Origin of the sequence: Pseudomonas sp. ICMP 10191 (assembly GCF_001467335.1) — a bacterium.
Classification (GTDB): domain Bacteria; phylum Pseudomonadota; class Gammaproteobacteria; order Pseudomonadales; family Pseudomonadaceae; genus Aquipseudomonas; species Aquipseudomonas cerasi.
This window is the reverse complement of record NZ_LKGW01000114.1, coordinates 1-57,671: the sequence shown is the minus strand read 5'-3', so window position 1 is coordinate 57,671 and position 57,671 is coordinate 1. Positions and strand designations below refer to the sequence as shown.

Sequence of the window (57,671 nt, the reverse complement as noted above, 5' to 3'; positions counted from 1 at the left end):
GGAAGTACGCGCCATGGAAAAACCGCCCACCGTGCTCGCACCGCGTCTGCCTTTTCAGGAGGGCAACAAGGTGATGATCAACGTCGCCGGCGAAGAACGCCGCGCGTCACTGAGCAACCGGCAGGTCAGTAGCGCCAGTTACAATCAGTTCGAGTATCAGATGTACGACGCCCCGAAAGCGACCGAAACCGAAAAGGCCAGGCCGGATCAGGAATTCGATTCCTTGTGGGGCACGCTGTAGCGATCACTGCGACAGCCGTCGCGATTGGCCCCTCGCCATCAGGGGCAAACCACCACGGCCTGAGCGTCAGCGCTTTCCTTCGCGGTCGCGGAAACCCAGCAGATACAGCACGCCATCGAGTCCCAGCGTCGAAATGGCCTGTTTGGCCGATTGCTTGACCAGTGGCTTGGCACGGAACGCTACACCCAGCCCGGCAATCGCCAGCATCGGCAGGTCATTGGCACCGTCGCCGACCGCGATGGTCTGCTCTAGGCTCAACCCTTCCTTGTGAGCCAGTTCGCGCAACAGGTCGGCCTTGCGCTGCGCATTGACAATCGGCTCGACCGCTACGCCGGTGACCTTGCCGTCAACCACTTCCAGTTCATTGGCAAAGACGTAATCGATGCCCAGCTTTGCTTGCAACTGCTTGGCGAAATAGGTGAAGCCACCCGACAGAATCGCCGTCTTGTAACCCAACCGCTTGAGTTCGGAGAACAGCGTTTCAGCGCCTTCGGTCAGGCGCAGAGACGCGCCGATTTCATCCAGCACGCTCACATCGAGCCCCTTTAGCAGGGCCAGACGCTCTTTGAAGCTTTCGCTGAAATCCAGTTCGCCGCGCATGGCACGCTCGGTAATCTCGGAAACCTGCTCGCCGACGCCTGCTGCCTTGGCCAGTTCATCGATGACTTCGGCCTCGATGAGGGTCGAATCCATGTCGAACACCGCCAGGCGCCGGTTACGACGGAACAGCGAATCCTGCTGGAACGCGATATCGACGTTGAGATCCTGCGCAACCGCGAGAAATTCGGCCTGCATGGCTTTCGGGTCGGCAGGCTCGCCGCGCACGGTGAACTCGATGCAGCCCTTGCCTTTGTCGGCCGGGGTGTCGAGCGGCATACGACCGGACAACCGATCGATCTGATCGATATTCAGCCCGTACTTGGCAGTAATGGCGCTGACGCACTGCAATTGCTCGGCCGTGACCTTACGGGTCAGCAGCGTAACGATGTGACGCGCCTTGCCCTGGCCTTCGACCCAGTGTTGATAGTCGGTTTCGGACACCGCAGTGAAACGGACTTGCTGATCCAGTTCGTAGGCGGTGAACAGGATGTCCTTGAGCACCGAGGATCCCTGCACGGTATCCGGAATTTCAACCAGGATGCCGAACGACAGGGTGTCGTGGATCACCGCCTGACCAATATCGAGAATGTTCACGCCACCCTGGGCGAGGACGCCGGTGATGGCTGCAGTGAGACCGGGACGGTCGACACCAGTGATGTTAATCAGGACGATTTCGCGCAAGGCGCACCCCCGCAGTGGAAAAAAACCGCATTCTAACCACATTCAGTGACCACCGGGCACAGGCAGCGCTTTGCCGCCACTGGGTCGCTCGTTATACTGCGCGACAACTTCACCGAAAGAGCCGTGCTCTGTGAACCGGCCCACGCCCGTTAAAACCGATAATTTCTTCCTGCTCATCTTTCGTGCCCTGCGTCATCGCCGTGTACCGATCGCTTTGCGCATTGCCAGCCATAACGTGATCCTGGTCGCTTTGGCGCTGGTGATCTACGCCGGTGTCATGGGCCTGCAGTTCAAGCAGGCCATGCATGAACAGGCCGATGCGCTGGGGCAGGCCCTGACCACCCAGACCGCCACCTCGGCTACCGAGCTGTTGGTGTCCAACGACATCCTCAGTCTCAACGTGCTGCTGGGCAATCTGGTCAAGAACCCGCTGGTAGCGCATGCCGCTATCTACAGTGTGGATAACCGCATCCTCGCGGAGGCCGGCCAGCGTCCGAAAAACGGTCTGCTGGGGGAAGCTCAGGGTCTGTATGAAATCAAGATCACGTTCCAGGACGTGATGGCGGGCCATCTGCGCATCAGCCTCGACATGTCGCAGTTCCAGCAGCCGATGACCATCAGCCTGCAGAGCATGGGCATTCTGGCCGGTATCCTGCTGGCCCTGGCGCTGGCGCTGAGCCTGCGTCTTGGCCGCCACATCTCCACGCCACTGATGCAGATGCGTATCTGGCTGCGGGATATTGACCCGTATACACCAGCCACTGATCGCCAGGATGAAATCGGCGATCTGGCGCGCCAGCTGCGCACCTCGTTCGCGCCGCCGGTGCCGGAGCCAGAACCGCTGCCCGAGCCCGAGTATGACGGCGAGGAAGACGACAGCGAAGATCCTTATCTGGAGCCGGAAGAGAAGCCCGCACCAAAGGTTTCGGCACGCAGCAGCGAAGCAAAACCGCGCCTGCCGGCACCACCGGTGCAGCGCCGCATCGTTGCCGAGGAAGATGAAGACGACGATGAGGAGGATCCGTTCGCCGATCTGCGCGATCACTCGGACAACTCGCCAGCCGTTCGCCCGGCGGCTGCCTCGGTAGCGCCGGTCGAACCGCACAACAGTGCAGTGCTGGCCGTGCAACTGGGTGCGCAGGATCAATTGCGCCGCCTGCCGCGCGCACGCCTGACCGAATTGCTGCAACGCTACCGCGACTGCCTCGATCAGGCCGCCTCGCTGTATGAAAGCGAGCTGCACACGCTGAATGACGGCAGCACGCTGATGCTGTTCCACAGCCACGAAAGCGGTGATGACTACCTGACCAACGCGATCTGCTGCGGTGAGCTGTTGCGCGCACTCAGCCATGCCTTGCAGATCGAGGTGGCCGACAGCGGCATCACCTTGCAACTGCAACTGGGCCTGACGCTGGGCGAAGGCTTGAGCGGTCTGAGCCAGATCGATCTGTTGCTGACCGAAACCGCGCAGGATGCACTGGCGCTGTCTCAGCACAGCCGCAACCTGCTGCTGGTCGAACGCCGCATCAACGACGACCCGTTGATCCGTCAACGCGCCCGCATCCGCCCGATCGCCAGCCCTGAAGGTGCCTGCTGCGTAGAACGCCTGATGGAGCCTTACCCTTCGATGCTCGAACGCCAGCTGGCGCGCATGCACGAATCCAACAAGGCCTGATCTTCTCCTCCGCTCACTCTTCTCTCGTGCCCATGCTCTGCATGGGCACGCCGTTCTGGGCACTCGACGTCCGATCCTGACCGACCTGGTCCGGCGCAATCAGGTGACGCAGAGCGTCACGACCTGCATTCCCACGCGGAGCGTGAGGAACGATAGGTGCCCGCAAGACCACCATCGTACCCCTGCGCCAGCGCAGGTATGCCGTTCCGGAGCTTATGGCGTGATAGGCGTCCGCAAGATCACCATCGTGCCCATGCTCCAGCATGGGAATGCCGTTCTGGACGCTCTGCGTCCTATCCTGACTGTGCAGCGCGTCAGGAACGCCGGGGTGTGAGAACCAGATGAGCGCCCAACAAAAAGCCCGCATCGCTGCGGGCTTTTTGTTGGGCCGACCCTAGAAGCGGAACACTTCAAGATCGGTGCGTATAGGGGACGCCAGTGGAATTCTTGGCTTGTCCGGCTCTTTGGCCTTGGCGACAGGCGTTTTTTTCGGCTCGTCGAGCGCCTGCCAGGAAATCGGTTTGATCGCAGTGCTGACCTGATCAGCCAGGCGCTGCAACAGCACGCCCTGAGCCTTGACCTGATCGGCAGAGCTGCCGGCATGGACTTGTTCCAAGTGCACCAGCCGGCTGTCCCGGACGTGACCCTTGCGGTCCAGAAGTCGCCATTGCGCGTCCAGTACCGCGGGCTGTTTGGCACCGGAGTCCAGGCGGGTGATGGACAGCACGACCTGAACATCGGGCGTGAAGCTGGCCGTCGCAGGCGCCATGACGACGCGCTGGCTGTCCAGCTTCCAGGCCAGCTGACGCAAGAGCAACTGGTCGATATCCGAAGACAGGTTGCCCGCCCAGCGCCCATCGGACGAAGCAGTCAAGGTGCCGTCAGGCTGGCGTTGCAGCAGTGTTTCGCGTTGCAGATAGTCGGCCACCGAAACAGGACCCAGCAATACTGCCAGACCACTACTCTGTTTCGGCTGACCAGGCTCACCGCTATCGAGCTGATAAAGCGCGGTCGGCTGGCGCACACTGCAACCAGCCAGACCCAGAACGCCAGTCATCAGCAGGATCAAGGGAAGGCGTAGAAAATTCATCATCCCATCCAGGTGGCCGTCCAGAGACAGGCCACAGTATTAGTACTTTCAAGACCCATGCAGGCACTGAGCCACGCATGCACCCCAAGACCCCATATCATCCGTGAATATGCACCATGACTCCAGCGATTATGCATCGTACTTCATGGCAAAACGAAGAACCTTGGTGCCAGATCAATGTTTTCAGCTATTTTCCACCAATAATGCATCGACCCTCTGGAAGCCCCTTGGCAGTTTATTGCCACGTCTGCCACGCTCGCCCTTGTAATGTTCGAGGTCTTCAGGTTTCAGCGACAGCGTTCGTTTGCCCGCCTGAAGTACCAGCGTAGCGCCTTGCCCGATCACCGCAAGATCAGTCACATACTCTTCACGGCTGGCTACTCGCTCGCCCGGAATACCGATGATCTTGTTGCCCTTGCCTTTGCCCAACTGCGGCAGATCGCTGATCTTGAATACCAGCAGACGGCCTTCGGTGGTTACCGCTGCCAGCCAGTTCTGCTCACGATCAGGCACAGGGCGAGGCAGGATGACTTTCGCCCCGGCCGGCAGGCTCAGCAGCGCCTTGCCCGCCTTGTTCTTGGCTTGCAGGTCTTCGCCTTTGACGACAAAACCATAACCGGCATCCGACGCGATCACGTACAGCGCATCGTCTTCCGGCAACAATACGCACTCGAAGGTCGCACCCGGTGGCGGTTGCAGCTTGCCCGTCAGTGGCTCGCCCTGGCCTCGCGCGGAGGGCAGGGTGTGGGCGGCAACCGAATAGCTGCGCCCGGTCGAGTCGATGAACACGGCGAACTGATTGGAGCGGCCAATGGACGAGGTCTTGAAACCGTCCCCGGCTTTATAGGAAAGCCCGGTCGCATCGATGTCGTGCCCCTTGGCACAGCGTACCCAGCCTTTTTCCGACAGGACGACAGTCACCGGCTCGGTGGGCATTAGTTCATTTTCAGACAGCGCCTTGGCTTCGGCACGGGCAACGATGGGCGAACGACGGTCGTCGCCATAGGTTTCAGCGTCGGCAATCAGTTCGGCACGCACCAGCTTGCGCAGCTTGGACTCGCTGCTCAGCAGCGCCAGAAGCTTGGCCTGCTCTTTGCGCAAGGCATCCTGCTCGCTGCGCAGCTTCATCTCTTCCAGACGCGCCAACTGACGCAAACGGGTGTCGAGGATGTAATCGGCCTGAATTTCCGACAGATCGAAACGCGCGATCAGCTCCGCCTTCGGGTGCTCGGCGGTACGGATGATGTGAATCACTTCATCGAGGTTCAGGTACGCCGTGAGCAAACCGTCCAACAGGTGCAGACGGTGCTCGACCTTGTCCAGACGGAATTGCAGACGGCGACGCACCGTACCGATACGGAACGTCAGCCATTCGCCGAGCAATGTCTTGAGGTTTTTGAGCTGCGGCTTGCCATCCAGGCCGATGATGTTGATGTTCACCCGGTAACTGGATTCCAGCTCGGTGGTCGCGAACAGATGCTGCATCAGTTCGTCCAGCTCAACCCGGTTGGAGCGCGGGATGATCACGATACGGCAAGGGTTCTCGTGGTCCGACTCATCGCGCAGGTCGGCAACCATCGGCAGCTTCTTGGCCTGCATCTGCGCGGCGATCTGTTCCAGCACCTTGGCACCGGATACCTGATGCGGCAGTGAAGTGACGATAATGTCGCCATCTTCGATGCGGTAAACCGCGCGCATACGCACCGAGCCACGCCCGGTCTCGTAGATTTTCAGCAGGTCGGCACGCGGCGTGATGATTTCCGCTTCGGTCGGATAGTCCGGCCCCAGAATGTGCTCGCACAGCTCGGGAACCGTGGCCTTGGGGTCGTCCAGCAGACGAACGCAGGCACTGGCGACTTCGCGCAGGTTATGCGGCGGCACATCGGTGGCCATACCGACGGCGATGCCGGTGGTGCCATTGAGCAGGATGTTCGGCAAACGTGCCGGCAACACCGCAGGTTCATCCAGGGTGCCGTCGAAGTTCGGCACCCAGTCAGCAGTGCCCTGGCCCAGCTCGCTGAGCAGGACTTCCGAGTAACGCGACAGGCGCGCCTCGGTGTAGCGCATGGCCGCAAAGGATTTGGGATCATCCGGCGCACCCCAGTTGCCCTGCCCGTCTACCAGCGTGTAGCGGTAGCTGAACGGCTGCGCCATCAGCACCATCGCCTCGTAACAGGCCGAGTCACCGTGCGGGTGGAACTTGCCGAGCACGTCGCCGACGGTACGCGCCGACTTCTTGTGCTTGGCGTCGGCACCCAGGCCCAGTTCGCTCATCGCGTAGATGATACGTCGCTGAACAGGCTTCAGGCCGTCACCGATATGCGGCAAGGCACGGTCCATGATCACGTACATGGAGTAGTTGAGGTAGGCCTGTTCGGTGAAGTCAGCCAATGATCGGCGTTCTACACCATCCAGGCTGAGGTCAAGGGAGTCGCTCATGCGGGCCTCATCATTTCGTTGACTGGCGCAACAGCAAATTGCCGCCACGCTGTGTGAATTCGAGTTGTTTCATTGCACTCATACCGAGCAGCACCTGCTCACCGTCCAGACCGGGTGCCACCAGGGCACGCACATTGGTCAGGACGATATCGCCCAGCTGCAAGCGGTCAAGCGTGGTCCGAAAACCCTGACTGTTGCCATTGGCCGTGCTGACCGTGACCGGATAGCCACGTTTGAGCCCCAGGCGGTCAGCCATGTCACCGGGTACGGCCACATCGGTCGCCCCGGTGTCGATCATGAATTCCACTGTCCGGCCGTTGATCTGGCCGGTCGTGACGAAGTGCCCCTGACGATTGCCTGCCAGTTGCACCTCTATATAGCCGTCACCGTGTTGCGAGGTAACCACGGTGTTGGGGTTCTGCTGCCGGTCTTCCCAATCGCCGAAAAAGCGCGTCGCGAGAAACAGACCGGCCGCCCAGGCCACGATCATCAACACCTTGCCGGCGCGCTTGCCGGGCTGCACGTCGCTCATTGCCCAGCACTCCAGCCCGCCTCAGGTGCAGCGAAGCGCCAGACGATCGGGCGTTTCTCACCGTCGGCGCGTGCACCGAAGTTATTGTCGATGCCGATCCATGCGCCCTTCTCGTCGACCACCAGTGCCTCGGTCAGGCCGTAGGGTTGATCGTAACGACGCGACGGCACCATCGCCTCTTTGGCGAACGACCAGCAACGCTCGACCTGCCCTGTCTCAAGATCACGCCGACAGATGCGGTACACCGCGCGTTCCAGCGTGAACAGCTTGCCGTTGTACAGCGACACATCGGAAAAATCCGTGGACACCTTTTTGCTGCCCTGCTCCGGCGGCAACGCGTCCAGACCGGACTCGGACAGCAGCACGCAGCTTTGCCCGCAGGTCCACTGCTGCTTGTCGCGTTGCACCACCAGCAAGCCACGCTTCTCGCGTTCGGCCGCCAGCCAGAGACGGTCGCCCGCAGGACTCACGGCAATCCCTTCGAAAATCGCGTTGAAGCGCTGCAACATGCCCTGAGCGCGCGCCTGATCCACCAGCGCTTGCGGCAAATCCAGCCAGACCGGTTTACCGCTGACCGGAACCTTGAGCACCGTGCCGTAGGCCTCGCTGACCAGGTAGCGATTGCCAGCGGCGTCACAGCTGACACCTTCGAAATCCAGACTGCCACCGCGTATCAGCGCGGAAAGACCCGCCATGAAACGCAACTTCAACGGCAGATAGCTTTGTGGCGCAGGTGCGTCAATGTGATGTGACTGAGCCTTCCAAGTGTCTTGCGACACATCCAGGCTGTACAGCACATCATCGTCACGGTCGGACACGGTCCACAGTTGGCCGTTGCACATCGCCAGACCTGACAGATTGCCACCGGCCATGTCGTCTACCGGGTGCTCGGATTGCAGCTTCAGGGCCTCGAGTGGCGCAGCGACAACCGGCGTGGCAACCAGGATCAGGGCGGCGAGCCAGGCTCGTATCAAGTCAGAACCTCGGCAAGGTTGCCCTTCGACTCGAGCCAGGACTTGCGATCACCTGCACGCTTCTTCGCCAGCAGCATGTCCATCATTTCCGAGGTGGCCGCGAAATCATCCAGCGTGAGTTGCACCAGACGACGCGTGTTCGGGTCCATGGTGGTTTCGCGCAACTGCGGCGGGTTCATCTCACCCAGGCCCTTGAATCGGGTGACCTGCGGCTTGCCACGTTTCTTTTCAGCGACCAGACGGTCCAGAATCCCGTCACGCTCGGCTTCGTCCAGCGCGTAGTAGATTTCCTTGCCCAGGTCGATCCGGTACAGCGGCGGCATGGCGACATACACATGCCCGGCGTCGACCAGCGGGCGGAAGTGCTGCACAAACAACGCACACAGCAGCGTTGCAATGTGCAGACCGTCCGAGTCAGCGTCAGCCAGGATGCAGATCTTGCCGTAACGCAACTGGCTGATATCGGCTGCGCCCGGGTCAACCCCGATGGCCACGGCAATGTTGTGAACTTCCTGACTGGCAAGCACTTCGCCGCCGTCCACTTCCCAGGTGTTGAGGATTTTGCCGCGCAGCGGCAGGATCGCCTGGAATTCCTTGTCGCGCGCCTGTTTGGCGGAACCACCGGCAGAATCACCCTCGACCAGAAACAGTTCGGAGCGCGCCGGGTCCTGCCCGGCACAGTCGGCCAGCTTGCCCGGCAACGCCGGCCCTTGAGTGATGCGCTTGCGCTCGACCTTTTTGCTCGCCTTGAGGCGCCGACCGGCGTTGTTGATCGCCAGATCGGCCAGTTGCAACCCCAGTTCGGAGTGCGTGTTGAGCCACAGGCTGAATGCGTCCTTGACCACACCGGAGACGAAGGCCGCCGCTTCACGGGACGACAGACGTTCTTTGGTCTGCCCGGAGAACTGCGGCTCCTGCATTTTCATCGACAGGACGAAGGCAATGCGTTCCCAGACATCTTCCGGGGCCAGCTTCACGCCACGCGGTAACAGGTTGCGGAACTCGCAGAACTCGCGCATGGCATCCAGCAGACCCTGGCGCAAGCCGTTCACGTGGGTGCCGCCCTGCGCAGTCGGGATCAGGTTGACGTAACTTTCCTGAACGCTGTCGCCCCCTTCGGGCAGCCAGAGCAGCGCCCAGTCGACCGCTTCCTTGTTACCGGTGAAGCTGCCGCAGAACGGCTCGTCCGGCAGGCGCAGGAATTCGGTGACCGAGTCCTGCAGGTAGGAGCGCAGGCCGTCTTCGTAATGCCACTCGACTTTCTCGCCGCTGGATTTGTCTTCGAAGCTGACCAGCAGGCCCGGGCACAGAACCGCCTTGGCCTTGAGCACATGCTTGAGACGGCTGACGGAAAACTTCGGCGTATCGAAATACTTCGGATCGGGGGCGAAATAGACGCTGGTCCCGGTGTTGCGTTTGCCGACGGTGCCGACGACCGCCAGCTCGGTGGCCTTGTAGCCGTCAGCGAAGGTCATTTCATATTCGTTGCCATCACGCTTGACCCGCACCCGAACCTGGGTGGACAGCGCGTTGACGACGGAAATGCCCACGCCGTGCAGGCCGCCGGAGAACTGATAGTTCTTGTTGGAGAACTTGCCGCCTGCGTGAAGCTTGGTGAGGATCAGCTCGACGCCGGACACGCCTTCTTCCGGGTGGATGTCCACCGGCATGCCGCGGCCGTCGTCCGACACTTCGAGCGAATTGTCGGCATGAAGGATGACCTGTACCGAACGCGCGTGACCGGCCAGGGCTTCGTCGACGCTGTTGTCGATGACTTCCTGAGCCAGGTGGTTGGGCCGCGAGGTGTCGGTGTACATGCCCGGACGTTTGCGAACCGGATCGAGGCCCGAGAGGACTTCGATGGCGTCTGCGTTATAAGAGCTAGCGCTGGGATTGGCCATGGGTTCTCGTTATCAATCTTTCATGGAATTTCGGGGGTTCAATGTTCTTGCATTCATGTGACCGGGCATCCATCACCTGCCGCACTTACAGCGCCGACAGGTCGATCTTCTGCAACAGATCGGGAGCAAATCCGGCAAACGTCAGCAGTGCCGGCATGCGCTCGGCAAAGCCCTGAAAACTGTGGTCGCCGCCCGCCTGAATGCGCAAGGCACAGGCCCGGTAAAACTTCTCGGCGCGACGATAATCGAGCGTCTCGTCACCGGTCTGCAGCCACACCTGAAACTGCTGCGGGTCCTGCGGCGCGGGTACTTCCAGCTCGGCCAGCGCCCGAATATGGTCTTCGGTCAACTGCCACTGCTCGCCGGTGTACAGGTTCTGTTGCACGCCGAGAAACCCGTCGAACAGCTGATGCGGATTGACTGCCGGGTTGATCAGCACCGCCTTGAGGCCGTGCCGCTGCGCCAAATGAGTCGCATAGTAGCCGCCGAGGGAGCTGCCGACCAGTAATGGCCGTCCCAGCGCCGTGATAGCCGCTTCAAGCTGGAGCATGGCCTGGCGCGGATGGTGATGCAGTTCAGGGACTTGCAGACGATCAGCCAGACCCAGAGACTTCATCAGCGCACTCAACTGACAGGCCTTTCTCGACAGGGCCGAGCTGTTCAAGCCATGGATGTATAGCAGTGAAGGTATGTCGCTCGTCACGCTGTCGCTCCCGAGTGCAAGGCAAAGCCGTGTAGTTTACAGGGACTTACGCTACAACACCTCACCGGAAACGTATCCGCCAGCCCAATCAATAACCGGTGCCGCCGTAATCGACCTCGAACTCCAGGCCGACCACTCGGGAAACAGCCGTTTCCAGCCGCCCGTCGTCATGCAGTCGTAGCCAGCGATAGCCCGGCGCCGCGGTGTCGACCTTGAAATCCACGCTGCCCGGGGCGAACTGAATGCAGGTCGAAGGCGACGCCAGCAGACGCACGCCGTTACGCATCTGATCGAATTCCTGATGCACATGGCCCCACAGTATGGCGCGAACCTGCGAAAAACGATCGAGCACGTCAAACAACGCATCGGCATTGCGCAAGCCGATCGGCGCCATCCACTCACAACCAATTGCCACCGGGTGATGGTGCAGGCAGATCAGGTGATGCCGCTCAGGCGCTTCACTCAGCGCCTGCTCCAGCAACTGCAATTGCGTAGCCGCGAGAAAACCAGGCACCGAACCGGGCACTGCCGAATCCAGCAGCGTCACCCGCCACTGGCCGATATCCACCACCGGGTCGAGCAACCCATTAGGCTGCGCAACCTGCTCCATCTGCGGCAGTTCGTCGTGATTACCGGCGAACCAGCGCGCAGGCGCGTCGATCCGCCCGCTTATCCGACGAAACGCTTCGTAAGACTCGACACTGCCGTCCTGCGAGATATCGCCGCTGGCGACCACAAGATCAATGTGCGGCTGCTCGGCCAGCACCTGATCAACGACTTTTTCCAGACTGTCCCGCGTGCTCATGCCCAACAACGCCTCGTCCGCCTCGGCGAACAAGTGGCTATCGGATATCTGCACCAGCAAAACTGACGATGAAAGGGCTGCGCTCGGCAAGACCGTCTCCCAGAGAGGATTCAGCGCGATTATGTGATGTGGCAACGGGCGGGTAAACCGGGAAAGTGCGTGCAGACGAGCATTTGGTCACATTTGCTGATTCGCTCGGTGCTTGAGCACAATCGAAGCAATAAGTCCGGCCGACACCATGCCTGCCAGTCCCGCACCCAAGAGATGGCTCAGCACCCGCTCATAAGGCATTCCAGGCCAGATATATCCCGCCAACAAAAACTCCAGTACAACGCCAAGAATCATTCCTGCCAATCCAGCCAGATGAACGATCCACGGCATGAGCCTCAAAGACAGAATACCGATGACCACTCCGGTAATGGCCGTATATAGAAAGTGTTCCCAACGCAGAGCGCTGCCTGTCAGGGTTATCAGTCCGACATATAGGAGAAGGCCGAAGATGAGTCCAGTGAAACCACCAATCAAAGCCCGATAGATAATCATCGCCATCTCACTGGACAATTGGTAATCATGGATTCCCGAGAGCCGCCAGCATTGAAAATCTCTTCGACATAAGAAACACAATTATTGGGGATGCCAAACCAGTGCCACGGCTTGGCGCTAAGCTCCTCAAGCTTGCGCTGCGCCACATCGGGTTTGTTCAGAAGTACTCTTCGACGGAACAGCTCTGTTTTCGAGGATTCATTGAGATAACGTCCGTAATCAGTTTCACTCATGAAGTACGGCCGTTCGGCCAACCCGGCAATATGAAAATAAAACTCTCCCGCTTTCAACAAGGCATGCCCACAGATATTAGGACCGTCACCGCTTACTACTACAAGCCATGTGTCGTACCCGTTGAAAGGCACAGCCCGACAATGATTCAGATGGCTCCCTAAATAGCTCATTCGTTATGCCTGTAAATGAAAGTGATGACGAATGTAAGCCATGGAATTTCAAATTCAAGGACACGCTGCTCGCTTTGAATATATTCAGACACGACCTACATGCCTGAGGCATAAACACTGACGGCCAAAGTCATTTACAACTGAATAAACAAGTCATGAGGCCGGTTGAGATAAAAAATTCAGAATTGCGAATGGATCAGCGCACCGCTTCAAACTCATGCCCACACGCCAGGCAGTGGCTCAGCCATTCACCGAGAAACAGGTTGAGCTGGGCCTTTTCGTCTGGTTGGTGCATGTCGGCGTTGGGGTAGGGATAGATGCCCCGGAAGCGCCGCGCATGTTCGGCGCCGATGACTTCGGCCATGCGGGCGTCGTGGTAAACCTGTACTTCGAGCTTGGGCACCGGCAGCCAGGGCAGGCTGTGCTCCTGGCAGACCTGCAAGGTGGTGGTGTACGGGCAGTCGAGCAACACTTCGACTGCCAGCACGCCCAGCATCTGATCACCCTGGGTAACGGCGACGCGGCGTGAGCGCTGTTCGTTGCGCATGTCGGGCAGCAGGCGCATCAGGCGCGCGTAGTTGGCCTCGCACGCAGCCTGCAGTCCGGCAAGATCGACACGGTAGCGTTCGCGCACTGGATTCACGACCATAAACCCCTTATCTCTGCACGATTCAGCGCCAGCCATTGCAAGGCGATGATCGTCGATGCGTTCTTGATTGTTCCGTCTTTCATCGCCTGCAATGCGTCATCGAATGACCAGACTGTTACCCGGATGTCTTCACCTTCGGCCTCGAGCCCGTGCAATCCGCCCGCCCCTTCACTGCTGCAACGCCCCAGAAACAGGTGAACGAACTCGTCGCTGCCACCCGGCGAGGGGAAGTATTTGGTGATTGGCCACAATGCCTCGAACTTCAGCCCAGCTTCCTCTTCTGCCTCGCGATGAGCAACTTCTTCCGGCTGTTCATCCTTGTCGATCAGACCTGCGACCAGCTCGATCAGCCAGGGGTTGTTGGTCTTTTTCATGGCGCCTACGCGGAACTGCTCGATGAGCACGACTTCGTCACGCTTGGCGTCATAAGGCAGCACGCAGACGGCGTCGTGGCGAACGAACAGTTCGCGGCTGATTTCCTTGCTCATCCCGCCCGCGAACAATTCGTGGCGCACATGCAGCTTGTCCAGCTTATAGAAGCCCTTGAAGCAGTTTTCACGCTTTATGGTTTCAAAAGCGCTTGGTGCAGATCGTGTGGTCTGGGTCATGGGTTTCTCGCTTGCCGCCGTTTTTGACATCGGGCCATCCTAACGCGCATCGGCAGTCAGATGCAGCCCCCTTGAACATGCAGGGTAGACGGCCGGGGCTTAAAACAATTCTAATCTGCCATGATCGAACCGAAGACGTTGTTTACAGTCCAACCAGCCTGCATACGTACAACGCAACCGCCTTTACTGACACTGCCAAGGATCAACATGTCGTTATTGAGGATCACTTCACTGGCTTGCCTGGCCCTGTTGCTCGGCGCCTGCCAAAGCCTCTTCACGCCCAACATGCGCACACCGCTGCAAGTCCAGCGCGATGCTTCCGAGCTGATCAAGCCGGGCTGCACCACGGCCGACTGCCCGTTGGTGAACATCGATACCGTGCACTTCCCCGATGAGCCGCGACTGGACGCCATCGTTCAGAAGACGTTGCTGCAACTGACCGTTGCCGACAGCAGCGCATCGCCGCCTGCGTCGATCAAAGCCTATCAGGAACAGTTCCTGAGCCAGGCCCAGGGTCGCAACAGCAGCTATCTGCAGGCCAAGGTACGCGAACAGCATGACGGTATCGTAGTGGTCGAACTGTCCAGCTATCTGGATACCGGCGGTGCCCACGGCAACCCTGGCCGGGCGTTCATCAACTATTCGCGTCAGCAGCAGAAAGTCCTGACCCTGGCTGACATGATCATCCCGGGCAAGGAAAGCGAGTTCTGGCAGAAAGCCCAACTGGCCCACCAGGGCTGGCTGGTATCGACCAAGATGAATGAAGACAGCGAGTTCATGAAGACCTGGCCGTTCAAGCGCACGCCGCATATTGCGCTGACCTACGGCGCAGTGATCCTCAAGTACTCGGTCGACACCATCGCGCCGTATTCGATGGGCCACATCGAGCTGAAGATTCCTTATCCTCAGCTCAATGGCATCCTCAAGCCGGAACTGTTCCCCGGCCGCGGCTGATCGCACCGCCGATCAGCAGCTGCAACACGCCAGCGACAATGAGCGCTGGCAGTGTTGCGCCCACTTCGGGATAAAGATTGGCCAGCAGATGATAGGTGCTGAGCCCGCCGAGCCACGCCAGCAGGCTCATCCAGCGCAAACCGCCCTCCGCCGCCTGACCACTGCGACCACGCAGAATGAAATGGTCAACCAGCACGACGCCGAACAGTGGCGCGAATACCGAGCCGATCAATAACAGAAAGTTCTGATACTGCGCCAGCGGTGCCAGACAGGCAATCAGCGTACAGATCACGCCAATCACCAACGCCAGATGCTCGACCTTGATGCGTGACAGCAGAGCACTGGAGACCGCAGCCGAGTGAATATCGGCGAACGCGTTTTCCGTTTCGTCCAGCAGAATCAGCAGCAGCGGGATCCCCAGACCTGCGCCGGCCAGTGCCAGCAGCAAGGCATTGACCTCGCCGCTCGGGGCGAACGCCAGGGTGTAGGCGACGCCCAGGCTCATCAGCCAGAAGTTGCCGATGAAAAAGCCTGCAGCCGTACCGCCGAAGACGCTTTTCGCGCGTTGCCCGAAACGTGAGTAGTCGGCAATCAGCGGCAGCCAGGACAGCGGCATGGCGATGGCAATGTCGAACCCCGAGGCAAACGGCAACGAACCATCGCCAGAGGTTGCCCACAGCGCGGTCAGATCAGCCTTGGCCAGCAGATTCCAGGTCAGCCATGCACACGCCGTCAGCAGTATCCACAGGCCCCACTTGCGCAGAAAACGGCGCACGAAGGTCAATGGCCCGCTGACTGCCAGCAGCGTGGCCAGTGCGCCGAACAACAGCGTCCAGAGCAGCGGACTGCTCCACGGGCTGCCCTCTGCAAAAGCCCGCGCGCCGAGCAGACTGGCTGCGTCGCGCATGACGATGATCTCGAACGAGCCCCAACCGATCAGTTGCAGCAGGTTCAATACCGCTGGCAGCGACGCGCCCTTGCTGCCCAGGCTGAGCTTGAGCGCGGCCATGGACGACAGGCCGGTATCGCTGCCGATCACACCAACGCTGGCGAGCAGCAAGACGCCCACCAGCGTGCCGAGGAAAATCGCCAGCATCGAGCCGGACATGCCCAGCCCCGGCGCCAGCAAGGCCCCGGTTTGCAGCACCATCAAACCGATGCCGAGGGAAAACCACAGGGAAAACAGATCCCGCCCACCGAACACCCGCTGGCTGGCGGGTACAGGGGTGTCAGGAGAATAGGTGCCGGGTGTGTTCACGTTTGTGTCTCGTATGGGTGTTGATCGGTGATTCGGGATCGGACGCGGAGCTTCCAGAACAGCGCCACCACGCAGAGCGTGGGATCATCGCAATTATCGTGCGACGCTCCGAGTCGTAAAGCCCAATGCTGGAGCGTAGCGATAACCGCTAGCGGTGTTCTGTCGTGCACCTGTCGCCCCCTACACCCTCTTGTACAACTGGCTGCCTTCCTGCTTGAAGCGCTCGGCCTGCTCGGCCAGGCCTTTAGCAACATCGACGTCTACCGCCTCGATGCGCTGATTGGCGGCGTACTCGCGGACTTCCTGAGTGATCTTCATCGAGCAGAATTTAGGCCCGCACATGGAGCAGAAATGCGCGACCTTGGCCGAATCCTTGGGCAGGGTTTCGTCGTGGTACGAACGCGCGGTGTCCGGGTCCAGGCCGAGGTTGAACTGGTCTTCCCAGCGGAACTCGAAACGCGCTTTGCTCAAGGCGTTGTCGCGGATCTGCGCACCCGGATGGCCTTTGGCAAGATCCGCCGCATGAGCCGCGATCTTGTAGGTGATGATCCCGGTTTTGACATCATCCTTGTTCGGCAGCCCCAGATGCTCCTTGGGCGTGACGTAACACAGCATGGCGCAGCCGAACCAGCCGATCATGGCGGCACCGATGCCCGAGGTGATGTGGTCGTAACCCGGCGCGATGTCGGTGGTCAGCGGGCCCAGTGTGTAGAACGGCGCTTCATCGCAGCACTCCAGTTGCTTGTCCATGTTCTCCTTGATCAACTGCATCGGCACATGGCCAGGGCCTTCGATCATGGTCTGCACATCATGCTTCCAGGCGATCCTGGTCAGTTCGCCCAGCGTTTCCAGCTCACCGAACTGCGCCGCATCGTTGGCATCGGCAATCGAGCCCGGACGCAGGCCGTCGCCCAGCGAGAAGCTGACGTCGTAGGCCTTCATGATTTCGCAGATGTCTTCGAAATGGGCGTAAAGGAAGTTTTCCTTGTGGTGCGCCAGGCACCATTTGGCCATGATCGAACCGCCACGGCTGACGATACCGGTGACACGCTTGGCGGTCAGCGGCACGTAACGCAGCAACACACCGGCGTGGATGGTGAAGTAATCGACGCCCTGCTCGGCCTGCTCGATCAACGTGTCGCGGAACAGCTCCCAGGTCAGGTCCTCGGCTGCACCGCCCACCTTTTCCAGCGCCTGATAGATCGGCACCGTACCGATCGGCACCGGCGAATTGCGGATGATCCACTCGCGGGTTTCGTGAATGTGCTTGCCAGTGGACAGGTCCATGACCGTGTCCGAGCCCCAGCGGATACCCCAGGTCAGCTTGGCGACTTCTTCTTCGATGGAAGAGCCCAATGCGCTGTTGCCGATGTTGCCGTTGATCTTCACCAGGAAGTTGCGGCCAATGATCATCGGCTCAAGCTCGACGTGGTTGATGTTGGCCGGGATGATCGCGCGGCCCCGGGCAATCTCTTCGCGCACGAACTCGGCAGTGATTTCCTTCGGGATGCTCGCGCCAAAGCTGTGCCCGGCATGTTGCTGGGTCAGCAGACCTGCGGCGCGGGCTTCCTGAAGCTTCATGTTCTCGCGGATGGCGACGTATTCCATCTCGGCGGTGATGATGCCCTGACGCGCGTAGTGCATCTGGCTGACGTTGGCGCCGGCCTTGGCCCGGCGCGGGTTGCGCACATGGGCAAAGCGCAGCGCGGTGAGTTCGGCGTCGCTCAGGCGTTGCTGGCCGAAGCTGGAACTCAGGCCCGGCAGACGCTCGGTGTCATTGCGCGAGTCGATCCATGGCGAACGCACGTCGGCCAGGCCTTTGCGCACGTCGATGATCACATTGGGGTCGGTGTAGGGGCCGGAGGTGTCATAGACCGTGACCGGGGCGTTGATCTCGCCGCCAAAGTCGGTCGGGGTGACGTCCAGGGTGATTTCGCGCATGGGCACGCGGATGTCCGGGCGCGAGCCCTGAACGTAGATTTTCTGCGAACGGGTAAACGGCTGTACCGATCCGGAGTCGACTTGCGCCGACTCGCTCAAATGGGCTGCGTTTTTTGCTTTTATACTCATCACGGCTCTCCAGACATCCAGTTGCGGATTTATTGTCGGAGTGACCTGACGTGACGGACGGGTGCACCAGTGCTGGTGCTGAGTATCGAAAGGAGGCGAAACTGTTCATTATTTGAACAATCGACCCCGGACGGCACTCAAGAGGACTCGCCGGGAGACGAGAAATCTTGTTCCCTACGCAGGCGCTAACCTGATCAGGTTCAACGGGATCCGGTTTAACCGATCTCAGCCTCATAGCAAGGCACCCCGACAAGAACGCCGCCAGTCTATGACGGGGTGCCGTCGCAACGCCAGCCTATTTGCACGGGGCTCGATAAATGGCGCAAATCGACGATTGTTGCCAAAAGCGTCTGGCTCTACACTCCCTAGCCCGGTTTCTCTTCAACCCGAACTGTAATTATTTTCTTCATGAACAGGGAATGCCTCATGTTGCGCAAACTTTCGTTGGTCGTGGCTGTTTCGTTTGCGTCCAGCGGGTTGACCTGGGCAGCCGAATTGCCAATGCCAACGCAGACAGGGCTGTTGAGCGTTTATCAGCAGGCTGTGGACAACAACGCCGACCTCGCAGCCTCACGCGCCGATTACGATGCGCGCAAGGAAGCCGTGCCGCAGGCCCGCGCCGGTTTGCTGCCGAATATTTCCGGCAGCGCCCAGAACAGCAGCACCCGCACCAGCATCGATCAGCCCAGAGCCGTGGCCACCCGCAGCGGCAACCTCTATCAGGCCACGCTGAGCCAGCCGATCTTCCGCGCTGACCGCTGGTTCCAGTTGCAGGCTGCCGAAGCGAGCAACGAACAGGCAGCACTGGAACTGTCGGCTACCGAGCAGAATCTGATCCTGCAATCGGCGCAAAGCTATTTCAGCGTATTGCGTGCACAGGACAATCTGGCCTCGACCAAAGCCGAGGAAGCGGCCTTCAAGCGCCAGCTGGATCAGGCCAACGAGCGCTTCGATGTCGGCCTGTCGGACAAGACCGATGTGCTGCAGGCGCAGGCCAGCTATGACACGTCACGCGCCAGCCGACTGATTGCCCAGCGTCAGGTCGACGACGCCTTTCAGGCGCTGGTGACGCTGACCAACCGCGAATACAACTCGATCGAAGGCATCGTGCATACCCTGCCGGTGCTGGCACCGACGCCCAATGACGCCAAGGCCTGGGTCGATACTGCCGCGCAGCAGAACCTCAATCTGCTGGCCAGCAACTACGCAGTCAGTGCCGCCGAAGAAACCCTGCGTCAGCGCAAGGCCGGGCACGCGCCGACGCTCGATGCCGTGGCGACCTATCAGCGTGGCGATAACGATGCACTGGGTTTCAGCAACCCCAACTACACCGGCCGCAACTACGGCGGCGACGTCGAGCAGCGCAGCATCGGCGTGCAGCTGAATATCCCGATCTACAGCGGCGGCCTGACCAGTTCACAGGTACGCGAAGCCTATGCGCGCCTGAGCCAGAGCGAGCAACGCCATGAAAGCCTGCGTCGTCAGGTGGTGGAAAACACGCGCAACCTGCATCGCGCGGTGAATACCGATGTGGAGCAGGTCCAGGCCCGCAAGCAGTCGATCATCTCCAACCAGAGCGCGCTGGAAGCCACGGAAATCGGTTATCAGGTCGGCACCCGCAACATCGTCGACGTGCTGGATGCGCAACGCCAGCTGTATGCCTCGGTGCGTGACTACAACAACACGCGTTACGACTACATCCTCGACAACCTGCGTCTCAAGCAGGCAGCAGGCACCCTGAACCCGGGCGACCTGCAGGACCTGTCGCGCTACCTGAAGGCCGACTACAACCCGGACAAGGACTTCCTGCCGCCGGACCTGGCGACTGCCGCGCAGAAGAACTTCGAGCGACCTGCAAAGCGCTGACAGGTGACGCAGAGCGTCACGAAATGCATTCCCACGCTGGAGCGTGAGGAACGATAGGCGTCTGGACGAGCTCAACTATCGTGCCGACGCTCTGCGTCGGCATGTAGTTCTGGACGCTCCGCGTCCTCCGATTCAGCGCCTGCCCATCAACCGCCCGATCCCGTCGAGCAGGCGTTGCTGTGCGCCCTGATTGGCCTTCATCACCTCAAGCCCGGCATCGGCCATGTTGCGCACCTGCTGCGGCTGGTCGAAAAGACCCTGCACGGCGGTGGCCAGCGCTGCTGCATCGTTGACCTCTTGCAACGCACCGGCCTTGCGCAGCATGGCGGCGATCTCGAGGAAGTTGAACAGGTGCGGGCCGCTGAGCACCGGCTTGGCCAGTGCCGCAGGCTCCAGCAGGTTGTGTCCGCCATTGGGCACCAGGCTGCCGCCAACGAAAGCGATGTCAGCCAGTGCATAGAGAAACAGCAATTCCCCCATGGTATCGCCCATCAGCACCGAGACGTCAGACGTGACAGCCTGCGCGGATGAGCGCCTTACCGTCGCAAAGCCCTGCTGCTGACACAACGCATGCACACTGTCGAAACGCTCGGGGTGACGCGGCACCAGAATCAGCAGCGCATCGGGGTGACTGGTCAGTAACGTGCGATGAGCCGCCAGCACGCTTTCATCCTCGCCCGCATGTGTGCTGGCCGCGATCCAGACAGGCCGCTGCGTGGTCTGCCATTGTTCGCGCTGGTGGGCGGCACGCTGCAGAAGCTGCGGGTCGATGCTCAGGTCGAACTTGATCGAGCCGGTCACCGCCACGCACTCGGGACGTGCGCCCAGATCACGAAAGCGCTGCGCCTCAGCTTCAGTCTGCACCGCAAACCAGGCCATTTCCGCCAGCATCGGTCGCGTCAGCCCGGCAAAGCGTGCGTAACCCCGCGCCGAACGCTCCGACAGCCGGGCGTTGGCAAGCACCACAGGAATCCCGCGCAGGGAACACTGATGGATGTGGTTGGGCCACAGCTCGGTTTCCATGATGATCCCCAGCCGTGGCTGTACCTGATCGAGAAAACCAGCAGCCGCCCACGGCAGGTCGTAGGGCAGGTAGCAATGCTGAATTCGCGGCTCACTGGCGAACAGCGCCTTGATTCGCTCCGAACCTGTGGGCGTCATGCAAGTCACAGTGATCGGCAACTGCGGATATTGCACCAGCAGCGACCGAATCATGGGCGCTGCGGCGATGCTTTCACCCACCGACACCGCATGTACCCAGATACCGCCCCGCTGCATGACCGGCAAGCCGCGAGCGAAGCGCTCGCCGATGCGCTGGCGATACGCCGGAGCCTTGCGCGCACGCAACCACAGACGCAGGGCAACCAGCGGCAGGCCGAGATGAAACAGTACGGTATAAAGAGTTCTATTCATGGGCGCGGAGTTTATCAGCCCGCCATCACAAGCCGCTAGAATGCGCAGCCTGACGAAAAGGAATGCACCATGAACGCTTATTACCTACTGGCTATCGCCGTTTGCGCGGAAGTCATCGCTACCACGTCCATGAAAGCCGTGAAGGGATTGAGCACCCCGCTGCCCCTGTTGCTGCTGATTACCGGCTATGCGATCGCGTTCTGGATGCTGATTCTGGTAATGCGCACGATCCCGGTGGGCATCACTTACGCCATCTGGTCGGGCATGGGCATCGTCATGGTCAGCATCGCCGCGTTCTTCATCTACGGCCAGAAACTCGACCTGCCCGCGCTGCTGGGCATGGGCATGATCGTGGCAGGCGTGGCGGTCATTCAGCTGTTCTCGAAAACCGCCGGGCATTGAAAACCCGATCCTTTATAATGCTCGTACTTTTCGCTCACTGAGGTGCTCATGCCATCGGTTATTTCCACTGACGTGCTGATTGTCGGGGCTGGCGTCGCCGGTCTCTGGCTCAATGCCCGGTTGCGTCGTCAAGGGTTCTCGACAGTGCTGGTAGAAAGCGCCAGCCTGGGTGGCGGGCAAAGCCTCAAGTCTCAGGGGATCATCCACGGCGGCGCCAAGTACGCGCTGCACGGCGCGCTGTCCGGCGCCTCCGAAGCCATTGCCGACATGCCGCGTCGCTGGCGTGAGGCCCTCGATGGCAAGGGCGAGCTGGATCTTTCCGGGGTACGCCTGCTGTCCGAGGCCCATTACCTGTGGTCGCCAGGCACCATCGCCGGCAATCTCACCAGTTTCTTCGCCAGCAAGGCCGTGCGCGGTCGCGTGGATCAGGTCAAGGGCGAGCAACTGCCGCCAGCCCTGCAAAACCCCAAATTCAAAGGCAAGGTCTATCGGCTTGCCGAGCTGGTGGTCGATGTACCCAGTCTGATCGGGCGTCTCGCCGAACTGGCCGGTGACAGCCTGCTGGCCGGTCAGCACATCGAGCCGCTCTTCGAGGGCAATGAACTGATCGGTCTGCGCGTCGACGGTCGCGATATCCATGCGCAGCGCATCGTACTCAGTGCCGGCGGCGGCAATGCCGACCTGCTGAACGCGCTTGGCGTATCGCAACCGCAGATGCAGCGCCGCCCGTTGCACATGGTGCTGGTCAAGGGGCCGACCCTGAAGCCGCTGTTCGCTCACTGCCTGGGCGGCGGGCCCAAGCCACGCATCACCGTGACCACGCACCCGGCAGCAGATGGCCAGTGGGTGTGGTATCTGGGCGGCGACCTGGCCGAAGCCGATGGCGTGGCGCGCCAACCGGACGAGCAGATCGCCGTTGCGCGCAAAGAGCTCGAGGCGCTGCTGCCGTGGGTCGATCTGAGTCAGGCGCAGTGGGCGACCCTGCGTGTTGATCGTGCCGAGCCTGCTCAATCAGGACTGGTGCGCCCGGACAACGCCTTCCTCGACAGCCAGCAACGTCTGATGATCGGCTGGCCGACCAAGCTGGCCCTGGCTCCGGACTTCGCCGACCGAGTCCTGTCGCAGCTGTCCAGAGACGGTATCCACCCGACCCCGCAAGCTCCGCTGAGCGATGTGCCACGGCCTCCAATGGCCATACCTGTCTGGGATGAGCTGCTGCCATGAGCCTGAAAACCCTGCACGATCTGCATCGCCCGCTGGGCAGTACCGGCCTGAACGTATCGCCGCTGGGGCTGGGCACCGTCAAACTGGGGCGCGACCAGGGCGTCAAATACCCCAGCGGCTTCAAGATTCCCGATGACCAGCAGGCGCAGATGCTGCTGCGCATGGCCCGCGACATGGGCATCAACCTGATCGACACGGCACCTGCCTATGGCACCAGCGAAGAGCGCCTGGGACCGCTGCTGCGCGGTCAGCGCCAGGACTGGGTGATCGTCAGCAAGGTTGGCGAGGAGTTCGTCAACGGCCAGTCTAGCCATGACTTCAGCGCCACCCATACACGCACATCGGTCGAGCGCAGCCTGAAACGTCTTGAAACCGACTTTCTCGATCTGGTCCTGGTGCATTCGGACGGCAACGATCTGGCGATTCTCAACGACGCCGAGGTGTACCAAACACTCGCTGATCTCAAGCGCGAAGGCAAGATTCGCGGCTTCGGCTTTTCCGGCAAGACCGTCGAAGGCGGCCTGCTGGCGCTGCGTGAGGGTGACTGCGCAATGGTCACTTACAATCTCAACGAACAGGATGAAAAGCCGGTACTGGATTACGCGCAGGCTCATGGCAAAGGCATTCTGGTGAAGAAGGCACTGGCCAGTGGTCATGTCTGCCTGACACCCGGCATGGATCCGGTCCACGCCAGTTTCCAGCTACTGTTTGAACATCCGGCGGTTGCCAGTGCTATTGTCGGCACCATCAACCCGTTGCACCTGGCACACAACGTTGCAACTGCCGCTGCCGTGATTTGCCGTCAAGCCTGATTAAGGCGGCCGACCCCAACGCAAGAAGGAGCCGTTATGCCGCGAACACTGATCCGGAAGAATCCCAGCAACTTCAAGACCCTGCCGCTGTTTGTCGAGGCCACTGCGGAAAGCCTGAGCTACCAGAGCGTCGGCATGCCGATGAACTTCGCGCAGACCTTGCAGCGGCGGCGCAAGATCGACGTGCCGGACACCGAACATTTCGCCACCGAGCTGGCCAATCTGGGGGTCTCCGTTCGCCTGACCGTCAGTTGGCAGAACCGCGACTACTGGGTGCTGGTCCGCCAGCGTCGTCAGGATCGCGGCGACGTCGTGCTCAAGCTGATCTCGGGTTATGTCCCGGCCCATGAGCTGACGCTGCCGCTGCACACCGCGATTCAGGAAGTGGCCGAAGAGTGCCTGATCGAAACACCGCAGGGCTGGCTCAGCGGGCTGTTCAAGGAGACCTGGCTGCCTGCGCCCTACGCCGCCGCGCTGCATTATCGCGAGGCCATGCCCTTTCGCCTGAGCCCCCTCTCCGGCGCCGCGAGACCGGTGCGAACCGGCAGCCTGACCCTGTTGGAACGTCCACGGGCCTATGTGCATTTGCCCACGGCGTCCTTGCAGCTGATTTACGACATGCGCCTGGAAATCCCCAAGGAAGCGCGCCCGGTCAGCCTTTTCCATGTCGACGAAGCTCTGGAAAACGATCAACTGGTCGCCCGCCTCAACCGTAGCAAACCTGACCTGTACCTGATGCCGCTGGAGAACGGCGCCCCTCTGCCCGAGCTGTACACGCTCAAGCGTGACAAGCTGAGTCCGGCCGGCACGAGAGGGCTGTACCTGGCCGAGAGCTTCGCTGCGCAGGATGGCTGGGTGGTGCGTGAAGAGCGGATTCGCTGGAAGGACTGGCTGCGTCAGCAGGGCATGGCCCCACCGGCGAAGAAGTCAGGGCTCAAACGCCTGACCGGCAAGGCCCGGGAGCTGCTGCAGATGGCGCGTGGCAGCCTGAGCAAGTAAGTCGGCCAGCGGCTGCAAGGCACTGAAACCTTGAGCGCGCCGGCATTCAAACGGCAACGTTGCGGTTACTGGGCGCGAATCTTCTCGACAATCGCGGTGGTGGAGCTGTTTTCCACCAGCCCCAGCACACGTACCTCGCCGCCGTAAGCCTGAACGATATCGGCACCGACCACCTGATCGACACCGTAATCACCGCCCTTGACCAGCACGTCGGGCTTGACGTGGGTCAGCAGGTTTTCCGGGGTTCCTTCCGGGAAGCTGATCACCCAGTCCACGGCCCCCAGACCTGCCAGCACCGCCATGCGCCGGTCAACGCTGTTGATCGGTCGGCCCGGCCCTTTCAGGCGGCTGACAGACGCATCGTCGTTGACCGCAACGATCAGGCGATCACCCAAGGCACGCGCCTGCTCCAGGTAGGTCACATGACCTGCGTGGAGAATGTCGAAGCAGCCATTGGTGAAGACGATCTTTTCCTTGTGCGCGCGCGCATCATCGACCGCCAGCAGCAGTTGCTCCAGCCCCAGCACGCCGCGCTCGGAGCCCTCTTCGCGCTGAATCGCCCGGCGCAGCTCGGGGGCGCTGATGGCCGCCGTGCCCAGCTTACCGACCACGATGCCCGCCGCCAGATTGGCCAGCGCCACCGCATGTGGCAGCTCCTCGCCGGCAGCAATCGCTGCCGCCAGGGTAGAGATCACCGTATCACCAGCGCCGGTCACATCGAACACTTCGCGGGCACGGGCCGGCAGGTGCAGCGCCTGCTGATCAGGACGCAACAGGGTCATGCCATGTTCGCCACGGGTCACCAGCAGCGCGCCGAGATCGAGCTCTTGCATCAACTGCGCACCCTTGGTGACCAGTTGTGCCTCATCGACACAATGACCGACGATGGCCTCGAATTCGCTGAGGTTCGGCGTGATCAGGCTCGCGCCGCGATAGATCGCGAAATCCTTGCCCTTGGGATCGGCCAGCACCGGAATGCCGCGCTTGCGGGCGGCCTGAATCAGCGCCTGATGGTTTTTCAGTGCGCCCTTGCCGTAGTCGGACAGGACCAGCACCTTGATGCCGTCCAGCAAGCTGTAAACCTCTGCGCTCAGGGCCAGCGGGTCGGTCCTGAACGGTTCTTCGAAATCGATGCGCAACAGTTGCTGGTGGCGACTCATGACACGCAGTTTGACGATGGTCGGCTGATCGGCGATGCGCTGAAAGCGCGCCAGCACACCAGCAGCCTTCAGGCTGTTGGTCAGACTTTCAGCCGCCTCGTCATCCCCCGTCACACCGACCAGCGAAGCGGGGGCGCCCAGCGCAGCGATATTCAAGGCCACGTTGGCAGCACCGCCCGGACGGTCCTCGATCTGATCGACCTTGACCACAGGCACTGGCGCTTCGGGGGAAATACGCGAGGTACCACCATGCCAGTATCTGTCGAGCATGACATCGCCAACCACCAGGACAGGGGCCTGATCAAAGCGCGGCATGGATAGCTTCATGGAACAACCCGTACTTGAAAAATGGACAGGGGCGGAATCTTAGCACAGGGGTTTGCAACCGACAGGCTGTTGAATCACGCCACCCAAAAGGCAGGCGGACCGCCTGGGTCCGCCCGGTGAACGTCAGGTCAGATAGCGCCGACAGGCGAAGGCTCGTCCAGCCCCATGGCATGCAGGCGGGCGTAATAGCCGTTCTGCGCCAGCAGCTCAGAGTGCGTACCGCGCTCGACGATCTGCCCGGCATCCATGACCAGAATCAGGTCGGCCTTCTCGATGGTCGAAAGGCGGTGGGCGATGACCAGCGTGGTACGGCCCTTCATGACGTGATCCAGCGCCGCCTGAATGTGCCGTTCGGACTCGGTGTCCAGCGCCGAGGTGGCTTCGTCGAGAATCAGCAAAGGAGCGTTCTTGAGCAGCGCGCGGGCAATGGCCAGACGCTGGCGTTGACCGCCGGACAGCAGCACCCCGTTTTCGCCCACCTGGGTATCGAAACCCTGCGGCAACTGGTCGATGAATTCCTTGGCATACGCATCAGCGGCAGCCGCTTCGATGTCGGCACGCGGCGCGCCAGCCAGATCGCCGTAGGCAATGTTGTTGGCAATCGTGTCGTTGAACAGCGTGACGTTCTGATTGACCTGAGCAATGTGCCTGCGCAGGTTACGCAAGCGATAATCGTTGATTTCAACGCCATCGAGCAGGATGTTGCCCATGTCGTGCCCGTAGAAACGCGGGATCAGGTTGGCCAGGGTTGACTTGCCGCTGCCGGAACGCCCTACCAGGGCAATCATCTGCCCCGGCGCAGCGGAGAAACTGATGTCGTTCAACACCTGACGCGCAGTCTGCGGGTAGAAGAAGCTGAGGTTCTTCACCTCGAGGTGGCCGGTCACGCGATCACGCTCGATGGTGCCGGTATCGACTTCCTCTTCCACATCCAGCTGTTCGAAAATGCTCTCGGCACCAGCGACACCTTTCTGGATCGTCGAACTGACTTCCGACAGCTGACGAATCGGCTTGGGCAGCAGGCCCGCAGCGGTGATATAGGCAACCAGATCACCCGCAGTCGCGTCGCCACGCAGGAACAGCACCAGGAACATCAGCACCGCCATGGCGCTGTAGATCACCAGTTGCAGCATCGGCGTGTAGATGGCGCCGGTCTTGGTCATGCGCAGCTGCTTTTTGGTGTTGCTGTTGCTGGCCTGGGCAAAGCGCGCCTGCTCGTAGGACTCGCCACCGAAGCTGCGGACTACGCGATAGCCCTGAATGGTTTCCGAGGCAACATGCGTGACATCGCCCATCGCCACCTGGATCTTCTTGCTCTGCTTGCGGAATTTCTTGCTCGCGGTGCCGACCATGACGGCAATCAACGGCAGAATTGCAAGCATCACCAGCGTCAGCTTCCAGTTCATCATCAGCAGATAGATGAACAGGAACACCACGGTCAGGCCTTCGCGAATCACCACCTTGATGGCATCGGTGGCAGCGCCGGTCACCATCGTGACATTGAAGGTGATGCGCGAGATCAGATGGCCGGAATTGGTCGTGTCGAAGTAGCGATTGGGCAGCACCAGCAGCTTGTTGAACAGCTCTACGCGCAAATCATGCACCAGCCCGAGGGAAACCTTGGCCAGGAAATAGTTGCCTAGAAACGAGCCCAGCCCCTGCCATGCGGCGATCAGCACGATCAGCAGCGGCACGGCCTGCAACAGCTGCAACTCGCGCAGATAAGGGACATTGGGAAACAGCACCGCTTCGGGATTGGTCAGACCGTCGACGAAATATTTCAGGATGCCGGCGAGCATCGGCTGGGTCGAGGCGAAGATCACGAAACCAATGATGCTGAGCAGGAAAATGCCCACATACGGACGCACATAAGACAACAGGCGAAAATAGATTTTCACGCTGGAGGTTGTGGACGATTCGGAGGTTGTCATGAGAATCCGTCGTGTTAAAAAGAGGCCGAATTGTATCACAGCAGTTTTCGCGGCTGCCTGCTGCGGTAACATAGGCGGCTCGTCCATTCCCCGGGGATTCTGATCGCTGCCTGAAGCCTGCACGTCTGGCTTCTGTATGACGACCAGGAACCCCTGGGGCGTAAAAACCGGAGTATCGATGCAAGCGTTTGACCACGCCCATTACCTTGAACTGGTTCAAGGTGCCGAAGTGCTTGAAGCCGACGGCACGGGCGACAAAGTACTCCGTCTGCGTGACGGCTCCATGTTGAAGTTGTTTCGGCGCAAACGCATTGTCAGCTCCGCAGCCTGGTACCCCTACGCGCAGCGCTTCGCAGACAACTGTGAAACGCTGATCAAACGCGGCATTCCCTGCCCGCGCATACGCTCGGTCAGCCGCATCGCCGAGATCGAGCGCGATGCCGTGCATTATGATCCGCTGGCTGGCTTCACCCTGCGTCAGCTGCTGGGCAGTGCGGTGGCCGACGACAAGCTGCGCAGGCAACTGGGAAGCTTCATTGCCGGGCTGCATGAAAAGGGCATCTACTTTCGCTCGGCCCATCTTGGCAACGTGATCCTCACGCCGGAAGGCAGCCTCGGCCTGATTGACATCGCCGACATGAAAACCTATCGCCGCGCCTTGCGCAAAAGCCTTCGCTTGCGCAACTTCAAACACATGCTGCGTTATCAGGAAGACCGCCAATGGCTGCTGGACAACGGCAACCCGGCTTTCCTCGATGGCTACATGAGCGCGCAGACCCTGTGCGACACCTCTGAACTGGCCCAGGCTGTTCAATAAACCTGCCCCATAAAAAATGGCCGCTTTCGAAGCGGCCATTTTTTGATGCTACTGCTGCTGCCTGAGCCGATGCGTCTGCACCACTCGCCCGAGCACCATGGTCGCCGGTAGCAGCACCAGCACCCAGAGCTCGTCTGGGTTGCCGACCAGCTGGCCGCCGTCGAAGTTAAGCATGACCAGCGCACACACCAGGTAGAGACCCCAGGCATCGCCGTTGCGCACCGCGTCCCACAGTGTCATCGCCATCACGACCAGAAACATCACCAGCGAAGCGGCACCGGTATACAGCCCCAGCGACACGAAAATATTGTGCGGGTGCTGGATCGGTATGCCGCCCGTCAGGGTCTGGGTCGTGTAGAAATCGACACCACAGCCGAGCACCCAGCCGCAGCGACGCCATTCACCGGTCATGATTTCAAACAGCTCGATGCGGTAGGAATCCCCTCTGACCATCAGCAGGGCGACCCACTGTTCATCCTTGACGAACCAGAAGGCTGCCGCCGCCACGACGCCCAGCGCCAACAAGGCGACTATCGTGCGCAGTGGAAAACGGTACAGCGCATAGGCGGTGCAGACGGCGAACAGAACCGCGCAACCCACCAGCGCAGTGCGCGTCTGCACGACAAAGGCGGTTATCACCAGCGTGACAAGAACGGCGCAGACGGCCTCGACCCAGCGCCGCTCTCTTGCCCACAGCGGCATGGCCAACGCCAGGCTGCAGACCAGCCAGGCACTGGAGTAGATCACGTTCTGCATTCGCCCCGGCAGAATCGCCACACGCTGGCCGAACTCGAACTGCCCGGTCACCCAGCTGTGAATGCTGCTGAGCAGGATGTACAGGCACAGCGCCCAGAACATGCTGCGCACGAATACACCGCGCCTGAAGAAACCGTTGTCGGTGATCCCGGCCACGATGAAGACAAACAGGCTGACGTAAACGATGTGCTTGTAATACTGGAACTCCTGCGCCTGTAGCGCGGGGACCAGAAAACAGGCCATGAACACCGCCCAGGCGATGCCCAGGGGCTTGGCAAACACGCCAGCGCCGCGGTACTTGATCAGGAAGAACAAGCCCGGCAGCGCCGTGAATGCATAAAACAGATTGTTGGTGATCTTGGCTGAGGGGTTGAGGATGAAACTCAGCAGGAAGATGACGATGGCAGCCGTAAAGTACTGCTGTACTTTGTTGCCGGGTACTCTTATCGGGTCAACTGACATTATTAAGCAACCAACCTGCTACTAGGCCAGCGAGCACTGCGACGATCAGCTTGATGCGATCCCGACGTTTGCGACGCTGTTTGTCAAGCCGCTCCTGCGGCACCTCCACGTGCTCACCAAACCCGGTGTGCAACACGGCATCATTTTCCAGAATCAGAGCGTAACGGTTTTGCGCGGCGAATAATTGTGAAAGTTTCTTCTCGCCACCGTGTTCGGCATAAGGCGCATGCTGCAGGTAATCAGCCAGGCGGCGCAGCCCCGGATTGAAAGAAAAACCCTGCCATTCCGGCTTGTGCGAGCCCAGTTTGTAAAACGGGATACCCTCGACCACTTCACGCCCGTTCAGGTAAACGTAAGGGCTGTGGATACGCAGATCATGATTGTAGCTGCGCAACCAGACCTGCAAGGCCTGAGGGTCGTGTTCCAGCAGCGTCATCGACTCTTCGATGAAGTGCGGACGGTAGAAATCCCAGTCGTCTTCGCAATGGAACACCCAGGACGTTTCGATCAGCGAATAGGCCGCATCGACAGAGCGCATCTGCCCCAGCTTGGGGTTGTTGATGATGAAGCGCGTATGCGGGTGCCAGTGCTCGGGAATGCACGCCTGGACCCGGGCATCGCCGGAGTCTTCGGTAATCAGCACATGGCGTATGGGCGCAGTGTTGAAATGGTCGAACGTTTCCAGAGTGCGCTTCAACAGGTCGAACCGACCACAACTGGTGACAACCAGCGTAATGTCGCTGTTTTCGCTGAATACCATCATTCGTTCCCAATCATTGAATATTCATAATTCCCTACCATCCCAATCGTGACCGCAGGCGGTCGACCCAATTCGCCGCCGGCATGCTGCGCAGTGGCGCACGCATGGCGTCCACGATGGCTTTTCCAAGGGCATGGAATGTAAAGCGTTCCTCGACCAAAGTCTGCCCATTACGGGATATTTCACTGGCCAGTGTGACGTTATCGCGCAATTTCGCCAGCTTTTCGCGAAGTTCGGGAATGTCGCGATAGAGCACGATGTTGTGCATGTCGACAAAGCCCAGCGCGCGGTTTTCTTCAGCGCCCTGATCGAAGGCAAGCAGCACACAGCCGCATGCCATCGCCTCGAAGTTCTTGATCATGTATTCGCCCATGCCCACGTCGGCACTGACGAAAAAACGGATGCGGTTCAGGGTGTCGCAATATTCTTCGCCGGACTTGGTCCGCGTGACGAGCAGATTCTCGACCTGGCCCAATTCGTCCAGCAACGCCTTGCGGCCGCTGTAAGCGACACTGTTGGTGCTGCCCACGAAGGCCAGCTCAATGTCACGCTCGCGTGCCTGCAACTGCAGCAGGCTCTGGTCATAGCCCTTGGGCACGAACACCGCATCGAAGCCTTCCTGACGCAGACGCTCGCTGACCATGAACCCCGAACAGATCACCCGCGCCCAGGGCAGCTTGCGGTAGTGCGCGCTGAACTTGCCGGTGTATTTGCACGGAATGTAGTTCTGGTAGGCATCGTGTTCGAGGATGACCAGATTGGGGATCGTGCGGATAAACCCGACCTGACGCACTTCCTGCTTGAAACGCAGGAAAAACACGATCCGGTCATAGCGGCTGACGTCCACCTCACGGCGGAAATAGCCACGCAGGTTGCGTTGCTCCGCAGAGCTCAGCCAGCGCACTTCGCATTCACAGTGTGCGGCGATGCCGTCATAGAGACGGTCCAGAATCGCACGCTGCTCTTTCTGGACCAGCAGTAGAACTTTCATGGTTTTCCTTGCAGTACTGCGCCTGCTGAATCAGAGATCACGGCTGCACCAGAACAACTCGTGTCGTCGCACCGCCTTGCGGAAGAATTCGTTTTCGCCCTCGGCCGGCCAGTGGCGACCGGCCAGAACGCGCTGCAGCGCACGGCGCACACGGCGCTTGAACGGCATCGGCGGCAGCAGGTCATGCATCATGCCCAACGCCATGGCCTTGTCGCGTTGCGCGGCGACCGACAATTGCAGGCTGTACGGCACCAGCGGCAGCGCGGCATCGAATACCGGTGGCAGGCTGATGCCGCTGTAGGCATCGCCCATCGGCCAACGGTCGTTGTCGTGCAGGTGATTGGCATAACCGAGCACTACGTCCGGCTGCCATTCGAGCCCGAGCAGGGCTTCACGCACCGCAGCCTGGGCGCAGATGTGATCGGGATGGGGGTCGATGGCAGGATGCGGCATCACCACAACCTGCGGCCGGGCCTTGAGAATCAGCGCGCGCAGGTCGGCGAGCAGGTTGTTCCAGGTCGGCTGGCCGTCGTCGCCGGGCAGTGGCAGGGTATTGAATTGACGGAACAGGCGGGTATCGGTCAGATCCGCCTCCCGCGAGCCAATCGGCATATCCGGCGCAGCCTGCATGGCGGGAAGTTGCAGGCAGAAATAGCCCAATTGCACACACTGCGACTCGGGCACCCCGCCCCAGCGCGCCACGGCGATACTGTCCCAGGCCCGCAAGCGGCCCTTCATGCGCGCAGCTTCGGCGCGCTCCATGCCCATCTGCCGATAATGCTCGGCCTCGATCTCACCGGCGGTCAGCGTGATGATCCACGCCTCCTCGGCCTGGCTGTACAGTCCGAACGCGGCCAGTTCGGCATCATCGGCGTGCGGTGCGATGACCATGACACGCTGTTTTCGCGCATCCGGCTGGCGAAACAGCCAGAGCCGCGGCGTACCGGCCAGACGGCAGCAACGCCCGCGCAGTTTCAGCACACCTGCGGCCAGCGGCTCGCCCAGCCCGGTCAGGTTCAGATAACGCACACCACTGACGCCGCGCTCGAACGCCTGCCGGTCGCTCAGGCCCTGACCTTGCAACTCGACCACCGGATCGAGAAAACGTCCGAGCCAGGTGCTTTTGACCGTCAGCGCCAGTACCAGCGTCTCGTCGCCATTCAGTTGCACGGCGGGGTCGATCAGCAACGTGCCGCCGTCCAGGCGGACGCCCGGCACTTCGCTGTCGGCAGCAAAGGTGTACTGATAGTCGTCAGACGGCGAATAGAACAGATGATCGGCAAACCAGGCCTCATGAGCGACCCAGGCACACACAGCCAGCAGCGGCGCCAGCCACCAGGCCACCAGCACGCCGACCGCAATCAACAGGAACAGACCACCCAGCAACGCCAGCCGCTTGTTACGGCGATGGCGTTTGAGTAGTTGCTGCTTGCGACTCAAATCTGGAACACCGGAACGGGGTTGCACCATCGGTCCTTGTACTCACGGTCGGCACGACCGAAGGAAAAACGCAGTGATTTGCCCAGTGCGCGGGCGTTCTCCCAGGCGGACTGAGTATTGACGAAGCTCAGCACGCTGCCCGGGCTGAAGTCCCGGGTTTCGGGATCGACACCGCCGTTGACGTACTCGATGCTGACCCACTGCGGCGCTTCGACGCGATACACCAGTTGAATGGCAATCGGCGCATCGTTGAGAAACACCACCGAACCGATCAGCAGTTCGCGCAACAGCTCGATGACCTCGGCCTTGTGCCGGGCACCGGTCGCTTCGAAGCCCCAGCGACGCTGAAACAGATCGCAGTACATACTCGCCAGTTCGGTGCTGCTGAACTCGCTGACAGGCCTTACCGTACCGCCAGCTTCTTCGAGCAGGCGAAGCTCACGACGCTGGTTGTAACGAAATTTCTTGGACAGCTCTTCAGGCGTGCGCGCCATCGCCAGGGATTCGGCCTGTGGCTTGAAGGTACTGATGCGGCCTTCGTTGAGCGAAGACACATAACGGGCCCGATGGCGGACCGGCACCTGGATATCATCGGCCACCGGCAGAATCAGCTCGGCATTCCCCAGGTCGAACAGCCCTTTTTTGCCATGGCGCTTGAGTTCGTCCTTGGACAGCGCCAGCGAGCGATCCCAAGTGGCGATCGCGGCCTTTACTTCACCGCCCTGCTCCCAGGCCAGATAACGCACAGCGATGCCGGAAAAGGCCGACAGGCGCGCAACCACCAACGGATGAGTGGCGACGCTTCCGCCAAACCGCTGCCAGGCCTGCTCGTAGGCAGCCGCATCGATCTGCACCCAGCCACGCTCGCGCCAGCCTTTGAATCGATTGAGCATCAGGCCCCCGCTGTCAGGCTGGAGACTTGTGGCAGACGCCAGAAAACATTACGCACAGCATGGTCGGAAAACCGCTCGCGCAAGCGCAACAGCATGCGCTCGGCACAGTCCTGACGTTGTTCGGCGTCGAGGCCGGCCATATGCACCAGGCCGTTTGCCAGGCTATGTACATCACCCAGCGGGAACAGCAGGCCGACGTCTTCGACCACTTCCCTGGCACCGCCGCATGAGGTTGCAACCAGCGGGACACCGGCCACCATCGCTTCCAGCAGGACCATGCCGAACGGTTCGTGGTCCGAGCTCAGGGCGAATACGTCGAATGCCTTGAAGTAGCGGCGCGCATCAGGCACTTGGCCGAGGAAAAGCACCTGCGGGCCGATGCCCAGCTCCAGCGCCAGGGCCTTGAGGCTTTCTTCCAGGCGACCCTTGCCGAGAATCACCAGTTGGCTGTTCTCGGGAAGATCGGGCAGCGCCTCGGCAAAACCGCGCAACAGCGTGGCCTGATCCTTGTCGGGATGCAGGCGACCGACATTGGCGACAATCCAGGCCGATGCCGACAGACCCAGCTCTGCGCGGGCATCTTCAGCGGAAAACTGACTGCCCTGCAGTTGCTCGACATCGATCCGGTTGTACAACGTCTGAATGCGCTCGGCCGGCCACTTGGGGAGGCTGCTGCGCATGTCGTCGCGGACCGCATCGGAAACACCGAGCAGGCTCAGGCGCTTGCGAAACAGGTTGGCGAACAGCTTGCGACTGCGCCGGTGGTAATCGCCGAACGCATGATGCACACCGATCACCGGCAACTTCGTCGCCAACAGTGCGATGTACACCGGCTTGAAGCGGTGCGCGATGCAAAAGCTGAACGAGCGCGTCGCGGCAATCTTGCGCAGGTCCCGAATGGCGCCCAGCTTCAGGCCACGAATGGCGCTGGAGCTGTATTCCATGAACAGCACTTCGTCCGAACCGCAGTCAGCGACGACATCCGGATCGGCGGCACCGGTCAGAAACACCGTCGTCACCCGATAGCCCTTGCCGGCGAACAGGCTGGCGTATTGCCGCGCGCAGTCCAGAAACGGCCCGTCATAGCCGTGACAGAACTGCAGTACGTGACGTTCAACCGAGCGTGTCATAAGCCTCGACGCCCTCTTTTACCACCAGGATGTCTTCCATGATCAGGTACTCGAGGTCCGAGCCGAAGAACATGTTCAGCGCATCGGTCGGCGAGCAGATCATCGGTTCGCCACGGCGGTTGAGCGAGGTGTTCAGGGAAACGCCATTGCCGGTCAGTTCTTCCAGCGCCTTCATCATGTCGTAGTAGCGCGGGTTGTATTCGCGCTTGAGCACCTGGGCACGGGAAGTGCCGTCTTCATGGACAACTTCCGGAACACGGGTTTTCCACTCTTCCGCCACTTCGAAGGTGAAGGTCATGAACGGTGCCGGGTGATCGATCTTGATCATCTGCGGCGCGACGGTGTCGAGCATCGACGGGCAGAAAGGCCTCCAGCGCTCGCGGAACTTGATCTGATGGTTGATACGGTCGGCTACCCCGGTAACGCTCGGGCAACCGATGATCGAGCGACCACCCAGCGCACGCGGACCGAACTCCATGCGTCCCTGGAACCAGGCAACCGGGTTGCCCTTGACCATGATTTCGGCAATCCGCTGTGGCGTATTGTCGATCTGACGCCAGACCGGCTTGCTCGGGTGACGGGCACAGGCTGCGATCACGTCTTCGTTGCTGTACGCCGGGCCAAGGTAGACGTGTTCCATCTTCTCGACCGGCACACCGCGAGCGTGGGACACATAAGCCGCGGCACCGACCGCCGTACCGGCATCGCCGGACGCAGGCTGCACGAACAGTTCCTTGACTTCAGGACGGGCAATGATGCGCTGGTTGAGTTTGACGTTCAGCGCACAGCCACCGGCGAAAGCGATCTTGCCGGTCTCCTTGAGGATGTCACCCAGGTAGTGATCCATCATCTGCAACGCGAGCTTTTCGAACAGTGCCTGCATGCTCGCGGCGTAGTGAATGTAAGGTTCGTCGGCCACGTCACCCACGCGTTTCGGGCCGAGCCATTCGATCAGCTTCGGCGAGAAGTAGAAGCCCTTGCCGTTCTCTTTGTAGCGACGCAGGCCGATGACGTTGGCCAGCTCGGTATTGATGACCAGCTCGCCATTCTCGAAGGTCGCCAGACGCGAAAAATCATACTTGCTGGCATCGCCGTACGGTGCCATGCCCATGACCTTGAATTCGCCGTCGAGCATCTCGAAACCGAGGAACTCGGTAATCGCGCCGTACAGGCCGCCCAGCGAGTCCGGATCGAAGAATTCCTTGATCTTGTGGATCTTGCCGTTTTCACCGTAGCCGAAGAAGGTCGTGGCGTACTCGCCCTTGCCGTCGATGCCCATGATCGCGGTTTTCTCGGTGAAACCGGAACAATGGTAGGCACTGGAAGCATGGGCCAGATGGTGCTCGACCGGCTCGATCTTGATCTTTTTCGGATCGAAGCCCAGTTGCTCGAGGCACCAGACAATCTTGTTGCGATAGCGCTTGTAACGGCGATTACCCATCAGCAGCGCATCGAGGGCGCGATCCGGCGCGTACCAGTAACGCTTGGCGTAGTGCCAGCGGGCCTTGCCGAACAGGCTGATCGGGGCGAACGGAATCGCGACCACGTCGACATCCGAAGGCTTGATGCCTGCCTGTTCCAGACAGAACTTCGCCGACTCGTAGGGCATGCGGTTCTTTGCGTGCTTGTCACGAACGAAGCGCTCTTCTTCGGCCGCTGCTATCAGCTTGCCGTCGATGTAAAGCGCTGCGGAAGGATCATGGCTAAGGGCGCCGGACAGGCCAAGGATCGTCAATGCCACTAGTGTCTAGCCTCTTTAGTCTGCATGCAGGCGCAGGGCGCCCGAGAAAAGGTGTGCCCCCGCACAGCGGGCTGAGGGCAGCTAAAGGGCGGGATTATAGCGTAATGACCAACGATTGGCTCGACGCGCTGAAATGTCACTGAAGGCGGCCCGCCAGACGGTGTACGAAACGTCTCTTTCGCCATGCTGCATATTTATCTACGGCGTTGCTGCCCGTTGCATCTGATTAATTGAGGCCTTTAGTCGCAGCCCCCAAGGCCGCCGATCAAACCTCAGCGCATTGCGCAATGGAAAGCCTGTCATGACACAAACACCACCCTCTCTGGATTTCAACCTTTCAACGCCGAGCCCTGTACCGACGACGCCCGGCGATACCTGGCCTGAAGCGTCCGCAGCGCTGAAAAGGCTCGACGGACTGCGCACCCTTCTGGCCAGGGAACTGGACGCGCTGCCCAGGGCCGGCGAGGCCTTGCTGAGCGCCCTCGACAACGATGACGTGTCCGAACGCGAACCGGAGATCGTCAGCCTGTTGCAGCAGATCGACGACTACTGGACGGCCCCGGGCGAAACCGGTGAAAGCCGCCGTGATCGCCTCTTGCCAGCCCTGCAAAGGGCTGTGTATGACGAAGTCCACGTCAGGATTCACGAGCGCGATTTCGACAGTGGCTACCTGGCCTGCCTGCCCGAGGCGCCCGAGCAGGCGCAAGGCCCGGCACTCGCCTGTTCGACCGTGTGGGTGCAGCTGCACGATGACGAACAGATTGAAATGGCCGGCGTGCTGGTGATTTCTCAAGGTCAGGGGCGCACACTATTGATGCTGCCAGGGCTCGGTATCACCGCTTTTGCCACGCCGCCCATGATGGCCAAAACCCTTGCGCAGTGGCTCAACACGCCAACACTGCGCGATGCGCTGTTCAGCAGCGCGGAACGACAGCATCAGGACCGGCTGGCCGAGATAGCTCAGGACGCCGACCTGTACCTGGAACCGTTCACGGCTGCCGATGTGCAATTGCAGCCCGTTACCACGGCACCGTTCCTTCACGCGTTCGACAGGCTGCTGAACAAACAACGCAACGACATCCGTTATGCCTGCGAACAGCACGGCACGGCGGATCGGCTCACGCGTCAGTCGCAAATCCAGCAGGCCATTGACATGCCAGGCCTGCTAGGCCCCGCTGCCATGCTCGAGCTGCGGGAACTGACCAACAGACAACGTCAGTACCAGCGCAACTTGCCCGAATGGATGAAGATCGCCAGCGAGGCTGACCTGCAGACCTATGCCCGGCACCTGCAACGCTACGACGCGGCGCATGCCGCAATGCTGAGTGTGCTGGGCAGCGCAGCGTCGCCGGAGCGGTTTGCCGAAATGCAGTTGCGCGCGCGCCTGGCCAATGACCTGGGCCATGATCTGGACCCTCGGGCCTTGATCATCGACACCCGTCGCACGCTGCCAGCGACGAGCGAGACCTACCACGTGACGCTGCCACTGACCGAACTGGCGCTCTATGGCCTGCATCCGGGCGACGAGACAGCAGGCTCGGACTTCCTCGACCAGACGGTTATTACCCTCGATGGCCAGCCGCTGGACGCTGCGTACTCGACATTGAGCCCGGCCTACCTTGCCGGGGTGATTGATGAACTCGACCTGCGCGCGGTGTTTGGCAATTTCCAGCGCGAGGCCTGTCAGCAGGAACACAACCAACGGATGCTGCGCGCACTGGCGCGGGTCCGAATGACCACGCTCGGCTGGGCGGCGAAGATGCAGGGGCATATCCAGCCCGATGATTTTGCCATTGTTGCAGCGCTGACCAGCACGGCGGCGAGTGCGCCTGATCCCACGGTGCGCGTGCAGCAGATCAAACTGAACGACCGTAACGTGATGGCCAGATTACTGATGTTCCGCAAGCAGGATGCCCAAGGCCAGACGCAACGGCTGATCATGTTCGCCAGCGAGGCACCCGGGCAGCAGTATTTCAAGGCCTTCGACACCGACACCCAGCTGTTGCATGAGGTGGTCGGCTGGACCGCATCGCCCGCAATGATGGCCTGGCAGCTCGATCAGGTAGCGGTCGCAGCGCGCCCGGAACTGGCCGCGCAACTGACGGCCCTCAGCGAAAAACCCCAGCCCGCAAAGGACTTTCTGCAATTCATCGATCACCCCGACTGCGAGACGGCACTGCGCAGTTTTACCGACGAGCAGACCCGCGTATTGCTCTCAGAGCAGGCCCGCCATACCCCGGACTGGTACCTGCGCGCCAGCCGTGCCCAGCGCCGGGAATTACTGGCCCTTGAACACGCCATCGATGGCGCGCTCGGCAACTATCAGGCCCAGCCGCACACCAGGGTTCAGTCGTTCCAGGATTACGTACACCAGCGTGCCAGCCAGCAGATCGGCAAACTGCTGGGCGTCCCTGCAGGTACGGTAGACCCTGACCTGATCGTGATCAACAGCGAGCGCGAAACGCTGACCTACACCGACATGCTGCTCAACGGCTACAACGACAGCATCGACCCCTTGCGCACGTCGGCAGCCACCGACGCCACGTTCAGCGGCCCGCCGGGTATCGACCTGAGCGCACTGTCACCTGCGGCGGTCGCAGGCTCGGTGCGTGGCCAGTGGCTGGCCGACGAGTACATTGCGCTGATCAGAAACACCCTGCTGAACAGCGAAAACGATGGCTACGCCTACCGCCGCCAATGCAGCGTGATGATCACCCAACTGCAGGTGAAGGCCGCTGCATTGCGCAGCCTTCTGAAAGGTCATATCGAGCCCACGCAGTATGTCTGGCTCAAGCAATCACTGGATAACGCGCACCTGAGCGACTCGGCTTCACGCGAGCGATACCCGCTCTATCCCCTGCAAATACATGTGGATAAACCGCTGATCGCCTCGGGCCTGACCGATGTCGATCAACTGGTTATCCCCGGCCCGCTGCTGACCCACATCGAAACCGTTCAGGGCTGCCTGGTCATTTTGCCGACGCAGATCCGACACGCCGCGCTGCTTTATACGCCGCAGGCACCTGACGGTATCGAATTCCGCCTGTTCAGCGACTTCGTGAGCTCGCTGGATAGCGAAGGGATGATCGATTACTACAAGGATCGCTGCCGCATCAAGGCACGCCGGACCCTGTCGTTCTTCCTGCGGGACATGCAGAAGGGCAATGCCAACAAGCCTCCGATCATCCCCAAGGCATTTATCTCAGACGTTGCCGATACCTGTTTCAACCGGCCGCTGGAGCGCAGGTTGCGTGATGTGGAAGAAACCACCACGGGTCGCAACGACATGCTGGCGAAGCTGATCTGGGTCAGTGTCGAAATCATTGCCACGGCCCTGACCCTGCCCTTTCCGCCGGCAAGCTTTGCGGTGGGCAGCCTGATTTCATTGCATGACAGCGGGCAGGCACTGGTTGCGCTGAGCGCGGGCGACCGGGAGCGCGCCACGAGCTACATGCTGTCGGCACTGCTCAACGGCCTCGGTGCAGGCAGCGATTTGCTGGTGGGCCTGAAAGGACTTGGCGGTGTGTTGCATCAACTTGAGAGCGGTCAGCATTCGACCCCGGTGCTACGTTCGTTCCAGCGCCAGCCTTCTCTGCCGCGTTACGAGGATCTGTACCCGGTAGAGCTGCAAGAGCAGGTATTGCTGCTCGGCACGCCCAACGTCCACGGGCATGCTGCGGTTTTCCAAGCGTCCCCTGTCGCCTCGGCACCCCCGCGGGCAACCGGTCAGTTCGCTGCACGCGAACTCGGTGGCGCCTGGCAGCCACTTCTCCCCCTGCCCCCAGCAGCGCAGCGCGCACCATCCGGTTTGCGCCTCGACCTGGCCGTCGACATTTCGCTGGATAACGTGCCACGTATCGCCGATGGTCACGCAAAGGGCGTGCATGCGATCAATGGAAAACACTATATCCAGCTGTCAGACCGGGCCTTTGAGGTTCAATACGACGCACACGGGCGGTACTGGCAGATCATCGACCCGGCCAATCCGTTCGCCTTCTTCGGCAAACAGCCGGTTCGCCTGAATGACCAGGGCCTGTGGCAAGTCGTCCAACGGCAGCGCCTGGGCGGCGGCGGGCTGGACGGTCCGGGCACTTATCGCCCGCTGCCTGAGGACGCCAGCGCAAGCTCAAGCTCGCTGAATATCCTGAGCGACTATCAGATGCCTGGCGGCATGCGCGCGCATCTGGATGTCGTCATCAGCAAGGAAGCCTTCGATCCGACCGGCGCAGGCCTGGAAGTCTATTTCGAAACATATTTCACCGAGGTGCGCCAGACCTTCGCGGCACGCCGGGAAAAGCTCTATCAGGACGCCCAAGCCTTTTTTGCCCGATTCACGCCTCCACCCAGGCCGCCCCTGCCCACCTATGAACTGCCCGGCAGCGTCGACACACTCATCAAGCACATCTTCAGTCACACTAACGGGCTGGTGTTCAGCGAAGCCCCTAAGTCGGTGGCCAGCAAGCGTCTGCTCCTGCTCAACATGCCCTTGCTCGCAGAGCAGCGTGTCGAGGTGCTGTACATCGAGCACCTGCTGATCGACAAACACCTTCGCAAGCTGGCCAGGTATCGCCAACTGGGTAAAAAGAGTCGCTCCGGCTCTCATGAACTCAAGTATTACCTGCAAGAGACCAATCGCGGCGCCCTGAACAACACAAGCACCGAATTCGATTACTACCACCTGATCAAGGCAGCCCACCGTTACGGGATCGAGGTGCGCCCGTTCAGTTCGTCGATCAGCTATCCGTTTCTCGGCCATACGGTGCTGAGCGCTGCCGATGACCCGGCAGCCGCCATGAAAATGAGCAATTTCTTCGGCCACAAGGTTATCAGCCACGACATCGAGCCGGCCTCTGCCAGACGTTGGGTAGCACTGCTCGACCAGAAGCTTGCCACGACGCACGATCAAGTGCCCGGCATCGCTGAAATGCAAGGGGCCGTCAGCGTGCATGTCCAGGACATACCCGCCGGACGACCGACACGCGTCAGGCAAAGCGCGGACCTGCTGCATGAAAACACGCCGACTCACTATGACTTCAGCATAGCGTTTGCCGACCCGACGCTGCCCGCCCAACCGCTGCCGCCTGCCACTGCGCTGGATGACGTGCTGATCCGCGAGCTGGGCGACCCGGCCGCGATTGCCGGGGGTGAGCGCTGGACGGGTGATTACGGGTTTGTTCTGGACGAAAACGATACCTGGCTACGCGTGGAGCCCGATGACTGGAGCGTTGACAGGCCGATGACCGCCATCCAGCAATCGCTGACCGATGCCACCTACGAAATGCCGATGGAGACCAGAACAACGCTGCATAGCCTGGCGAACTTCGAAAAGAAGGGCCTTGATATGGAGTATTTTTTTGAAGACATCGAACTCGACACTGTGCGCAATACATTCGACCTGCGGCGCACGACGCTACGACAGGACGCCGCCCGGATCAGCGCGGCTCAACTGCCGCCTCGCCCGACGTTACCGGCGATCGAAGCGCAGACAAGCACTGCCGGACTGCTTGAAACCCTGTATCGCCATACCGAAGGCCTGGTTATCGGCGAGTCACACTCTTCGCTCGCCAGCAAAAAGCTGATCATCGACAACCTGCCGCTGCTGTCGCAGCAGAACGTCAAAACGCTGTACATGGAGCACCTGCTGAGCGATCTGCATCAGGCGGATCTGGATCATTTCCTTGAAACGGGGCAGATGAGTAAAACCTTGCTGCATGACCTGAAAACCCTGGACCGCGGGTATCACACCGATCCGGCCGGGATCTACACCTTCGAACGGCTGATCATCAGGGCACGGCAGCAAGGTCTGGAGATTCGCGCCATCGATTGCGCAAGCAGTTACCACCTCAAAGGCATCGCCTATCAAGAGTCCATTACCCGCCAGCAAATGATGAATTACTTTGCCTCGCGCACGATCCGCAGGCATCAGGACGTGATGGGCTCGCACAAATGGATCGCGCTGGTGGGCAACAGCCACTCCAATACCTATCAGGGCGTCGTGCCTGGCATTGCCGAACTGGAAGGCGGGATCGGCCTGCGGGTCGTCGATGTGGCTCCGGGGCATTCGAGGGGAATAACGCTGGATCCGGGGGAGCTCGTCTCGGGTGGCATAGCGGATGAAAAGGTCTACATCAAAGCTGATTATCGGGTGGAGATGGAGGTACTGCGCTCACAGCCGGTCAGGCTGCCAAGCATCGAGAAACGCCTTTCCAGGCCTGGAATGTTTCTGATACAGGAGGGTGAAGGCAATCTGCAAACCATCGTCCATCGCGCCCGCGACACCTGGATTCACCACACACCGGTACTGCGCAATGCCGAAGGCAAACTGTACATCGAACGTCTGCGCTGGCCGCGCATCCACCTCAAACCCTTCGACGACATTGATGCACTGGTGGCAGCACTCGAAGCAATGAACCTCACACGCATCACCTGAGGATGCCGATGCTCCGCGTCACACAGAGGACGCGGAGCGTCCGGAACTGCATGCCAACGCGGAGCATTGGCACGATAATCTGCACCTACCGGTGAGCGCTCTGCGCTGGCACGAGAGTCAGCTGGGCTCAGTCTGTCACAAGCTTCGGCAAGCGCTGTTCCAGCACCTGGTGCAGCGCGCTCTGCGTCGGCCAGTTGCGCATGAAGCGAGCCCGGTCTCGGGCGTAGGCCGCGGCGAATGACGATTGCGAGCTGTGCTGCTGCATGGCGTCAAGGTCGATCATCGCCCAGCGATCGATGTGCCAGAACAGGTTATGCCCCTTGAAATCGCCATGGCTGATACGCGCCTGGATAAGCTGCGCGAAAAGCCGGTCCAGCGCCAACAGTTCGACCTCTGGTGCATCACCACTTTCCACATAGGGAGCGAAGCGTTCGATGATGTCCGGCCCATCGATGAACTCGGTCACCAGCCAGGCCTTGCTGCGTAAGCCGAGAAAGCGCTTTTCCTGCACTGCCAGCGGTTTGGGTGTGGCAATGCCAAGGAACATCAACCGGTTGCCTTCGCGCCATGAATGCCAGGCTCGGCTGGGGCGCCAGAAGCGCTTGAGCCAGTGGCTGAAATTCTTGATGTTGTAGCGTTTGATGACCAGTTGACGACCATTGACCTCAACCCGCCCAACACTCGCCGCGCCACCGGTCTTGTACAGATGACCCTTGTCGAGCAAGGCATCCGCCTGACTCAGCACCGGCAGCATCGCAGGCTCTTCCTCGCGGCGAATGGCGCGGAACACCGAAGCGCTGTCCTCGACACTGAACAGACTGCAGTCGCGCACGGTCTTGCTCATGAAGTCCTTGAGCCGCCAGCTGCGCACTTTGTCGATCTGCTTTTGCAGCGCTTCCATCGGCAAACCATGCTCGGCATTGCTCAACAGGTAATGCACCAGCAGCTCTTCGATGAAAGGTTCGAAAGACCTGGGCAACTGGGCAAAGAACACACCGAGGTTTTCCAGCACTTTTTGCCGGGACAACGGCGTGCCAGCCTGTTCAGCACGAATCCCGGCGCCATCGATCAAATACAGCTGCCCGTTGTGGCGCAGCAGGTTGTCCAGGTGCAGGTCTTCCTGCCACAGGCCTTTAGCGTGCTGCCGGGCAATGGCCGACAGCGCGTCGCCGAGCACCGCTTGCTGCTCGTCTGCCAGCGGTGGCAGGTGCTGAACAGCGTTCCAGGCATCGCCCAGGCTCGGTGCCTGTTCCAGAAACTCGAACAACAGCCAGCCACCCTCGCCGTCCTGCAAACCGTCGGCCAGCAGCAGTGGTGTGGTCAGGTCCTGTTCGGCAAGCAGCCGTACCCCGGCCAGCTCACGCTGAAAGTGTCGGGCCGCCTTGTCGCCCACCAGCAATTTTGCCAGCACCGTTCGGCCTCGCCAGACACCGGCCCCGACATAGCGCTGCCCCGGCAATACGCGCAGCAGGGTCAGCAATTGCAGTTCAGCCGGTCCGGCAGCATCGGCCAGCGTCAGGCTCATCGGCAACTCGGGGGTACGTCCAGCGGTCTTGAGTTCAGACAAACGCATCAACGGGTCTCTTTATCATCGCGGTGTTGAATGTCTCGTTTGTGAGCGCCGCGCTTGCCCAGACGCGCACTCCAGGCGTCAACCAGCAGGCTGTTCGGCGTAGCTTGCAGATAAGCCGCCAGCAGCTCGCGCCGATCCGCCTCATTCCACATCGGCGCGCGGCGCAGCAGCGGTTCGAGGTCGCGGGCAAGGTCACGCTTGCCGAAGATCACCGGGCGGGTTTTTTCCAGGTCGATCAATTGCGCCTGATACCCCGTACCGGCTGCCTGAAGAAAAATATGCTTGGGATAGAAGCAGCCATGCACCTGTCCGGCGCCGTGCAGCGTGCGCGCCAGCTGCCCGCAGGCGTGCAGTATTGCCAGACGCTGAGCGGCCTCCATCTGGTTCCACTGCTGCAACAGTTCGTCGAGATCGGTCCAGCCGTCCAGCGCACGCGTCATCAGGATCGCCCGGCGCTCGCCGTCGACCTTGCGCTCGCCATAGAACACCGCTTGCAGTGCCGGAATCCCCAGCTTGCGATAGCGACTGATGTTACGAAACTCGCGCGAGAACGACGGTTCGCCAAACGGATGATGCAACGTGTGAGTCAGGTAATTGCTCTGACGCTTGAGGTAAAAACCCTGACCGTCCAGATCGAGGCGGAACACACTGCTCCAGCCGCCGCGCCCGGTATTGGGCTCATCGACCGCATCGAGTCTGATGTTCCAAAGCGATTCAAAATCAGCCAGGTTGTGACGCGCCAGTAAAGGCTGGTCGGCACTGGCAATAAAAACGCTCATTCACGGCCCTCGAAAAAGCTGACGATATGTCGGATACGTTTTTTGTCGGAGGCGTTCAAACGCGTTCGCTGGCGGTATTGCAGGTAGAAGCGCAGGCGCTGGGTGGCCGACAAGTGATACTTGGCGACCTTGTCCAGGCAGGCCAGATCCTTGGTGATCCGATAGCGCAGCATGAAGCTCCACCAGAATGCGCCGTTGGGGCAATCGATGAAAAACAGCTTGCCGTCGTTATCGACCAACAGGTTGCGCCATTTCAAATCATTATGTGTGAAATGGTTGTCGTGCATGATCCGGGTGAAGGTAGCCAGCTGGCGGCTGATCGCGTCGACCCAGTGGCGGTCGGTCAGTCGCGGATCCTTGCGTTGCGCCAGTGCCGACAAGTCTTCGGTGTTCGGCAAGCCACGCGTGATCAGTGCGCCGCGATCATACGCCGCGCCGTTGCGCTCCAGCCCCCAGGCCACCACCTCTGCAGTCGGAATGCCCCATTTGGCGAAGCGCTTGAGGTTCTGCCATTCGGACTTGACCCTCGGCCTGCCCATATAGCGGCGCAGCCCCTTGCCCGCACCCACGTAGCGCTTGACGTAGTAGTAGACACCGGCGCGCTCGACGCGGATGACGTCGGACAGCGGGTCGCGGGTCAACTGCTGGCCCTGCAGGGCAAACACGGCGTCCAGGCTACCGAATTCCGGCTCCAGGAAAGCGTACTCGGGCTCGAGCTTCCAGCCCGCCATCAGAGTGCATCTCCGTAGCGCACTTTGCGCTGATACAACTTGTCGGCTTTTTTATCCAGCCAGGTCAGCAATGCCGCTTCCTTGAGCAGGATTTCGCGCAACGGCTTCTGGAAATAGCCCTGGAGAAAACGCAGTTTGTCGCGGCGGGTCAGGCCAATGTCCAGCGCCGAAAAGTACAGCGCGGCCAGGTCCTTGTTACGCCAGCGCGGCGTGATCGCACGGCGGGTCTGGGCACGGTGCAGGTCGATGACCGACAGTTTGAAATCGTCAGCGGTCACCGGCTTGTCGGTGTGCAACAGAAAATGGCAGATGTAGCAGTCGCGATGATTGACGCCTGCGCGGTGCATCATGCCGACCATGCGGGCGACTTCGGTAATGAAGGCTCTCTTCAGACGCGACTCAGGCGGCTCGTTGCGCCAGTTGAGGCTGACATCTTCGAGGCTGGTGGTCGGTGCCAGTTCTTCGGTGACGATGAACGAGTGCTGCGCGGCGGGGTTGCTGCCACGTTCACCATAGGCCACGGCCGTCATGGTCGGGACGCCGACTTCATGCAGACGCTCGATGGCGTCCCACTCCTTGCCCGCGCCAAGTACCGGCAGCTTGGCGGTTGCCAGGTTCTTGGCGATCTCGCCCCAGCCAATGCCGCGGTGGATCTTGACGAAGTAACCGCGCCCGTCGACCTCGGTGCGCAGCGTGCGGCGCCCTTCCAGTTCACGGTAGACCTCGCCGCTCAGGCCTTCGACCTCGACGAACGCATCGCGCCCCGCCCACAGGCTCTTGAACGGCTCAGCAAGGAACAGCTTCATCAATAGTGCTCCGCCAGAATCACATCCGCAGCGTGTTGCGGCATGCTGTAAAGGTCCGCCGTGTCGGCAAAGGTCAGGCCATTGCGCGACCACGCGCTGCGTGCGGCATCGTCCTCAAGCATGTCCGACAGGTAGCGATTGAGCTGCGCCTGCTCGAACGGCTCGTCCAGCACCCGCCCGCAATCTGCCTCGGCTATATAGTGAGCGTAACCACAGACCGCGCTGACCAGGACCGGCAAACCGGCAACCAGCGCTTCGAGCAGCACGGTCCCGGTGTTTTCGTTGTAGGCCGGATGAATCAGCAGGTCGGCGCCCAGCAGAAAACGCGGAATGTCGCTGCGCCCTTTCATGAAGGTCACCTGATCACCCAGGCCGAGCGCCGCGCTCTGCAATTGGAATACTTTGGGGTCGTCCTGACCGATTACAAACAGCCGCGTGCGTTTCTTGAGCTCGGCGGGCAGAGCCGCGAGTGCCTTCAGGCTGCGATCCACGCCCTTGGTCTTGAAACCGGAGCCGATCTGCACCAATAGCAGGTCATCGTCGGCCAGGCCGAATTCCTTGCGAAAGCCTGCACGAATGTCAGGGGCATCCGGCGGCGCGCGGCGATCCTGGGAAATCCCCGGCGGCAGCAAATGGAAGCGCGACGGCGGGGTGTCGTAATGCTTGATGAACAGCGGCTGCTGCACTTCGGAAATCATCAACACCTGAGTTTTCGAGTCCTTGGCGAACACCGCGCGCTCGTAGTCAGCAAAGTGGCGATAACGGCCCCACTTGCGATACAGCGGGCTGCGCAGGTTCTGCGCCTTGTCCTCGAAGCAGCCGTCGGCGGCGTAATACACATCCAGACCGGGCATCTTGTTGAAACCGATCAGGCGGTCCACCGGGCGTTTGGCCAGGTCCGCTTCCATCCAGGCGCTGAGCTTTTCGTTGCGCCGATGATTGAAGAACGCCTTGACCGGCGCCACCAGCACCTCGAAACCGGGTGGCACATCGCCTTCCCAGATCAGGGTATACACACGGATCTGATGGCCGCGCTGCTGGCACTCCAGCGCGATGCGCATGAAGTCGCGTTGCAAGCCGCCGAACGGGAAGTATTTGTAGAGTACAAAAGCCAGTTGCATCAGCCAGGTTCCTTTGCCAGCAACAGCGCGCCCAATTGGCTCGCTACTCGCTCGGGATTCAAGCGAGTGAAGCACATCGGCCACTCGCGCTTAAGGTCGAACCGGCGCTGATCGTCGGCGGTCGGTTGGTACGTGCATTTCTTTTGCAGGCACGGCGTGCAGCCCGGGTAGTCGCTGGCCAGATGCACCTGCGACTTGCCGTAGGCCCCGGTCAGGCCCGGATTGGTCGGGCCGAACAGGGAAATGGTCGGCACATCCAGTGCAGCGGCCAGGTGCCCGATGCCGGTGTCTACCGCGACGCACGCCTGCGCGCTGGCCAGCACCCGCGCAACGCCTGCCAGATTGAGCTTTGGCAGCACGTGAGCACTGCTCAGCCCCTCGGCAATGCGCTCGGCGCGGGCCTTCTCTGCCGGGTTGCCCCACGGCAACTGCACTTGCAGGCCGCGTGCTGCCATCAATTCGGCCAGCTGTCGCCAGTACAGCTCAGGCCAGTGCTTGGTGTCCCAGGTCGTGCCATGCAGGAACAGCACGAACGGGGCCTGCAAATTGTCATCCAGAGTCGCCAGGGGCTTGAGACCGTAATCGCCCATGCCGGACGGCTGTGAATAACCCAGTGCCTGAGCGAACAACTGGCGCAACCGTTCGACCGCATGTTGCCCGCGTGCCACTGGAAAAGCGCGATCATAAAAGCGACTGGCGACCGGCTCGCGTGCCGAATCGCGGTCCAGACCGGCCACCGGTGCATCGACATAGCGTGTCAGCCAGGCACTTTTGAACAGGCCCTGCGCATCGATCACCAGATCATAGCGCTGTTCGCGCACCTGCTGTTTGAAGCGCCGCCATTCCCCGGACCTGAAGGTTTGCCAGAGGTGCTTGCGCCAGCGGCGAATCGCCACCGGGATCACCCTGTCGACCGCCGGATGCCAGGCGGGAATCTCCGCGAAGCCCTCCTCGACCACCCAGTCGAAGCGAATGCCGGGCAGCGCACGCGCCGCATCGGTCAGCGCGGGCAAGGCATGAATCACATCACCCAGTGAAGACGTCTTGATCAGCAGTACCCGCAAAATCAGGCAACCTCCACCGGCGTGCTACTCAGGCGGCTCAGCGCCTGAGTCACGGCGTCCGGCTCAAGCAGACGCATGCAGTTGTAATGGCCGAAACGGCAGGTGCGCTCAAAGCACGGGCTGCACTCGATGCCCAGACGCACCACCTCGACTGCGTCGGCCAGCGGCGGCGTGAAGCCCGGCGAGGTCGAACCGTAGACAGCCACCAGCGGACGGTTCAGCGCTGCGGCCACGTGCATCAGGCCGGAATCGTTGGACACCACGGCATCGGCGCACGACAGCAGGTCAATGGCTTCGGCCAGCGAGGTCTCGCCACTGAGGTTGACGGACTCCTCGCGCAGGCCGGGAATCAGCTCCTGACGAATGCTCTCACCGACCGGGTGATCTTTTTTCGAGCCGAACAGCCAGACCTGCCAGCCTTCGCGAATGCTCGCGTCGGCGACCTGTGCGTAATGCTCGGCGGGCCAGCGCTTGGACTCACCGAACTCCGCGCCGGGGCATAGCGCCAATACCGGGCGATCCAGGGTCAGACCGAATTTGCTCAGTGCGGCATCACGCGTGGTCGGGTCGATACGCAGGCTCGGCCGCGGGTAAGGACGCGGCAACTCGGTGCCCTTGTCGAAGGCCAGGGCCATGAAACGTTCGATCATCAGCGGGTAGCGCTGCTTGTCGAGGGTCCGCACGTCGTTGAGCAGGCCGTAGCGAAACTCGCCGCGCCAGCCGGTACGTTTCGGAATGCCGGCGAAAAACGGCACCAGTGCGGATTTCAGCGAATTGGGCAGCAGGATAGCCTGATCGTATTGGCCGGCCAGAGACTTGCCGATCCGGCGACGGGTCGCCAGTTCCAGGGCACCGTGCCCCAGCGGAAAACTCAGCGCAGCGCGAACCTCCGGCATGCGCTCCAGTATCGGACGGCTCCATTCAGGGGCCAGCACGTCGATTTCGCACTCGGGATGACGCTGTTTCAGACACTGGAACAGCGTTTGTGCCATCACCATGTCACCGACCCAGCTAGGCCCAACGATCAGAATTTTCATGTTCTATCCAAAAACGACCAGAAACGATCAGGGAGGCCGATCAGACTGCGTGACATTCCCACACAACCTGTCGCCTCCCTGTCATAGCTTTATAGAGTGTTGCAGTGGAATGTGGCGTGCCGTGAGGCTCAGCTCAACCCCATCTGCGTCCAGATCCGCATCACCTCACGCCGCTGGGCGTGAAACTGATCGCCGCTGACCACGCCCGCCTGCTTCTGCAAGGCCTGGCGATGTGCCGCCGAGCGATACGCCTTATAGGCTTCGCGCAACAGGCCGGCATCCGTATCCGGTAGCAGTCCGGCTTCTTCAAGCCCTTCGAGAATCCGGATGTTGTCGGTGTATTGCAGCAGCGCGGGATGCTCTCTGGACCACGCCAAGGCGGCGTATTGCACCATAAATTCGATATCGACGATACCTCCGGCGTCCTGCTTGAGGTCGAATGGCACCGCCGCCTCGAAGGCATTGGCCGCCCTGCCGGCCGCTGTCACGCGGGTACCGAGGTTGTCACGCATCTTGGCGCGCATTTCGCTGACTTCGGCGCGCAGCTTGTCCAGATCGCGTTCGCGCCCCAGCACATCGGCACGGACTTTCTCGAATTGCTCGCCCACATCCCGGCTGCCGGCCATGACCCGCGCACGAACCAGCGCCTGATGCTCCCAGGTCCAGGCTTCATTGGCCTGATAACGGGCGAAAGCCCCCACAGAGCTGACCAGCAGGCCGGATGCCCCCGAAGGCCGCAGGCGCATGTCGACGTCATACAGCTGACCGGAGTTGGTTTGCGTGGTCAGCAAATGGATCACCCGCTGCCCCAGCCGAGTGAAGAACTGCGCGGTGTCGATCGGTTTGGCACCGTCGGTCTCGGCCTCCAGATCGCCATCATGAATGAACACCAGATCCAGATCGGAGCCATGCCCCAGCTCGATGCCGCCGACCTTGCCGTAGCCGACGATCACGAAACCCGGATCGCACAACGTGCCGTCCGGACGTAAAGGCGTACCGTGCCGGGCCACGCTGTAGCGCCAGGCCAGCGCGAGCACCTGATCGAGAATCGCCTCGGCCAGCCAGGTCAGGTAATCACTGACTTTCATCAACGGCAGGCTGCCGGATATCTCGGAGGCCGCAACGCGCAGACTGTGCGCCAGCTTGAAATGCCGTAAGGCTTCCATCTGCTGCTCAAGGTCGTCCTCGGGGATACGAATCAGCCGCTCGCGCAGCTCGGCCTTCAGTTCCGGGGCCAGCGGCGGATTGAACAGGCGTCCCTCATTGAGCAACTCATCGAGCAACAACGGGAAACGCGCGATCTGCTCGGCAATCCACGGGCTCGCGGCACACAGGGTCAGCAGCTGTCGCAGCGCGTCGGGGTTTTCCGTGAGCAGCACCAGGTACGCCGAGCGCCGGGCGACCGCTTCTACCAGGGGCAGCACGCGCTCGAGTACCAGGTCGGGCTTCTCATGTTCCACCGCCTGAGCCAGCAGACGGGGGATGAACGCGTCCAGCCGCTCACGGCTCAGACGCTGCATCGAACGCAGGTTGGGGCTGCTGCGCAGGCTTGCCAGATTTTTCAGCGCCTTCTCGGCGTCAACAAAGCCGGCCTGCAACAGTTGGCGACCTGCGGCCTCTTCGTCCTGGGACTCTTCCCATAACGGCAGCCATTCGCCTCCCACCACCACTTCACCATCTTCTTCCTGCTCATCATCCGGGTCGGCGTCGGGGTCCGCAATGACCTGGCGGAAGTGCCAGGCCACACGGCCACGCCAGTGCATCAGTCGTTCGTGAAAGGCAGCCCAGTCAGCGAAGCCCATGATCAGCGCAACGCGCGCCTGATCCTGTTCGTTGTCCGGGAGCATCTGCGTCTGACGGTCGGCAATCGCCTGAATGGCGTGCTCGGTATAACGCAGAAACTCGTAGCCCTCGCGCAGCTCTTCGGTCACCGCCGAGGGCAGATAGCCCTGCCCCTCAAGAGTTTTCAGCACCTTGAACAACGGCCGCTGCTGCAGACTCAGGTCGCGGCCGCCGTGAATCAGTTGAAAGGCCTGGGCGATGAACTCCACCTCACGAATACCGCCGGCGCCCAGCTTGATGTTTTCCGCCATGCCCTTGCGCTTCACTTCCTGCTGAATGAGCTGCTTCATGGTGCGCAGCGCTTCAATGGCCGAGAAATCCAGATAGCGGCGGTACACGAACGGACGCAGCATCGCCAGCAATTCGGCACCGGCAGCCTGATCGCCCCCGACCACGCGCGCCTTGATCATCGCGTAACGTTCCCAATCCCGGCCCTGGTCCTGGTAATACTGTTCCAGCGCATTGAAGCTGAGCACCAGGGCGCCGGACGAACCGTAGGGGCGCAGACGCATGTCGACCCGGAATACGAAACCGTCGACGGTCACCGGGTCGAGCGCCTTGATCAGCCGCTGGCCCAGACGAATAAAGAACTCCTGATTGTCCAGCGCACGCTTGGTGCCGACGGTCTCGCCGCCCTCGGGGTAGCCGAAGATCAGGTCAATGTCCGAGGACAGGTTCAGTTCGACCGCACCGAGCTTGCCCATGCCCAGAATGACCATGTGCTGCGGCTGCCCGGAATGACGACCGGTCGGGGTGCCGAACTGCTGGCAGTGCCGGGGGTACAACCACCGGTAAGCCAGATCGATCGACGCATCGGCCATGTCCGACAGGTCACGGCAGGTTTCGATCAGGTTTGCCTGACGGGTCAGGTCGCGCCAGATAATCCGTACTTGCTGGCGTGCGCGCTGTCGACGTAGATTACGCCCCAATTCATCATCGCTGGCAGCGCTCGACAGCGCGTCGGCAATCTGCCCGCGCAATTGGCCGGCAGAGAAGCTACGCTCCAGCTCGCCCGAATCGGCCAGCTGCAGGAGCATCTGCGGATCACGGCAGACTTGTTCGGTTACAAAATCACTGGCAGCGCAGACCCGGTCGAATGCTGCCTGCCGCGCCTCGGGCCAGGCCTTGAATGAGGCCTGCGCGTCCTCGGACAGGACAGTGAGCGCGGCCTGAAACATCTGGCGAGCGCGGGTAATCGATGGCAGCAGAATGGCCGGAAATTCGGCCAGTAAAGGCAGGCTCATGGTCTATCCTTGATCGGCGTGCAGACGCCCGTCCGTCGTTATGGCGAGACGCGTCTGCCAGCACCGCTTGTCGAACAAAGGTTATAAATTGCTGGAAAAATCAAATTAGAAGCATAAAAATCCGCTTTTTCCCTGCAAGATATTCAATAGCGATCAACAGTAACGTTTTAAGCTACACGACAACAGGAGCGTTTAAGACGCTTCTCTGTAGTTTTACTACTGGGTCCGATACTCGGAGGGCTGAAATCGTCGTCGATTTGTAGTAAAACTACACGCCGCCGGATCCCACCCTCCGGTAATCCAAGAATTTATGTCGTCTGCCCACAAGGCCAGTCGCAAACTCAGGCAACCGATTCTGGAAGCCTTTCCGCCCTGGAGCAAGCCATGCAAGACCTCGATCCCGTCGAAACCCAGGAATGGCTGGACGCCCTGGAATCGGTTCTCGACAAAGAAGGCGAAGACCGCGCTCACTACCTGATGACCCGTTTGGGCGAGCTGGCCACCCGTAGTGGTTCGCAGCTGCCGTACGCCATCACCACGCCATATCGCAACACCATTCCTGTCACCCACGAAGCACGCATGCCTGGCGACCTGTTCATGGAACGCCGCATTCGCTCGCTGGTGCGCTGGAACGCATTGGCCATGGTCGTCAAAACCAACCTGAACGACCCGGATCTGGGCGGCCACATCTCCAGCTTCGCCTCCAGCGCCACGCTGTACGACATCGGCTTCAACTATTTCTTCCAGGCCCCGACCGACGAACACGGCGGCGACCTGATCTACTTCCAGGGTCACGCATCGCCAGGCGTCTATGCCCGTGCGTTCCTCGAAGGCCGCATTACCGAAGACCAGATGAACAACTTCCGTCAGGAAGTCGACGGCAATGGCCTGTCCTCTTATCCACACCCGTGGCTGATGAAGGATTTCTGGCAGTTCCCGACTGTATCGATGGGCCTTGGCCCGATCCAGGCGATCTACCAGGCGCGCTTCATGAAGTACCTGGAGCACCGCGGTTACATTCCGGAAGGCAAGCAGAAAGTCTGGTGCTTCCTGGGTGACGGCGAGACCGACGAGCCGGAATCGCTGGGCGCCATCGCCCTGGCCGGTCGCGAGAAGCTCGACAACCTGATCTTCGTCGTCAACTGCAACCTGCAGCGCCTCGACGGCCCGGTTCGCGGCAACGCCAAGATCATCCAGGAACTCGAAGGCGTGTTCCGCGGCGCCCAATGGAACGTCACCAAAGTCATCTGGGGCCGTTTCTGGGACCCACTGCTGGCCAAGGACGTCGACGGTATCCTGCAACGTCGCATGGACGAAGTCATCGACGGCGAATACCAGAACTACAAGGCCAAGGACGGCGCGTTCGTCCGCGAGCACTTCTTCAACTCGCCTGAACTCAAGGCGATGGTTGCCGATCTGTCCGACGACGAGATCTGGAAACTCAACCGTGGCGGCCACGACCCGTACAAGGTTTATGCGGCCTACCACGAAGCCGTCAACCACAAGGGTCAACCGACCGTGGTTCTGGCCAAGACTATCAAGGGTTATGGCACCGGCGCAGGCGAAGCAAAAAACACTGCGCACAACACCAAGAAGGTCGATGTCGACAGCCTGCGTCACTTCCGTGACCGTTTCGACATCCCGGTCAAGGACTCCGAACTCGAAGCCCTGCCGTTCTACAAGCCGGAAGAAGGCAGCGCCGAAGCCCGTTACCTGAGCGAGCGTCGTGCTGCCCTGGGTGGCTTCGTGCCTCAGCGTCGCGCGCAGAGCTTCAACCTGCCGACGCCGCCACTCGACACCCTCAAGGCCATCCTTGACGGTTCGGGCGACCGTGAAATTTCCACCACCATGGCTTTCGTGCGCATCCTGGCGCAGTTGGTCAAGGACAAGGAGGTCGGTCAGCGCATCGTGCCGATCATCCCGGACGAAGCGCGTACCTTCGGTATGGAAGGCATGTTCCGCCAGCTGGGCATCTACTCGTCGGTCGGCCAGCTCTACGAGCCAGTCGATAAAGAACAAGTGATGTTCTATCGCGAAGACAAGAAAGGCCAGATCCTCGAAGAAGGCATCAACGAAGCGGGCGCCATGTCCTCCTTCATCGCTGCCGGTACTTCGTACTCCAGCCACAACCAGCCGATGATTCCGTTCTACATCTTCTACTCGATGTTCGGTTTCCAGCGCATCGGCGACCTGGCATGGGCCGCTGGCGACAGCCGCACCCGTGGCTTCCTGATCGGTGGCACCGCCGGCCGTACCACGCTGAACGGCGAAGGCCTGCAGCACGAAGACGGTCACAGCCACATCCTGGCATCGACCATCCCGAACTGCCGCACCTTCGACCCGACTTACGGTTACGAACTGGCAGTGATCATCCAGGACGGCATGCGCCGGATGTTCGAAGAGCAGCAGGACGTTTTCTACTACCTGACCGTGATGAACGAGTCCTACACCCAGCCAGCCATGCCGGCCGGTGTGGAAGAAGGCATCGTCAAGGGCATGTACCTGCTCGAAGAAGACACCAAGGAAGCGGCGCACCACGTCCAGTTGCTGGGCTCGGGCACCATCCTGCGTGAAGTTCGCGAAGCGGCGAAGATTCTCCGTGACGAGTTCAATATCGGCGCCGACGTCTGGAGTGTCACCAGCTTCAACGAGCTGCGTCGCGACGGTCTGGCTGCAGAGCGCAACAACCGCCTGCACCCTGGCCAGAAGCCGCAGCTGAGCTATGTCGAGGAGTGCCTCAACGGCCGCAAAGGTCCGGTCATCGCATCGACGGATTACATGAAGCTGTTCGCTGATCAGATTCGTCAGTGGGTTCCAACCAAGGAATACAAAGTCCTGGGCACCGACGGTTTCGGCCGTAGCGACAGCCGCAAGAAGCTGCGTCACTTCTTTGAAGTCGATCGTCACTTCGTGGTGCTGGCGGCCCTGGAAGCCTTGGCTGATCGTGGCGATATCGAACCCAAGGTCGTGGCTGAAGCCATCGCCAAGTTCGGCATCGATCCTGAAAAACGCAATCCACTGGACTGCTAAGAGTCTGCTTCAAGAGCGCTGATCAGAGCGTGAACAGCCGAGGATGCGGAATTTACTTGCCGTAAATGAGCATCCAACGCTGTTTCGTTGTAACTGAACCAGCGTATTCGTGAGTGAACAGGTTCTCCTAAGGAGAGACATAGTGAGTGAGTTAATTCGTGTACCCGACATCGGCAACGGTGAAGGCGAAGTCATTGAATTGATGGTCAAGGTCGGTGATCGCATCGAGGCCGACCAGAGCATTCTGACGCTTGAGTCGGACAAGGCGAGCATGGAAATCCCTGCTCCCAAGGCTGGCGTCATCAAGACCATGAAGGTCAAGCTGGGCGACCGCCTGAAAGAAGGCGACGAGCTGTTCGAACTGGAAGTGGAAGGCGAAGCAGCTGCGGCCCCGGCACCTGCTGCCGAACCTGCTGCGGCCCCGGCCGCCGCCGAAAAGCCGGCTGAAGCCGCCCCCGCAGCCGCTGCGCCTGCTCCGGCAGCCAGCGCCAGCGTTCAGGACATCCACGTGCCGGACATCGGTTCGTCGGGCAAGGCCAAGATCATCGAACTGATGGTCAAGGTCGGTGACAGCATCCAGGCCGATCAGTCGCTGATTACCCTGGAATCCGACAAGGCCAGCATGGAGATCCCTTCTCCGGCCGCAGGCGTTGTCGAGAGCATCGAAGTCAAACTGGACCAGGAAGTCGGTACCGGCGACCTGATCCTGAAACTGAAAGTCGAAGGTGCCGCCCCTGCCGCTGCTCCGGCGCCTGCCGCCAGC

44 protein-coding genes and 1 riboswitch (1 of these 45 running past the window's edge) are annotated in these 57,671 nt (G+C 60.8%); of the genes, 12 read left to right on the top strand and 32 right to left on the bottom strand.

Features of this window, described 5'->3' with window-relative positions:
* Nucleotides 1-241, top strand: partial view of a hypothetical protein gene (locus tag AO388_RS16300; protein ID WP_058416748.1) — the end only. Its footprint begins 1,544 nt before the window's first position; the window shows 241 of its 1,785 coding nt (coding positions 1,545-1,785); its start codon lies beyond the left edge, outside the window; it ends in the stop codon at nucleotides 239-241.
* Nucleotides 242-307: 66 nt separating this feature from the next.
* Here the strand turns inward: AO388_RS16300 and serB are convergent, their stop codons facing one another.
* A complete protein-coding gene (gene serB, locus AO388_RS16295) occupies nucleotides 308-1,522 on the bottom strand; it encodes a phosphoserine phosphatase SerB (RefSeq protein ID WP_003431946.1) in 1,215 nt (404 codons plus the stop codon).
* A gap of 130 nt (nucleotides 1,523-1,652) precedes the next feature.
* Between serB and AO388_RS16290 the strand changes: the two genes are divergently transcribed.
* The gene (locus tag AO388_RS16290; protein ID WP_003431947.1) at nucleotides 1,653-3,197 is read left to right on the top strand and encodes a HAMP domain-containing protein; all 1,545 of its coding nucleotides are present in this window, start codon (nucleotides 1,653-1,655) and stop codon (nucleotides 3,195-3,197) included.
* Between the two features lie 394 nt (nucleotides 3,198-3,591).
* Here the strand turns inward: AO388_RS16290 and AO388_RS16280 are convergent, their stop codons facing one another.
* From AO388_RS16280 to AO388_RS16235, 11 genes are all read right to left on the bottom strand, one after another.
* A complete protein-coding gene (locus AO388_RS16280) occupies nucleotides 3,592-4,287 on the bottom strand; it encodes a PqiC family protein (RefSeq protein WP_024661443.1) in 696 nt (231 codons plus the stop codon).
* A 183-nt stretch (nucleotides 4,288-4,470) separates the two neighbouring features.
* A complete protein-coding gene (parC, locus tag AO388_RS16275; protein WP_010439406.1) occupies nucleotides 4,471-6,726 on the bottom strand; it encodes a DNA topoisomerase IV subunit A in 2,256 nt (751 codons plus the stop codon).
* A 10-nt stretch (nucleotides 6,727-6,736) separates the two neighbouring features.
* Nucleotides 6,737-7,258, bottom strand: a complete 522-nt coding sequence (locus tag AO388_RS16270; RefSeq protein ID WP_054081306.1) for a retropepsin-like aspartic protease family protein — start codon at nucleotides 7,256-7,258, stop codon at nucleotides 6,737-6,739.
* Nucleotides 7,255-8,232, bottom strand: a complete 978-nt coding sequence (locus AO388_RS16265; protein ID WP_003366272.1) for an esterase-like activity of phytase family protein — start codon at nucleotides 8,230-8,232, stop codon at nucleotides 7,255-7,257. The genes AO388_RS16270 and AO388_RS16265 overlap by 4 nt, the downstream gene beginning before the upstream one ends.
* Nucleotides 8,229-10,133, bottom strand: coding sequence for a DNA topoisomerase IV subunit B (gene parE / locus AO388_RS16260; RefSeq protein ID WP_003431952.1), 1,905 nt, complete (start codon nucleotides 10,131-10,133; stop codon nucleotides 8,229-8,231). Before parE ends, AO388_RS16265 begins: the two co-directional genes overlap by 4 nt.
* An 85-nt stretch (nucleotides 10,134-10,218) precedes the next feature.
* Nucleotides 10,219-10,836, bottom strand: coding sequence for a YqiA/YcfP family alpha/beta fold hydrolase (locus AO388_RS16255; RefSeq protein ID WP_054081305.1), 618 nt, complete (start codon nucleotides 10,834-10,836; stop codon nucleotides 10,219-10,221).
* 88 nt (nucleotides 10,837-10,924) lie between these two features.
* Nucleotides 10,925-11,731, bottom strand: a complete 807-nt coding sequence (gene cpdA / locus AO388_RS16250) for a 3',5'-cyclic-AMP phosphodiesterase (protein ID WP_080377345.1) — start codon at nucleotides 11,729-11,731, stop codon at nucleotides 10,925-10,927.
* A gap of 87 nt (nucleotides 11,732-11,818) precedes the next feature.
* The gene (locus AO388_RS16245) at nucleotides 11,819-12,184 is read right to left on the bottom strand and encodes a hypothetical protein (protein ID WP_096120575.1); all 366 of its coding nucleotides are present in this window, start codon (nucleotides 12,182-12,184) and stop codon (nucleotides 11,819-11,821) included.
* On the bottom strand, nucleotides 12,181-12,588 hold the full coding sequence (locus AO388_RS29190; protein ID WP_154583505.1) for a hypothetical protein: 408 nt from the start codon (nucleotides 12,586-12,588) through the stop codon (nucleotides 12,181-12,183). The genes AO388_RS16245 and AO388_RS29190 overlap by 4 nt, the downstream gene beginning before the upstream one ends.
* 196 nt (nucleotides 12,589-12,784) lie before the next feature.
* Nucleotides 12,785-13,237 (bottom strand): DUF1249 domain-containing protein, encoded by a 453-nt coding sequence (locus AO388_RS16240; protein WP_003431956.1) that lies wholly within the window; start codon nucleotides 13,235-13,237, stop codon nucleotides 12,785-12,787.
* A complete protein-coding gene (locus AO388_RS16235; protein WP_003366260.1) occupies nucleotides 13,228-13,845 on the bottom strand; it encodes an NUDIX domain-containing protein in 618 nt (205 codons plus the stop codon). Before AO388_RS16235 ends, AO388_RS16240 begins: the two co-directional genes overlap by 10 nt.
* 207 nt (nucleotides 13,846-14,052) lie before the next feature.
* Between AO388_RS16235 and AO388_RS16230 the strand changes: the two genes are divergently transcribed.
* Entirely contained in the window at nucleotides 14,053-14,799 is a 747-nt protein-coding gene (locus AO388_RS16230) for an RsiV family protein (protein WP_004654549.1), read from the top strand.
* On the opposite strand, the gene cytX is transcribed toward AO388_RS16230, so the two are convergent.
* Nucleotides 14,768-16,057 (bottom strand): putative hydroxymethylpyrimidine transporter CytX, encoded by a 1,290-nt coding sequence (gene cytX / locus AO388_RS16225; protein WP_003431958.1) that lies wholly within the window; start codon nucleotides 16,055-16,057, stop codon nucleotides 14,768-14,770. The genes AO388_RS16230 and cytX overlap by 32 nt on opposite strands.
* 180 nt (nucleotides 16,058-16,237) lie before the next feature.
* Complete coding sequence (gene thiC / locus AO388_RS16220; protein WP_058416746.1) at nucleotides 16,238-18,127, bottom strand: phosphomethylpyrimidine synthase ThiC; 1,890 nt, start codon at nucleotides 18,125-18,127, stop codon at nucleotides 16,238-16,240.
* Nucleotides 18,128-18,281: 154 nt separating this feature from the next.
* A riboswitch (TPP riboswitch) is annotated at nucleotides 18,282-18,386 on the bottom strand.
* Between the two features lie 167 nt (nucleotides 18,387-18,553).
* Between thiC and AO388_RS16215 the strand changes: the two genes are divergently transcribed.
* Nucleotides 18,554-19,993: a TolC family outer membrane protein gene (locus AO388_RS16215; RefSeq protein ID WP_058416745.1), complete on the top strand. Its 1,440-nt coding sequence runs from the start codon at nucleotides 18,554-18,556 to the stop codon at nucleotides 19,991-19,993.
* Nucleotides 19,994-20,125: 132 nt separating this feature from the next.
* Here AO388_RS16215 and waaA read toward each other — a convergent pair whose 3' ends face one another.
* Entirely contained in the window at nucleotides 20,126-21,406 is a 1,281-nt protein-coding gene (waaA, locus tag AO388_RS16210; protein WP_058397729.1) for a lipid IV(A) 3-deoxy-D-manno-octulosonic acid transferase, read from the bottom strand.
* Between the two features lie 69 nt (nucleotides 21,407-21,475).
* Between waaA and AO388_RS16205 the strand changes: the two genes are divergently transcribed.
* From AO388_RS16205 to AO388_RS16190, 4 genes are read left to right on the top strand one after another with little or no spacing between them, the layout of a single operon-like run.
* Entirely contained in the window at nucleotides 21,476-21,808 is a 333-nt protein-coding gene (locus AO388_RS16205; protein WP_003431961.1) for an SMR family transporter, read from the top strand.
* A gap of 48 nt (nucleotides 21,809-21,856) precedes the next feature.
* On the top strand, nucleotides 21,857-23,032 hold the full coding sequence (locus AO388_RS16200) for an NAD(P)/FAD-dependent oxidoreductase (RefSeq protein WP_058416744.1): 1,176 nt from the start codon (nucleotides 21,857-21,859) through the stop codon (nucleotides 23,030-23,032).
* The gene (locus tag AO388_RS16195; RefSeq protein ID WP_003431963.1) at nucleotides 23,029-23,844 is read left to right on the top strand and encodes an aldo/keto reductase; all 816 of its coding nucleotides are present in this window, start codon (nucleotides 23,029-23,031) and stop codon (nucleotides 23,842-23,844) included. The genes AO388_RS16200 and AO388_RS16195 overlap by 4 nt, the downstream gene beginning before the upstream one ends.
* 36 nt (nucleotides 23,845-23,880) lie before the next feature.
* The gene (locus AO388_RS16190; RefSeq protein ID WP_003366246.1) at nucleotides 23,881-24,843 is read left to right on the top strand and encodes a hypothetical protein; all 963 of its coding nucleotides are present in this window, start codon (nucleotides 23,881-23,883) and stop codon (nucleotides 24,841-24,843) included.
* 65 nt (nucleotides 24,844-24,908) lie between these two features.
* Here the strand turns inward: AO388_RS16190 and hldE are convergent, their stop codons facing one another.
* Both hldE and msbA read right to left on the bottom strand, forming a co-directional pair.
* Nucleotides 24,909-26,330 (bottom strand): bifunctional D-glycero-beta-D-manno-heptose-7-phosphate kinase/D-glycero-beta-D-manno-heptose 1-phosphate adenylyltransferase HldE, encoded by a 1,422-nt coding sequence (hldE, locus tag AO388_RS16185; RefSeq protein WP_044309307.1) that lies wholly within the window; start codon nucleotides 26,328-26,330, stop codon nucleotides 24,909-24,911.
* Between the two features lie 128 nt (nucleotides 26,331-26,458).
* Nucleotides 26,459-28,261 (bottom strand): lipid A export permease/ATP-binding protein MsbA, encoded by a 1,803-nt coding sequence (gene msbA, locus AO388_RS16180; protein WP_058416743.1) that lies wholly within the window; start codon nucleotides 28,259-28,261, stop codon nucleotides 26,459-26,461.
* A gap of 178 nt (nucleotides 28,262-28,439) precedes the next feature.
* Between msbA and AO388_RS16175 the strand changes: the two genes are divergently transcribed.
* A complete protein-coding gene (locus AO388_RS16175) occupies nucleotides 28,440-29,078 on the top strand; it encodes a hypothetical protein (RefSeq protein ID WP_003366239.1) in 639 nt (212 codons plus the stop codon).
* Between the two features lie 48 nt (nucleotides 29,079-29,126).
* Here AO388_RS16175 and AO388_RS16170 read toward each other — a convergent pair whose 3' ends face one another.
* The 7 genes from AO388_RS16170 to AO388_RS16140 are packed head-to-tail and all read right to left on the bottom strand — an operon-like array spanning nucleotide 29,127 to nucleotide 37,251.
* Nucleotides 29,127-30,296: a hypothetical protein gene (locus AO388_RS16170; protein WP_058416742.1), complete on the bottom strand. Its 1,170-nt coding sequence runs from the start codon at nucleotides 30,294-30,296 to the stop codon at nucleotides 29,127-29,129.
* Complete coding sequence (locus AO388_RS16165) at nucleotides 30,286-31,059, bottom strand: glycosyltransferase family 2 protein (protein WP_003431969.1); 774 nt, start codon at nucleotides 31,057-31,059, stop codon at nucleotides 30,286-30,288. Before AO388_RS16165 ends, AO388_RS16170 begins: the two co-directional genes overlap by 11 nt.
* 31 nt (nucleotides 31,060-31,090) lie before the next feature.
* Nucleotides 31,091-32,047, bottom strand: coding sequence for a glycosyltransferase family protein (locus AO388_RS16160; protein WP_058416741.1), 957 nt, complete (start codon nucleotides 32,045-32,047; stop codon nucleotides 31,091-31,093).
* Between the two features lie 30 nt (nucleotides 32,048-32,077).
* Nucleotides 32,078-33,487 (bottom strand): PIG-L family deacetylase, encoded by a 1,410-nt coding sequence (locus tag AO388_RS16155; RefSeq protein WP_058397731.1) that lies wholly within the window; start codon nucleotides 33,485-33,487, stop codon nucleotides 32,078-32,080.
* Nucleotides 33,484-34,380 (bottom strand): antimicrobial resistance protein Mig-14, encoded by an 897-nt coding sequence (locus AO388_RS16150; protein WP_024663062.1) that lies wholly within the window; start codon nucleotides 34,378-34,380, stop codon nucleotides 33,484-33,486. The genes AO388_RS16155 and AO388_RS16150 overlap by 4 nt, the downstream gene beginning before the upstream one ends.
* Nucleotides 34,380-35,510, bottom strand: coding sequence for a glycosyltransferase (locus AO388_RS16145; protein ID WP_003366226.1), 1,131 nt, complete (start codon nucleotides 35,508-35,510; stop codon nucleotides 34,380-34,382). The genes AO388_RS16150 and AO388_RS16145 overlap by 1 nt, the downstream gene beginning before the upstream one ends.
* On the bottom strand, nucleotides 35,494-37,251 hold the full coding sequence (locus tag AO388_RS16140) for a carbamoyltransferase family protein (protein ID WP_058416740.1): 1,758 nt from the start codon (nucleotides 37,249-37,251) through the stop codon (nucleotides 35,494-35,496). The genes AO388_RS16145 and AO388_RS16140 overlap by 17 nt, the downstream gene beginning before the upstream one ends.
* 301 nt (nucleotides 37,252-37,552) lie before the next feature.
* Between AO388_RS16140 and AO388_RS16135 the strand changes: the two genes are divergently transcribed.
* The gene (locus AO388_RS16135; protein ID WP_058416739.1) at nucleotides 37,553-43,681 is read left to right on the top strand and encodes a membrane-targeted effector domain-containing toxin; all 6,129 of its coding nucleotides are present in this window, start codon (nucleotides 37,553-37,555) and stop codon (nucleotides 43,679-43,681) included.
* Nucleotides 43,682-43,808: 127 nt separating this feature from the next.
* On the opposite strand, the gene AO388_RS16130 is transcribed toward AO388_RS16135, so the two are convergent.
* The 8 genes from AO388_RS16130 to glnE all read right to left on the bottom strand — a co-directional run bounded on the left by AO388_RS16130 (nucleotide 43,809) and on the right by glnE (nucleotide 53,878).
* Nucleotides 43,809-45,254, bottom strand: a complete 1,446-nt coding sequence (locus AO388_RS16130; protein ID WP_058416738.1) for a lipopolysaccharide kinase InaA family protein — start codon at nucleotides 45,252-45,254, stop codon at nucleotides 43,809-43,811.
* A complete protein-coding gene (locus AO388_RS16125) occupies nucleotides 45,254-46,033 on the bottom strand; it encodes a lipopolysaccharide kinase InaA family protein (protein ID WP_003366220.1) in 780 nt (259 codons plus the stop codon). The genes AO388_RS16130 and AO388_RS16125 overlap by 1 nt, the downstream gene beginning before the upstream one ends.
* Nucleotides 46,030-46,764 carry a lipopolysaccharide kinase InaA family protein gene (locus AO388_RS16120; protein ID WP_058416737.1) on the bottom strand — a complete coding sequence of 245 codons (735 nt, stop codon included), beginning with the start codon at nucleotides 46,762-46,764 and terminating at the stop codon, nucleotides 46,030-46,032. Before AO388_RS16120 ends, AO388_RS16125 begins: the two co-directional genes overlap by 4 nt.
* Nucleotides 46,764-47,570: a lipopolysaccharide core heptose(I) kinase RfaP gene (gene rfaP, locus AO388_RS16115; RefSeq protein WP_003366218.1), complete on the bottom strand. Its 807-nt coding sequence runs from the start codon at nucleotides 47,568-47,570 to the stop codon at nucleotides 46,764-46,766. Before rfaP ends, AO388_RS16120 begins: the two co-directional genes overlap by 1 nt.
* The gene (locus tag AO388_RS16110; RefSeq protein WP_003366217.1) at nucleotides 47,570-48,691 is read right to left on the bottom strand and encodes a glycosyltransferase family 4 protein; all 1,122 of its coding nucleotides are present in this window, start codon (nucleotides 48,689-48,691) and stop codon (nucleotides 47,570-47,572) included. The genes rfaP and AO388_RS16110 overlap by 1 nt, the downstream gene beginning before the upstream one ends.
* Nucleotides 48,691-49,755, bottom strand: coding sequence for a lipopolysaccharide heptosyltransferase I (gene waaC / locus AO388_RS16105; protein WP_003366216.1), 1,065 nt, complete (start codon nucleotides 49,753-49,755; stop codon nucleotides 48,691-48,693). The genes AO388_RS16110 and waaC overlap by 1 nt, the downstream gene beginning before the upstream one ends.
* 2 nt (nucleotides 49,756-49,757) lie before the next feature.
* Nucleotides 49,758-50,792 carry a lipopolysaccharide heptosyltransferase II gene (gene waaF, locus AO388_RS16100; RefSeq protein WP_003366215.1) on the bottom strand — a complete coding sequence of 345 codons (1,035 nt, stop codon included), beginning with the start codon at nucleotides 50,790-50,792 and terminating at the stop codon, nucleotides 49,758-49,760.
* Nucleotides 50,793-50,920: 128 nt separating this feature from the next.
* Nucleotides 50,921-53,878: a bifunctional [glutamate--ammonia ligase]-adenylyl-L-tyrosine phosphorylase/[glutamate--ammonia-ligase] adenylyltransferase gene (glnE, locus tag AO388_RS16095; protein WP_058416736.1), complete on the bottom strand. Its 2,958-nt coding sequence runs from the start codon at nucleotides 53,876-53,878 to the stop codon at nucleotides 50,921-50,923.
* Between the two features lie 384 nt (nucleotides 53,879-54,262).
* Between glnE and aceE the strand changes: the two genes are divergently transcribed.
* Together aceE and AO388_RS16085 are read left to right on the top strand one after the other, a co-directional pair.
* Entirely contained in the window at nucleotides 54,263-56,908 is a 2,646-nt protein-coding gene (gene aceE / locus AO388_RS16090) for a pyruvate dehydrogenase (acetyl-transferring), homodimeric type (RefSeq protein ID WP_003431997.1), read from the top strand.
* 142 nt (nucleotides 56,909-57,050) lie between these two features.
* Nucleotides 57,051-57,671 (top strand): biotin/lipoyl-containing protein (locus AO388_RS16085; protein WP_330219498.1); only part of this gene is annotated, 621 nt, incomplete at its 3' end.

Bases quoted from the DNA above. Each gene is read 5' to 3' on its own strand.
- AO388_RS16280 (WP_024661443.1), bottom strand. From the start codon at position 4,287: ATGAATTTTCTACGCCTTCCCTTGATCCTGCTGATGACTGGCGTTCTG.
- parC (WP_010439406.1), bottom strand. From the start codon at position 6,726: ATGAGCGACTCCCTTGACCTCAGCCTGGATGGTGTAGAACGCCGATCA.
- AO388_RS16270 (WP_054081306.1), bottom strand. From the start codon at position 7,258: ATGAGCGACGTGCAGCCCGGCAAGCGCGCCGGCAAGGTGTTGATGATC.
- parE (WP_003431952.1), bottom strand. From the start codon at position 10,133: ATGGCCAATCCCAGCGCTAGCTCTTATAACGCAGACGCCATCGAAGTC.
- AO388_RS16245 (WP_096120575.1), bottom strand. From the start codon at position 12,184: ATGATTATCTATCGGGCTTTGATTGGTGGTTTCACTGGACTCATCTTC.
- AO388_RS29190 (WP_154583505.1), bottom strand. From the start codon at position 12,588: ATGAGCTATTTAGGGAGCCATCTGAATCATTGTCGGGCTGTGCCTTTC.
- AO388_RS16240 (WP_003431956.1), bottom strand. From the start codon at position 13,237: ATGGTCGTGAATCCAGTGCGCGAACGCTACCGTGTCGATCTTGCCGGA.
- AO388_RS16235 (WP_003366260.1), bottom strand. From the start codon at position 13,845: ATGACCCAGACCACACGATCTGCACCAAGCGCTTTTGAAACCATAAAG.
- AO388_RS16230 (WP_004654549.1), top strand. From the start codon at position 14,053: ATGTCGTTATTGAGGATCACTTCACTGGCTTGCCTGGCCCTGTTGCTC.
- thiC (WP_058416746.1), bottom strand. From the start codon at position 18,127: ATGAGTATAAAAGCAAAAAACGCAGCCCATTTGAGCGAGTCGGCGCAA.
- AO388_RS16215 (WP_058416745.1), top strand. From the start codon at position 18,554: ATGTTGCGCAAACTTTCGTTGGTCGTGGCTGTTTCGTTTGCGTCCAGC.
- waaA (WP_058397729.1), bottom strand. From the start codon at position 21,406: ATGAATAGAACTCTTTATACCGTACTGTTTCATCTCGGCCTGCCGCTG.
- AO388_RS16205 (WP_003431961.1), top strand. From the start codon at position 21,476: ATGAACGCTTATTACCTACTGGCTATCGCCGTTTGCGCGGAAGTCATC.
- AO388_RS16200 (WP_058416744.1), top strand. From the start codon at position 21,857: ATGCCATCGGTTATTTCCACTGACGTGCTGATTGTCGGGGCTGGCGTC.
- AO388_RS16195 (WP_003431963.1), top strand. From the start codon at position 23,029: ATGAGCCTGAAAACCCTGCACGATCTGCATCGCCCGCTGGGCAGTACC.
- AO388_RS16190 (WP_003366246.1), top strand. From the start codon at position 23,881: ATGCCGCGAACACTGATCCGGAAGAATCCCAGCAACTTCAAGACCCTG.
- hldE (WP_044309307.1), bottom strand. From the start codon at position 26,330: ATGAAGCTATCCATGCCGCGCTTTGATCAGGCCCCTGTCCTGGTGGTT.
- msbA (WP_058416743.1), bottom strand. From the start codon at position 28,261: ATGACAACCTCCGAATCGTCCACAACCTCCAGCGTGAAAATCTATTTT.
- AO388_RS16175 (WP_003366239.1), top strand. From the start codon at position 28,440: ATGCAAGCGTTTGACCACGCCCATTACCTTGAACTGGTTCAAGGTGCC.
- AO388_RS16170 (WP_058416742.1), bottom strand. From the start codon at position 30,296: ATGTCAGTTGACCCGATAAGAGTACCCGGCAACAAAGTACAGCAGTAC.
- AO388_RS16165 (WP_003431969.1), bottom strand. From the start codon at position 31,059: ATGATGGTATTCAGCGAAAACAGCGACATTACGCTGGTTGTCACCAGT.
- AO388_RS16160 (WP_058416741.1), bottom strand. From the start codon at position 32,047: ATGAAAGTTCTACTGCTGGTCCAGAAAGAGCAGCGTGCGATTCTGGAC.
- AO388_RS16150 (WP_024663062.1), bottom strand. From the start codon at position 34,380: ATGCTCAATCGATTCAAAGGCTGGCGCGAGCGTGGCTGGGTGCAGATC.
- AO388_RS16145 (WP_003366226.1), bottom strand. From the start codon at position 35,510: ATGACACGCTCGGTTGAACGTCACGTACTGCAGTTCTGTCACGGCTAT.
- AO388_RS16135 (WP_058416739.1), top strand. From the start codon at position 37,553: ATGACACAAACACCACCCTCTCTGGATTTCAACCTTTCAACGCCGAGC.
- AO388_RS16130 (WP_058416738.1), bottom strand. From the start codon at position 45,254: ATGCGTTTGTCTGAACTCAAGACCGCTGGACGTACCCCCGAGTTGCCG.
- AO388_RS16125 (WP_003366220.1), bottom strand. From the start codon at position 46,033: ATGAGCGTTTTTATTGCCAGTGCCGACCAGCCTTTACTGGCGCGTCAC.
- AO388_RS16120 (WP_058416737.1), bottom strand. From the start codon at position 46,764: ATGGCGGGCTGGAAGCTCGAGCCCGAGTACGCTTTCCTGGAGCCGGAA.
- rfaP (WP_003366218.1), bottom strand. From the start codon at position 47,570: ATGAAGCTGTTCCTTGCTGAGCCGTTCAAGAGCCTGTGGGCGGGGCGC.
- AO388_RS16110 (WP_003366217.1), bottom strand. From the start codon at position 48,691: ATGCAACTGGCTTTTGTACTCTACAAATACTTCCCGTTCGGCGGCTTG.
- waaF (WP_003366215.1), bottom strand. From the start codon at position 50,792: ATGAAAATTCTGATCGTTGGGCCTAGCTGGGTCGGTGACATGGTGATG.
- glnE (WP_058416736.1), bottom strand. From the start codon at position 53,878: ATGAGCCTGCCTTTACTGGCCGAATTTCCGGCCATTCTGCTGCCATCG.
- aceE (WP_003431997.1), top strand. From the start codon at position 54,263: ATGCAAGACCTCGATCCCGTCGAAACCCAGGAATGGCTGGACGCCCTG.